This window comes from Bradyrhizobium sp. 137 (assembly GCF_023074095.1).
Classification (GTDB): domain Bacteria; phylum Pseudomonadota; class Alphaproteobacteria; order Rhizobiales; family Xanthobacteraceae; genus Bradyrhizobium.
The window spans coordinates 167,724-222,717 of record NZ_JADPKU010000044.1 but is presented as its reverse complement, the minus strand read 5'-3'; the positions used below and the strand labels follow the sequence as shown (position 1 = coordinate 222,717).

57 protein-coding genes (2 of these 57 only partly in view) are annotated in these 54,994 nt (G+C 65.3%); 33 read left to right on the top strand and 24 right to left on the bottom strand.

What is annotated here, in order from left to right:
* Nucleotides 1–629 carry the 3' portion of a response regulator transcription factor gene (locus IVA78_RS10260; protein ID WP_247277553.1) on the top strand. Its footprint begins 103 nt before the window's first position, so the window shows 629 of its 732 coding nt (coding positions 104–732); its start codon lies off the left edge, out of view; its stop codon occupies nt 627–629.
* 27 nt (nt 630–656) lie between these two features.
* Nucleotides 657–2,045: an ATP-binding protein gene (locus tag IVA78_RS10255; RefSeq protein ID WP_128946364.1), complete on the top strand. Its 1,389-nt coding sequence runs from the start codon at nt 657–659 to the stop codon at nt 2,043–2,045.
* A gap of 65 nt (nt 2,046–2,110) precedes the next feature.
* Here IVA78_RS10255 and IVA78_RS10250 read toward each other — a convergent pair whose 3' ends face one another.
* Nucleotides 2,111–2,641, bottom strand: coding sequence for a DUF3617 family protein (locus IVA78_RS10250; protein WP_247277554.1), 531 nt, complete (start codon nt 2,639–2,641; stop codon nt 2,111–2,113).
* Between the two features lie 44 nt (nt 2,642–2,685).
* A complete protein-coding gene (locus IVA78_RS10245; RefSeq protein ID WP_247277555.1) occupies nt 2,686–2,991 on the bottom strand; it encodes a hypothetical protein in 306 nt (101 codons plus the stop codon).
* A 183-nt stretch (nt 2,992–3,174) separates the two neighbouring features.
* Here IVA78_RS10245 and IVA78_RS10240 point away from each other — a divergent pair, with 183 nt between their 5' ends.
* From IVA78_RS10240 to IVA78_RS10225, 4 genes are all read left to right on the top strand, one after another.
* Nucleotides 3,175–3,636 (top strand): hypothetical protein, encoded by a 462-nt coding sequence (locus IVA78_RS10240; protein WP_247277556.1) that lies wholly within the window; start codon nt 3,175–3,177, stop codon nt 3,634–3,636.
* A gap of 119 nt (nt 3,637–3,755) precedes the next feature.
* The gene (locus tag IVA78_RS10235) at nt 3,756–4,460 is read left to right on the top strand and encodes a ribonuclease T2 (RefSeq protein WP_247277557.1); all 705 of its coding nucleotides are present in this window, start codon (nt 3,756–3,758) and stop codon (nt 4,458–4,460) included.
* 189 nt (nt 4,461–4,649) lie between these two features.
* Nucleotides 4,650–5,510 (top strand): 23S rRNA (adenine(2030)-N(6))-methyltransferase RlmJ, encoded by an 861-nt coding sequence (rlmJ, locus tag IVA78_RS10230; RefSeq protein WP_247277558.1) that lies wholly within the window; start codon nt 4,650–4,652, stop codon nt 5,508–5,510.
* A 251-nt stretch (nt 5,511–5,761) separates the two neighbouring features.
* Nucleotides 5,762–5,977: a cold-shock protein gene (locus IVA78_RS10225; protein ID WP_008544396.1), complete on the top strand. Its 216-nt coding sequence runs from the start codon at nt 5,762–5,764 to the stop codon at nt 5,975–5,977.
* A 69-nt stretch (nt 5,978–6,046) separates the two neighbouring features.
* On the opposite strand, the gene IVA78_RS10220 is transcribed toward IVA78_RS10225, so the two are convergent.
* Entirely contained in the window at nt 6,047–6,670 is a 624-nt protein-coding gene (locus IVA78_RS10220; RefSeq protein WP_247277559.1) for an outer membrane protein, read from the bottom strand.
* 249 nt (nt 6,671–6,919) lie between these two features.
* On the opposite strand from IVA78_RS10220, the gene uvrC reads away from it, so the two are divergent.
* The 9 genes from uvrC (at nt 6,920) to IVA78_RS10175 (ending at nt 15,844) form a co-directional block, all read left to right on the top strand.
* Complete coding sequence (gene uvrC / locus IVA78_RS10215) at nt 6,920–8,989, top strand: excinuclease ABC subunit UvrC (RefSeq protein WP_247277560.1); 2,070 nt, start codon at nt 6,920–6,922, stop codon at nt 8,987–8,989.
* Nucleotides 8,990–9,086: 97 nt separating this feature from the next.
* Entirely contained in the window at nt 9,087–9,704 is a 618-nt protein-coding gene (gene pgsA / locus IVA78_RS10210; RefSeq protein ID WP_247277561.1) for a CDP-diacylglycerol--glycerol-3-phosphate 3-phosphatidyltransferase, read from the top strand.
* Nucleotides 9,701–9,952, top strand: a complete 252-nt coding sequence (gene moaD, locus IVA78_RS10205; RefSeq protein ID WP_247277562.1) for a molybdopterin converting factor subunit 1 — start codon at nt 9,701–9,703, stop codon at nt 9,950–9,952. The genes pgsA and moaD overlap by 4 nt, the downstream gene beginning before the upstream one ends.
* Nucleotides 9,953–10,039: 87 nt before the next feature.
* Nucleotides 10,040–10,507: a molybdenum cofactor biosynthesis protein MoaE gene (locus IVA78_RS10200; RefSeq protein ID WP_247277563.1), complete on the top strand. Its 468-nt coding sequence runs from the start codon at nt 10,040–10,042 to the stop codon at nt 10,505–10,507.
* Complete coding sequence (gene prmB / locus IVA78_RS10195; RefSeq protein ID WP_247277564.1) at nt 10,507–11,496, top strand: 50S ribosomal protein L3 N(5)-glutamine methyltransferase; 990 nt, start codon at nt 10,507–10,509, stop codon at nt 11,494–11,496. Before IVA78_RS10200 ends, prmB begins: the two co-directional genes overlap by 1 nt.
* Before the next feature lie 89 nt (nt 11,497–11,585).
* The gene (locus IVA78_RS10190; RefSeq protein ID WP_247277565.1) at nt 11,586–12,173 is read left to right on the top strand and encodes a phage holin family protein; all 588 of its coding nucleotides are present in this window, start codon (nt 11,586–11,588) and stop codon (nt 12,171–12,173) included.
* Nucleotides 12,174–13,304 carry a YihY/virulence factor BrkB family protein gene (locus IVA78_RS10185; protein WP_247415061.1) on the top strand — a complete coding sequence of 377 codons (1,131 nt, stop codon included), beginning with the start codon at nt 12,174–12,176 and terminating at the stop codon, nt 13,302–13,304.
* A gap of 206 nt (nt 13,305–13,510) precedes the next feature.
* Entirely contained in the window at nt 13,511–14,974 is a 1,464-nt protein-coding gene (locus tag IVA78_RS10180; RefSeq protein WP_247277567.1) for an EAL domain-containing protein, read from the top strand.
* A 15-nt stretch (nt 14,975–14,989) separates the two neighbouring features.
* Nucleotides 14,990–15,844, top strand: coding sequence for a TIGR01459 family HAD-type hydrolase (locus tag IVA78_RS10175; RefSeq protein WP_247277568.1), 855 nt, complete (start codon nt 14,990–14,992; stop codon nt 15,842–15,844).
* A 172-nt stretch (nt 15,845–16,016) separates the two neighbouring features.
* Here the strand turns inward: IVA78_RS10175 and IVA78_RS10170 are convergent, their stop codons facing one another.
* Nucleotides 16,017–16,412, bottom strand: coding sequence for a response regulator (locus IVA78_RS10170; protein WP_008567674.1), 396 nt, complete (start codon nt 16,410–16,412; stop codon nt 16,017–16,019).
* A gap of 228 nt (nt 16,413–16,640) precedes the next feature.
* Here IVA78_RS10170 and IVA78_RS10165 point away from each other — a divergent pair, with 228 nt between their 5' ends.
* The 7 genes from IVA78_RS10165 to arfB all read left to right on the top strand — a co-directional run bounded on the left by IVA78_RS10165 (nt 16,641) and on the right by arfB (nt 25,665).
* A complete protein-coding gene (locus IVA78_RS10165; RefSeq protein ID WP_247277569.1) occupies nt 16,641–17,612 on the top strand; it encodes a bifunctional riboflavin kinase/FAD synthetase in 972 nt (323 codons plus the stop codon).
* Nucleotides 17,613–17,814: 202 nt separating this feature from the next.
* Entirely contained in the window at nt 17,815–20,823 is a 3,009-nt protein-coding gene (gene ileS, locus IVA78_RS10160) for an isoleucine--tRNA ligase (RefSeq protein ID WP_247277570.1), read from the top strand.
* Between the two features lie 10 nt (nt 20,824–20,833).
* On the top strand, nt 20,834–21,328 hold the full coding sequence (gene lspA, locus IVA78_RS10155) for a signal peptidase II (protein ID WP_247277571.1): 495 nt from the start codon (nt 20,834–20,836) through the stop codon (nt 21,326–21,328).
* A 94-nt stretch (nt 21,329–21,422) separates the two neighbouring features.
* The gene (locus tag IVA78_RS10150; RefSeq protein WP_247277753.1) at nt 21,423–22,145 is read left to right on the top strand and encodes a hypothetical protein; all 723 of its coding nucleotides are present in this window, start codon (nt 21,423–21,425) and stop codon (nt 22,143–22,145) included.
* A gap of 205 nt (nt 22,146–22,350) precedes the next feature.
* Nucleotides 22,351–23,742 carry a pitrilysin family protein gene (locus IVA78_RS10145; protein ID WP_247277754.1) on the top strand — a complete coding sequence of 464 codons (1,392 nt, stop codon included), beginning with the start codon at nt 22,351–22,353 and terminating at the stop codon, nt 23,740–23,742.
* Complete coding sequence (locus IVA78_RS10140) at nt 23,661–25,130, top strand: pitrilysin family protein (protein ID WP_247465161.1); 1,470 nt, start codon at nt 23,661–23,663, stop codon at nt 25,128–25,130. The genes IVA78_RS10145 and IVA78_RS10140 overlap by 82 nt, the downstream gene beginning before the upstream one ends.
* Before the next feature lie 118 nt (nt 25,131–25,248).
* Nucleotides 25,249–25,665, top strand: a complete 417-nt coding sequence (gene arfB / locus IVA78_RS10135) for an alternative ribosome rescue aminoacyl-tRNA hydrolase ArfB (RefSeq protein WP_247277573.1) — start codon at nt 25,249–25,251, stop codon at nt 25,663–25,665.
* Nucleotides 25,666–25,828: 163 nt separating this feature from the next.
* Here arfB and IVA78_RS10130 read toward each other — a convergent pair whose 3' ends face one another.
* Complete coding sequence (locus IVA78_RS10130; protein ID WP_247277574.1) at nt 25,829–26,137, bottom strand: hypothetical protein; 309 nt, start codon at nt 26,135–26,137, stop codon at nt 25,829–25,831.
* Nucleotides 26,138–26,453: 316 nt separating this feature from the next.
* Between IVA78_RS10130 and mutL the strand changes: the two genes are divergently transcribed.
* Nucleotides 26,454–28,265 carry a DNA mismatch repair endonuclease MutL gene (gene mutL / locus IVA78_RS10125; RefSeq protein WP_247277575.1) on the top strand — a complete coding sequence of 604 codons (1,812 nt, stop codon included), beginning with the start codon at nt 26,454–26,456 and terminating at the stop codon, nt 28,263–28,265.
* A gap of 112 nt (nt 28,266–28,377) precedes the next feature.
* Here mutL and rsmD read toward each other — a convergent pair whose 3' ends face one another.
* Together rsmD and IVA78_RS10115 are read right to left on the bottom strand one after the other, a co-directional pair.
* Nucleotides 28,378–28,932 carry a 16S rRNA (guanine(966)-N(2))-methyltransferase RsmD gene (rsmD, locus tag IVA78_RS10120; RefSeq protein WP_247277576.1) on the bottom strand — a complete coding sequence of 185 codons (555 nt, stop codon included), beginning with the start codon at nt 28,930–28,932 and terminating at the stop codon, nt 28,378–28,380.
* Nucleotides 28,933–30,978: a pseudouridine synthase gene (locus IVA78_RS10115; RefSeq protein WP_247277577.1), complete on the bottom strand. Its 2,046-nt coding sequence runs from the start codon at nt 30,976–30,978 to the stop codon at nt 28,933–28,935.
* Between the two features lie 118 nt (nt 30,979–31,096).
* Between IVA78_RS10115 and IVA78_RS10110 the strand changes: the two genes are divergently transcribed.
* Complete coding sequence (locus IVA78_RS10110) at nt 31,097–31,555, top strand: nucleoside deaminase (RefSeq protein ID WP_247277578.1); 459 nt, start codon at nt 31,097–31,099, stop codon at nt 31,553–31,555.
* Here the strand turns inward: IVA78_RS10110 and IVA78_RS10105 are convergent.
* From IVA78_RS10105 to IVA78_RS10085, 5 genes are all read right to left on the bottom strand, one after another.
* Nucleotides 31,552–32,457, bottom strand: coding sequence for an alpha/beta hydrolase (locus IVA78_RS10105; protein WP_247277579.1), 906 nt, complete (start codon nt 32,455–32,457; stop codon nt 31,552–31,554). The genes IVA78_RS10110 and IVA78_RS10105 overlap by 4 nt on opposite strands.
* A 186-nt stretch (nt 32,458–32,643) precedes the next feature.
* Nucleotides 32,644–33,936, bottom strand: a complete 1,293-nt coding sequence (purD, locus tag IVA78_RS10100; RefSeq protein ID WP_247277580.1) for a phosphoribosylamine--glycine ligase — start codon at nt 33,934–33,936, stop codon at nt 32,644–32,646.
* Between the two features lie 175 nt (nt 33,937–34,111).
* Complete coding sequence (locus IVA78_RS10095; protein WP_247277581.1) at nt 34,112–34,411, bottom strand: transcriptional regulator; 300 nt, start codon at nt 34,409–34,411, stop codon at nt 34,112–34,114.
* A gap of 2 nt (nt 34,412–34,413) precedes the next feature.
* Nucleotides 34,414–34,968, bottom strand: a complete 555-nt coding sequence (locus IVA78_RS10090) for a hypothetical protein (protein WP_247277582.1) — start codon at nt 34,966–34,968, stop codon at nt 34,414–34,416.
* Nucleotides 34,965–35,975: an alpha/beta hydrolase gene (locus IVA78_RS10085; protein WP_247277583.1), complete on the bottom strand. Its 1,011-nt coding sequence runs from the start codon at nt 35,973–35,975 to the stop codon at nt 34,965–34,967. Before IVA78_RS10085 ends, IVA78_RS10090 begins: the two co-directional genes overlap by 4 nt.
* A gap of 138 nt (nt 35,976–36,113) precedes the next feature.
* Here IVA78_RS10085 and xseA point away from each other — a divergent pair, with 138 nt between their 5' ends.
* Nucleotides 36,114–37,736, top strand: coding sequence for an exodeoxyribonuclease VII large subunit (gene xseA / locus IVA78_RS10080; protein WP_247277584.1), 1,623 nt, complete (start codon nt 36,114–36,116; stop codon nt 37,734–37,736).
* A 253-nt stretch (nt 37,737–37,989) separates the two neighbouring features.
* On the opposite strand, the gene IVA78_RS10075 is transcribed toward xseA, so the two are convergent.
* Both IVA78_RS10075 and IVA78_RS10070 read right to left on the bottom strand, forming a co-directional pair.
* Nucleotides 37,990–38,139, bottom strand: a complete 150-nt coding sequence (locus tag IVA78_RS10075; RefSeq protein ID WP_247277585.1) for a hypothetical protein — start codon at nt 38,137–38,139, stop codon at nt 37,990–37,992.
* Nucleotides 38,140–38,391: 252 nt separating this feature from the next.
* A complete protein-coding gene (locus tag IVA78_RS10070) occupies nt 38,392–39,216 on the bottom strand; it encodes a dienelactone hydrolase family protein (RefSeq protein WP_247277586.1) in 825 nt (274 codons plus the stop codon).
* A gap of 176 nt (nt 39,217–39,392) precedes the next feature.
* On the opposite strand from IVA78_RS10070, the gene IVA78_RS10065 reads away from it, so the two are divergent.
* Nucleotides 39,393–39,620, top strand: coding sequence for a DUF2093 domain-containing protein (locus IVA78_RS10065; protein WP_247277587.1), 228 nt, complete (start codon nt 39,393–39,395; stop codon nt 39,618–39,620).
* 16 nt (nt 39,621–39,636) lie between these two features.
* Here the strand turns inward: IVA78_RS10065 and IVA78_RS10060 are convergent, their stop codons facing one another.
* Entirely contained in the window at nt 39,637–39,960 is a 324-nt protein-coding gene (locus tag IVA78_RS10060) for a hypothetical protein (RefSeq protein ID WP_247277755.1), read from the bottom strand.
* A gap of 156 nt (nt 39,961–40,116) precedes the next feature.
* Between IVA78_RS10060 and IVA78_RS10055 the strand changes: the two genes are divergently transcribed.
* The 3 genes from IVA78_RS10055 to IVA78_RS10045 are packed head-to-tail and all read left to right on the top strand — an operon-like array spanning nt 40,117 to nt 42,328.
* On the top strand, nt 40,117–41,439 hold the full coding sequence (locus IVA78_RS10055) for a pilus assembly protein TadG-related protein (protein WP_256464546.1): 1,323 nt from the start codon (nt 40,117–40,119) through the stop codon (nt 41,437–41,439).
* A gap of 11 nt (nt 41,440–41,450) precedes the next feature.
* Entirely contained in the window at nt 41,451–41,954 is a 504-nt protein-coding gene (locus IVA78_RS10050) for a TadE/TadG family type IV pilus assembly protein (RefSeq protein ID WP_247277589.1), read from the top strand.
* Nucleotides 41,951–42,328, top strand: a complete 378-nt coding sequence (locus tag IVA78_RS10045) for a TadE/TadG family type IV pilus assembly protein (RefSeq protein WP_247277590.1) — start codon at nt 41,951–41,953, stop codon at nt 42,326–42,328. The genes IVA78_RS10050 and IVA78_RS10045 overlap by 4 nt, the downstream gene beginning before the upstream one ends.
* Before the next feature lie 968 nt (nt 42,329–43,296).
* Here IVA78_RS10045 and IVA78_RS10040 read toward each other — a convergent pair.
* From IVA78_RS10040 to IVA78_RS10010, 7 genes are all read right to left on the bottom strand, one after another.
* On the bottom strand, nt 43,297–43,632 hold the full coding sequence (locus IVA78_RS10040; protein WP_247465157.1) for a GYD domain-containing protein: 336 nt from the start codon (nt 43,630–43,632) through the stop codon (nt 43,297–43,299).
* Between the two features lie 277 nt (nt 43,633–43,909).
* The gene (lpxK, locus tag IVA78_RS10035) at nt 43,910–44,926 is read right to left on the bottom strand and encodes a tetraacyldisaccharide 4'-kinase (protein WP_247277592.1); all 1,017 of its coding nucleotides are present in this window, start codon (nt 44,924–44,926) and stop codon (nt 43,910–43,912) included.
* Nucleotides 44,919–46,223 carry a 3-deoxy-D-manno-octulosonic acid transferase gene (locus IVA78_RS10030; RefSeq protein WP_247277593.1) on the bottom strand — a complete coding sequence of 435 codons (1,305 nt, stop codon included), beginning with the start codon at nt 46,221–46,223 and terminating at the stop codon, nt 44,919–44,921. The genes lpxK and IVA78_RS10030 overlap by 8 nt, the downstream gene beginning before the upstream one ends.
* Nucleotides 46,216–46,929, bottom strand: coding sequence for a lysophospholipid acyltransferase family protein (locus IVA78_RS10025; RefSeq protein WP_247277594.1), 714 nt, complete (start codon nt 46,927–46,929; stop codon nt 46,216–46,218). Before IVA78_RS10025 ends, IVA78_RS10030 begins: the two co-directional genes overlap by 8 nt.
* Nucleotides 46,926–47,168: a DUF4170 domain-containing protein gene (locus IVA78_RS10020; RefSeq protein WP_027575891.1), complete on the bottom strand. Its 243-nt coding sequence runs from the start codon at nt 47,166–47,168 to the stop codon at nt 46,926–46,928. Before IVA78_RS10020 ends, IVA78_RS10025 begins: the two co-directional genes overlap by 4 nt.
* Nucleotides 47,169–47,227: 59 nt before the next feature.
* Nucleotides 47,228–48,046, bottom strand: coding sequence for a 3'(2'),5'-bisphosphate nucleotidase CysQ (locus tag IVA78_RS10015; protein ID WP_247277595.1), 819 nt, complete (start codon nt 48,044–48,046; stop codon nt 47,228–47,230).
* A complete protein-coding gene (locus tag IVA78_RS10010; RefSeq protein ID WP_247277756.1) occupies nt 48,033–49,400 on the bottom strand; it encodes a TldD/PmbA family protein in 1,368 nt (455 codons plus the stop codon). Before IVA78_RS10010 ends, IVA78_RS10015 begins: the two co-directional genes overlap by 14 nt.
* Nucleotides 49,401–49,705: 305 nt before the next feature.
* On the opposite strand from IVA78_RS10010, the gene IVA78_RS10005 reads away from it, so the two are divergent.
* Nucleotides 49,706–50,224, top strand: coding sequence for a DUF6101 family protein (locus IVA78_RS10005; protein WP_247277596.1), 519 nt, complete (start codon nt 49,706–49,708; stop codon nt 50,222–50,224).
* Between the two features lie 7 nt (nt 50,225–50,231).
* Here the strand turns inward: IVA78_RS10005 and ubiA are convergent, their stop codons facing one another.
* Nucleotides 50,232–51,164 (bottom strand): 4-hydroxybenzoate octaprenyltransferase, encoded by a 933-nt coding sequence (gene ubiA / locus IVA78_RS10000; RefSeq protein ID WP_247465154.1) that lies wholly within the window; start codon nt 51,162–51,164, stop codon nt 50,232–50,234.
* Nucleotides 51,161–51,826 carry a hypothetical protein gene (locus IVA78_RS09995; protein WP_247277598.1) on the bottom strand — a complete coding sequence of 222 codons (666 nt, stop codon included), beginning with the start codon at nt 51,824–51,826 and terminating at the stop codon, nt 51,161–51,163. The genes ubiA and IVA78_RS09995 overlap by 4 nt, the downstream gene beginning before the upstream one ends.
* A gap of 209 nt (nt 51,827–52,035) precedes the next feature.
* Between IVA78_RS09995 and IVA78_RS09990 the strand changes: the two genes are divergently transcribed.
* From IVA78_RS09990 to hisG, 3 genes are all read left to right on the top strand, one after another.
* Nucleotides 52,036–52,788 (top strand): 16S rRNA (uracil(1498)-N(3))-methyltransferase, encoded by a 753-nt coding sequence (locus IVA78_RS09990; protein ID WP_247277599.1) that lies wholly within the window; start codon nt 52,036–52,038, stop codon nt 52,786–52,788.
* 134 nt (nt 52,789–52,922) lie between these two features.
* Nucleotides 52,923–54,074: an ATP phosphoribosyltransferase regulatory subunit gene (locus tag IVA78_RS09985; RefSeq protein WP_247277600.1), complete on the top strand. Its 1,152-nt coding sequence runs from the start codon at nt 52,923–52,925 to the stop codon at nt 54,072–54,074.
* Nucleotides 54,075–54,077: 3 nt separating this feature from the next.
* A protein-coding gene (hisG, locus tag IVA78_RS09980; RefSeq protein WP_247277601.1) for an ATP phosphoribosyltransferase crosses the window boundary here: on the top strand, nt 54,078–54,994 show its 5' portion. It continues 61 nt past the right edge of the window; only the first 917 of its 978 coding nucleotides appear in the window; the start codon lies at nt 54,078–54,080; its stop codon lies beyond the right edge, outside the window.

Here is a 54,994-nt window from a genome sequence, read left to right as displayed (position 1 = left end):
TGCTGTCGCGCTTCCTCGCCAGCGAAGGCTATCGGGTCTCGACCGCCGCCAGTGCCAGCGATGCGCGCGCCAAGCTCATGGGCTTGCATTTCGATCTCTTGATCCTCGACGTCATGATGCCCGGCGAGACCGGCTTCGACCTCGCCCGTTTCATCCGCACCTCGTCCTCGGTGCCGATCGTGATGCTGACGGCGCGGCACGAGGCAGAAGCGCGCATCGAGGGCCTGCAGATCGGCGCCGACGACTATGTCGCAAAACCGTTCGAGCCGCGCGAGCTCGCGCTGCGCATCAACAACATCCTCAAGCGCGCCGCGCCGCCGCCGCAGGCGGCGACCGTGGAGAAGATCGCTTTCGGACCCTACGTCTACCATCTCGAACGCGGCGAGCTGCGCCAGGGCGATGAGGTCATTCACCTCACTGACCGTGAGCGCGAGATGCTGCGCATCCTCTCGGAGACGCCGGGCGAAACCGTGCCGCGCAGCGCGCTGACCGGCAACGGCAGCGTCAACGAGCGCGCCGTGGACGTTCAGATCAACCGCCTCAGGCGCAAGATCGAGACCGATCCCGCCAATCCGCTATTCCTCCAGGCGGTGCGCGGCATCGGCTACCGGCTGGTGGCCTTGCCTTAAAGCCCATAGAGCAGTGAAGCGCCACCGATGAGCACGATCGATACGGGCCTGACGCTTCTGAAGAGCGCCGCTGGCCGCGTCTCCGCCGCCAATGGCTGGATGGGCAACGCATTCAAGGGCTGGATGCCGACCGGCCTCTATGCGCGCGCGCTGCTGATCATGATCGTGCCGATGGTGATCCTGCAATCGGTCGTCGCCTTCGTGTTCATGGAAAGGCACTGGAACACGGTGACTCGGCGCCTGTCCGCCGCGGTGGTGCAGGACATCGCCGCGCTGATCGACGTCTACAAGGGCTATCCGCAGGACAAGGATCGCGACCAGATCCGCCGCATCGCCCAGCAGCGGCTCGGCCTCGTCGTCGATTTCCTGCCTGCCGGTGACATGCCGCCACCGGGACCAAAGCCGTTCTTCTCGCTGCTCGACCAGACCCTGTCGGTGCAGCTCGGCCGCCAGATCGGGCGTTCGTTCTGGATCGACACGGTCGGCCGCTCCAACCTCGTCGAGATCCGCATCCAGCTCGACGATGCCGTGATGCGCGTGTTCGCCCAGCGCAGCGCCGCCTACGCCTCCAACTCGGAAATCTTCCTTTTCTGGATGGTCGGCACGTCCTCGATCCTGCTGATCGTCGCGGTGCTGTTCCTGCGCAACCAGATCAAGCCGATCCTGCGGCTCGCCGATGCCGCCGAGAGCTTCGGCAAAGGCCGCGAGGCGCCGAATTTCCGCCCCAGAGGCGCGCGCGAGGTGCGGCGCGCCTCCGTCGCCTTCCTCGAGATGAAATCGCGCATCGAGCGCACGATGGAGCAGCGCACCGCAATGCTGGCCGGCGTCAGCCATGACCTGCGCACCATCCTGACCCGCTTCAAGCTCGAGCTGGCGCTGATCGGCGATAGTCCCGAGCTCGAGGGCATGCGCAAGGACGTCGACGAGATGTCGATGATGCTGGAGGATTACCTCGCCTTTGCCCGCGGCGATTCCGGCGAGCAATCGCAGCCGACCGATATGGCCCAGGCCCTGGAAGAGCTGCGCAGCGATGCCGAACGGCACGGCCACACCGCGACCGTGGCGTTCCACGGCCTGCCAGTGGTGACGGTGAAGCCGGCCTCGTTCAAGCGCTGCCTTGCCAACCTCGTCACCAACGCCGCACGCTACGGCAAGGCCATCGCCATCACCGGCCAGCGCGATCACCGCTATCTCACGGTCACGATCGACGACGACGGGCCGGGCATTCCCGCGCATTTGCGCGAAGAGGTGTTCAAGCCGTTCCTGCGGCTGGACAACGCCCGCAACCAGGACGAAGGCGGCACGGGCCTTGGCCTCGCGATCGCCCGCGACATCGCCCGCTCCCACGGCGGCGACATCACGCTCGGCGACAGCCCGATGGGAGGATTGAGGGCGAGCGTGAGGATACCCGTGTAACTGCTCTTGCCTCTCCCCGTTAGAACGGGGCGAGGGAGCCCACCGATTTTCCGGCTACGATCTCGCTACTTCGGCAGCAGTCCCTTCAGCTTATCCACGTCGCGCACGTTCATCTTGAAGCCGCCTGGCATCACGATGTCGCCGGGCTTCTGGTCCGGCTTGCAGGCCCCGAGCCATTTCGCTTCAAGCGTCATGGTGCTATCGCGCCCGGCCGTGCCGGCGACGCCGCCTTGCGCATGCGAGGAGGTCCTCACCGTGTAGGCCGAGTTGAAATCGCCTGATATCTCGGCATGCGAGGTCGTGCTGACGCCAGCGACGTTGCACTCGGAATCGCTGACATAGCCGGTCGCGGTCTTCTTGATCTCCTGCTTGGCGCAGATCTGCCTGGCCATCGGGGAGACGTTGTTGCTCATCTCCTTGTCGACGGTCTCGTCAGTGCAGTGCTGCATGGTCATCTCGGGCACGGGCGAGCCGGTCGTGACCAGCTTCATTTCCCAAAGGCCGGCCTTGCGCAGCGGCAGATCGTCGGCGCTGGCGCTGCCTGCGAACAACACGAGACAGGCGGCCGAGCCGAGCAAAGCGAGTTTGCGCGTCATCGGGGGGGCTCCCGGCTGAGAGATTGCGGCGTTACGACCGCGGTTCAGTACAGCGTGCGGATCGGCTGCTCGGCGGCGCCGTAGGGCACCCAGCGGCAGGAGAACGAGATGTAGCCGCCCTCGTAGGCCTGCACCGCGAGAAATTTGGCGACTTTGCCGTAGCGCGCGCAGTGATCGACCGCGACCTGCCGCGCATCGACCTGGGTCGCCATCGAATAGGCGATGATGCCGCCGGTGTCGTTGCCCTTGAACGGCGGCACTGGAAGAATATCGGCCCGCACCGACTGGCTCGCCATCATACCCGAGACAACCAGGCTGGCGAGAAGACCCGCGGCCGCAATGATTCGCATTCCCGTCACTCCAATTGGTTGGCGCCAGTTTACGGTGCCGGGATGGAAGTGGAAAGAACGGAAGCCATGCCGAGCGCGACGTTGTGGTCAACTCCTGGCGAAGTGTTGCCGCGCTGCACTTGACCCCGCCCAGCCTTCGCGGCACGGTCCCACCTTCGCAAGACCCAGCAGTCCGGATTGCCCATGCGCGCCCCCTCCCTGAAATCGCTCCGCTTTGCCGCCGTGCTCGGCCTCATGTTCGGGGCGCTATCGCTCGGTGAGGCCAGGGCCGCCAATCCGCTCGAGACGAATTTCTGGCTGAGCGGGCCGCGCTACGATGGCGCCGTCGCCGATTGCGACAAGGCGCTGCCGACGATCGCCACCCAGTTCTGGGAGAAGGAAAGCTCGTTCTGGAATTCCTCGTTGAAGATCACCGGCTTCTCCGCCGTTCGCGAGACCGCTTTCCGGCCCTGGCAGTCCGACAACATTCCGCGCCGGTATTGCACCGGCGACGCCATGCTCAATGACGGCAAGGTGCGCAAGGTGCATTTCTCGATTATCGAGGATGGCGGCTTCGCCGGCTACGGCAATGGCGTCGAATGGTGCGTCGTCGGAGTCGACCGCAACTGGGCCTACAATCCAGCCTGCCGCGCCGCCAAGCCCTGATTTGAAGAGTCCCGAGTCGGGCCGATCTGGCGACTGAGCGGCGGTGGCTGCATTTTGTTCTTGAAATGTTCTTATCGCCTGCTAGGCTTCATTGCACAGTCTAGTTGAGGGGCATCGCCATGTTTCATTCCAGATTGCATTCATTTTCCCGCCTGGTGATCTCGCTGACCCTTCCCCTGATCCTTGCCGCAGGCCTGGCCTCGTTCGCCGGCGGCGCAAAGGCCCAGGACAAGCGGCAAAACGCGCCGGGCGAGTTCGATTTCTATGTGCTGTCGCTGTCATGGTCGCCCTCCTTCTGCGAGGAAGCGGCCGAGCGCAACGGCCGCTCACACATGCAGTGCAGCGGACGGCCCTACGCCTTCGTGGTGCACGGGCTGTGGCCGCAATATGAAAACGGCTTCCCCGAATATTGCCAGCGGCCGGCACCGCGGCTGAACCGCGGCATCGTCTCCTCGATGCTGGATTTGATGCCGGCGCCGGGCCTGATCTTCAACGAATGGGACAAGCACGGCACCTGCTCCGGGCTCGAGAGCCGCAGCTATTTCGAAACGATCCGCAAAGCGCGCGCCGCGATCAAGATCCCGGCCGAATATCTCGATCTGTCGCAGGCCAAGACCGTGGCGCCGGCGGAGGTCGAGGACGCCTTTATCAAGGCCAATCCCGGCCTCAGCAATGCCGCCATCTCGGTCACCTGTAACCGGACACGGCTGTCTGAGGTCCGCATCTGCCTCAGCAAGGATCTGCAATTCCGCGCCTGCGACGAGCTCGAGCGCCGCACCTGCCGCCGCGAGCAGGTGACGATGCCGCCGATCAGGGGTGGGTAGAGGGAGCCCTCGGATCGCCATTCCGGAGCGCGCGGCTTGTCCGCCGCAGCCCGAAGAGCGAAGGCGGAAGCGCGGGGCTGGAATCCATCTGTCCGCATTCTCAAAGAAATGGATTTCGGGTTCGGTGCTGGCGCACCGTCCCGAAATGACGGCCGTTACTTTCGCCTCGCGATGTCGTAACTCTCCGCCATGAACTACCGTCACGCCTTCCATGCCGGCAGCTTCGCCGACGTCATCAAGCACATCGTACTGGCGCGCATCCTCACTTATTTGCAGGACAAGCCGGCGGCGTTCCGCGTCATCGACACCCATGCCGGCGCCGGCCTCTACGACCTCGACAGCAACGAGGCGCGCCGTGGCGGCGAGTGGCTGACCGGCATTGCGCGGCTGATGCAGGCGCGGCTGTCGAACGAGACCGCGGCGCTGACCAAGCCGTATCTCGACATCGTCCGCGCCTTCAATCCGAAGGGCGAGCTCAAGGCCTATCCGGGCTCGCCACTGATCGCGCGCGGCCTGCTCAGGCCGCAGGACCGCCTCATCGCCTGCGAGCTCGAGCCGAAGGCGCGGAAAGCGCTGATCGACGTGCTGCGCCGCGACGAGCAGGCTCGCGTGGTCGATCTCGACGGCTGGATGGCACTGCCCGCCTTCGTGCCGCCGAAGGAGCGGCGCGGCCTCGTGCTGATCGACCCGCCGTTCGAGGCCAAGGATGAGTTCGAGCGGCTTGGCGAGGCCTTCTCGGCGGCGTTCGCGAAATGGCCGACCGGTATCTACGTCGTCTGGTATCCGGCTAAGAACCGGCGCGCCACCGACACGCTGGCGCAAACGGTGGCGCGGCTCGCAGCCGCAGCAAAGCCATCAGGAAAATGCCTGCGCCTCGAATTCAGTGTGGCGCCGCAGCTCGATGGCGCGGCCCTCACCTCCACGGGTCTTCTGATCGTCAACCCGCCCTACACGCTGCACGGCGAGCTCAAGACCATCCTGCCCGAGCTCGAAATGCCGCTCGGCCAGGGCGGCGCTGCCAGATTCCGATTGGAGGTGCCGAGGCCGTAACACTCCGGCATTCTTGGGAAAAATATGCAGGAACGGTAGTCAATCTGCGACGAACCGTATTATGCTGTTTCCGTGACTGGCTTTACGTTCCGCTTCCGCGAATGGTTGCGGCGGAGTGAAGGCCCAAGAAAGATCCGGCCGGACCTATGAGGTCCGCCCAAGGATGGCCAGCTCCCGGGCTTCGTAAGGTCCGGTCATGTCGTGACGCGAGTCTGCGTCGCGGCGGAGGAGCAATGAGGGGGAGTTTCCCGATGGCCATGACGGGAACGGTCAAGTTCTTCAACGGCGAGCGCGGCTACGGCTTCATCAAGCCGGACGACGGCGGCCGCGATGTCTTCGTTCACATCACCGCCGTAGAGCGGGCGGGACTGAAGGACCTTGCCGAAGGACAGCGTATTACTTTCGAAGTCGAACCGGACAAGAAGGGGAAGGGACCGAAGGCGGTCAATTTGGTCATCCTCTCCTAGCGAGCCTGGCTTAAAAAATCCCGGCCGCGAGCGGCCGGGAGGTTGGTCCGGTATTTTCTTCTTCAGCTATCAGAAGTGATAGTTCACGCCTGCGCGGACAACGCTGGCGCTATAGCCGTTTGACACGCCCGTAATTGCGAACTGACTCGTCGACAGATCGATGTAGAGATATTCGAGCTTGGCACTCCAGTTCGGCGCAAGGCCGACTTCCGCGCCGGCACCGATGGTCCAGCCGGCCGTGGTGTGCGATTCCGTCCAGCCGAAGGTCTGCGCGCGCAGTTCGCCGAAAGCGAGGCCAGCGGTGCCGTAGAACAGCACATTGCTGAAGGCATAGCCGGCGCGGCCGCGCAGGGTGCCAAACCACGGATTGGAGAACTTCCACGGCGCGAAGGTATCGTCGGCACCGGCGGCCTGAATGTCGCCCTCGACGCCAAACACCCAAGGGCCATTCTGGAAATTATAGCCGGCCTGCACGCCGCCGACGAAGCCGGAAGGCTTTGAGGGATTGTTGTCGACCGAACCCCATTCATAGCCGACGTTGCCGCCTAGATAAGGACCGGCCCAGCTGTACGCATTGAGCGGCTGATTGACGGTATAGGGGGCACGCTGCCCGTAACTGAGATCGGCGGCCCCTGCCGAAGCTGTCCAGCCGGCAGCAACCAACGCGGCTGCGCCCACAACGAGCCCCTTCATCACACACTCCAACGCAACTGCCGCCCCCCGCGATGCCTGCGCCGCCGCGCGAAGCCAGACCGCATGGTTACGGAACCACCACTTTTTCGCGTAAGATTTATCGAGAGCTTTAAGTTAAAGGGCTGTTAAGCCGGGTTACCGCGCTATTGACAGGCTTAACCAAGCGTTACCGGGAACTGCGCCCGCCATCCTGTGCGTGCGCCACGGCCGGAACTTCAAATCGGCACCCCCAGCGCCTAAATTCGCACCATGGTTCACGATTCCCCCGACAATCCGGACGATGCACGTACGCGCAAACCCGTGCGCGTCACCGCACCGGACGCCCCGCCTCCGGAAACGGACATGGCGCCGCCGGACCTCGATCCCGCAACAGCGAGCGGCGACGACGAGGACGATGCGCGGCTGCCGGATATCCTGGAAGAGAGCGGCGCGGTCGGCGAGGGCCCGCTGGCGACCGGTCATGAGGCGATCGAGCGCGCGGTCCGGCTCGCCCCCACCTCGCCCGGGGTCTATCGCATGCTCAATGCGAACGCGGACGTGCTCTATGTCGGCAAGGCCAAGAACGTCAAAAAGCGCCTGTCCAACTACGCGCGCCAGAGTGCGCCGCAGCCGGCGCGCATCCTGCGCATGATCGCGGCCACGGTGACCGTGGAGATCGTCTCAACCACCACCGAGACGGAAGCACTGCTGCTGGAAGCCAACCTCATCAAGCAGCTGCGGCCGCGCTTCAACGTGCAGCTGCGCGACGACAAGTCGTTTCCCTACATCCTGATCACCGGCGACCATTGGGCGCCGCAGATCCTGAAGCACCGCGGCGCGCAGACCCGGCCGGGGCGCTATTTCGGCCCGTTCGCCTCGGCGGGCGCCGTGAACCGGACCATCACGGCCCTTCAGCGCGCATTCCTGATTCGCTCCTGCACCGATTCCTTCTTCGAGAGCCGCACCCGGCCCTGCCTGCTCTACCAGATCCGCCGCTGTGCCGGGCCCTGCACCCGCGAGATCGACTTCCCCGGCTATACGACCCTGGTGCGCGAAGCGACCGACTTCCTCTCCGGCAAGAGCCATGCGGTGAAGCAGGAACTCGCCGGCGAGATGGAGAAGGCCTCCGGCGAGCTCGAATTCGAGCGCGCTGCGCTCTATCGCGATCGCCTCGCCGCGCTGTCGGCGATCCAGTCGCAACAGGGCATCAATCCGCGCACGGTCGAGGAAGCCGACGTGTTCGCCATCCACCAGGAGGGCGGCTTCTCCTGCGTCGAGGTGTTCTTCTTCCGCACCGGACAGAACTGGGGCAACCGCGCCTATTTCCCGCGCGCGGAAAAGACATTTACCCCCGAGGAGGTGCTCGGCTCCTTCCTCGCCCAGTTCTACGACGACAAGCCGCCGCCGAAGAACATCCTGCTCTCGCACGAGATCGAGGAGAGCGAGCTGCTCGCCAATGCGCTGTCGACCAAAGCCGGCCACAAGGTCGAGGTCACCGCGCCCAAGCGCGGTGAGAAGAAGGAGCTCGTCACTCATGCGCTGACCAATGCGCGCGAGGCGCTCGGCCGCAAGCTCGCGGACACCGCGACGCAGAGCCGCCTGCTCGAGGCCATGGCCGCGACGCTGAGCCTGCCGCACGTGCCCAAGCGCATCGAGGTCTACGACAACAGCCACATCCAGGGCACCAATGCGGTCGGCGCCATGATCGTTGCCGGCCCGGACGGCTTCGTGAAGAACCAGTACCGCAAGTTCAACATCAAGTCGGAAGGACTGACGCCTGGCGACGACTACGCCATGATGCGCGAGGTGCTGGAGCGACGCTTCAAGCGACTGATCAATCCGCCCGAGGAAGGCGTGGCCAAGGCGAAGGAGGACGATTTCCCGCAATGGCCCGACCTCGTCATCATCGACGGCGGCCGCGGCCAGCTCAACGCCGTCCGCGAGATCTTTGCAGGTCTCGGCCTGACCCAGGTGTCGCTGATGTCGGTCGCCAAGGGGCCGGACCGGGATGCCGGTCGCGAGACCCTGTTCATGCCGGAGCGCGAGGCGATCAAGCTGGAGCCGCGCGATCCCGTGCTCTATTTCATCCAGCGCCTGCGCGACGAGGCTCACCGCTTCGTCATCGGCTCGCACCGCAAGCTGCGCAAGAAGGACATCCGCGAGGCCGGTTTGCAGGAGATTCCGGGCATCGGTCCGTCACGTAAACGTGCCTTGCTGCACCATTTCGGAACCCTGAAGGAGATCGAGCGGGCCTCGATCGCCGATCTCGGCAAGGTTCCGGGGGTGAGCGCCGAAAGCGCCCGCAGGATTTTCGAGTATTTCCATCCCCAGCCGGGATGAACTAAAGGGGGACCGCGGTCATATGATCGTTGCGTCCGCGCCTCATTTGGAGAGCGGGACGGTTGACGTTCAGGCACCAGCGGTATTGGTAGGACGGATGAACATCGCGACGACACGAGGGGCAACCAGGCGCTCGATGTCCCTTCCCAACATCCTGACCTACGGCCGGATCGCCGCGATCCCGGTCGTGGTCGGATGCATTTACGCGCAGTCGATCATGGACGGGCCGCTATGGCTGCGCTGGGTGGCGGTGGCCATCTTCATCGGCGCCGGGGTGACCGATTACCTTGACGGCTATTATGCGCGAATCTGGAATCAGCAATCAGCGTTCGGCCGGATGCTCGACCCGATCGCCGACAAGCTGCTGGTTGCCTCGTGCCTGCTGATGCTGGCCGCCGATGGCATCATCCATGGCTGGTCGCTGTGGGCCGCCATCGTAATCCTGTGCCGCGAGATCCTGGTCTCGGGCCTGCGCGAATATCTCGCCGCGCTGCGCGTCAGCGTGCCCGTAACGAAGCTCGCCAAATGGAAGACCACGGTCCAGCTCGTCGCCATCGGCTTCCTGCTCGCGGGCCCGGCCGGTGATGAGGTGGTGCCGGTGGTCTCGATGATCGGGCTGGCGCTGCTGTGGGCTTCGGCGATCCTCACCATCTACACCGGCTACGACTATTTCCGCGCTGGCATCCATCACCTCATCAAGGAGGACGAGGGATGAAGGTGAAATATTTCGCCTGGGTGCGCGAGCGCGTCGGCAAGGCCGAGGAGACCATCGAACCGCCCGCAACGGTGCGCACCGTCGAGGAGCTGATCGCCTGGCTGTCCGCCCAGAGCGAGGCCTATGCCTACGCCTTCGAGAAGCCGAAGGTGATCCGCGCCGCGATCGATCACGCCCACGCCAAGCCGGACACCGCGATCGCGGGCGCCCGCGAGATCGCGTTCTTCCCGCCGATGACCGGCGGCTAGGCCAATGTTCTCGAACACACCAGCATACGGTGCCACCACGCCTCTCCCTATCGGGGAGAGGTGTGGCACCGTCGGAGCGGGGCGAGCATGAGCTGCCCCGTCACCATCCGCATCCAGGAGGACGATTTCGACCTCGCGCGCGAGATCGAAATCCTGACCAAGAGCCGCACCGACATCGGCGCGGTCGTGAGCTTCTCGGGCATCTGCCGCGCCGACGAGGATAGTGCGAAGGTCGCTGCGCTTACGCTCGAACATTATCCGGGCATGGCCGAAGAAGAGATCAAGCGTCACGTCGACGAGGCGACCTCGCGCTGGCCGCTGAACGGCGTCACGGTGATTCACCGCGTCGGCCGCTTCATGCCCGGCCAGAACATCGTGCTGGTGCTGACCGCTTCGCAGCACCGCCAGGCCGCGTTCCAGGCGGCCGAGTTCCTGATGGACTATCTCAAGACCAGCGCGCCGTTCTGGAAGAAGGAAGAGAGCGAAGCCGGCACCGGCTGGGTCGAGGCCGAGGCCCGCGACGACGAAGCCGCCGCACGCTGGACCCGGTCCTGATGGCAAGAGCATCCAAAAAGACCGCGCGTGGCCGCGGCGCGCCAAGACTTGCTAAGGTCGGTCTTGCTACGGTCGGTCTTGCTAAGGTCGCTCCTGGTGAGCTTGTCACGCTGCTCGATTTGGTCCGCTATGCGGTGAGCCGCTTTGTCGAAGCCGAGCTCGCCTTTGCCCACGGCACCACCGATCCGGTTGCCGAGGCGGCCTTCCTGGTCAGCGAGGCGCTGCATCTCAATCCCGAACAGTTCGAGCTTTTCGCCAACGCGCGTGTCACCCTCGCCGAGGGCAAGACCGTTCTCGATCTCATCCATCAGCGCGTCACCACGCGCAAACCGGCCGCCTATCTCGTCAACAAGATCTACATGCGCGGGCTACCCTTCTATGTCGACGAGCGCGTCATCGTTCCACGCTCCTTCATCGGCGAACTGCTGGACTCGCATTTTGGCGGCCACGGCACTGCCGGATCCCTGATTGACGATCCCACGGCGGTCGAGCGCGTGCTCGATCTCTGCACCGGATCGGGCTGCCTCGCCATCCTCGCCGCGCATCATTTTCCGAACGCCACCGTCGACGCCGTTGACATCTCCAAGGGCGCGATCGAGGTCGCTGCGCGAAATGTGGGCGAATACGGGCTCGAGAACCGGATCAGCCTGTATCGCGGCGACCTGTTCGCCCCGCTCGGCGATGCACGCTACGACCTGATCATCACCAATCCGCCCTACGTCGATGCGGAAGGCATGGCCGCGCTGCCGCCGGAGTGCCGGGCCGAGCCGAAGCTCGCCTTCGACGGCGGCGCCGACGGTCTCGACGTGGTGCGCCGTATCCTGCGCGAGGCGCCCGATCACCTGATGCCGGATGGCGGGCTGGTCTGCGAGATCGGCCGCGGCCGCGGACTAGTCGACGAGGCCTTTCCGGAACTGCCGCTGCTCTGGCTGGACACCGAAGACTCCGAGGGCGAGGTGTTCTGGATCGCAGCCGCCGATCTCGGCTGATCCGCTACGACGGGCACGCTCCCTCGGAACAAGTCAAATTCCGCCACGTTCACCCCCGACGAATTGTCTTGCTCTCGGAGGATGTCCGCATGCTCGCGCCATCGGGTGAATTGCTGCGCGCCGGCATGGCGCTCAAGCTCAACCACCTCAAACGCGCCGCACAATCGTATTTGCGCGACCGCACCAACCAAGCCACCGGACGGGCGACGTCCTATGCGGTCGCAGCCGGCCTGTTCGCGGTGGCCGGGCTATTCGTCATTGCGGCCTTCTTTGTCGGTCTGGTCGCGCTGTACCGTTGGGTTGCGATCACCTACGGGCAATTCTGGGGCTTTGGCGCCGTCGGAGCCTTGCTGCTGGTGCTCGCCGCAACCTGCGCCGGGGTGGCTCTGGCTCAAGTGAAGCGTCGGGACAAGCCGATCGTGCCGCTCGCCAGCCGGATGCGGGTTGCGATCGCCACCCCGCGGATTCCTCGCGGAACGGTCAAGCAGGCAGTGAAGGAGGTCGCAACGACGATCCCCCTCGTGCCGCTTGCGCCCGGTGAACGCGGTCGCGACAGCAAAGCCTGGCCGAACCGCGCCAACCGTCCCGTGCAACTTGGCCTGATGCTCGCGGCCGTCGGCCTGGTCGGGTTGACGGCTGCACGCCGGCGGCGTCACAGGCACGGATTGGAAGCGTGAATGCTGATGCGGCGCTCCGAGCAAATGGACAGTTGGCTGCTGGTGGCGGCTACGGCAGTGTTCGTGCTCACCGCGGAGCGCTACTTCCAGGACTCCGGCCTGGCCAAGTCGGGGCCTCCGCAAGACCATCGCAAGGCCGAGGCGAATTCACCGGAAACGCATCCGGCGAGCGCGGCCGTGGAGCCCCGCCGCGGCCGTCATGCCAAGAGCCCGTTCACGATCCCCTGGGCGGGCTGGAAGGACATCTTCTGGCGGACCTATCAGCGCATCGATGAGGATCGCCTGCTGGCGACCGCAGGCGGCGTCGTCTTTTTCGGCCTGCTCGCGATCTTTCCCGCTGTCACGGCACTTGTCTCCTCTTATGGCCTGTTCGCCGATCCCTCGACCATCAGCGCCAATCTCCAGACGCTTGCCACCATGCTGCCCGAGGGCTCGTTCCAGATCGTCGAGGACCAGGTCGCGCGCGTGGTGTCGCATGGCAACACGACGCTCGGGGCCACCTTCCTGCTCGGGCTTCTGCTTGCGATCTGGAGCGCCAATGCCGGCGTCAAGGCGATCTTCGACGCTCTCAACGTCGCCTATGAGGAGCGCGAGAAGCGTACTTTCATCAAGCTCAATATGGTGTCGCTGGCCTTCACTGTCGGCGGCATCGTAGCGCTGCTGCTGATGGTGGGCGCCGTCGTCGCCTTCCCGCTCGCGCTCAATCATCTCGGCATGGCGCCCGGAAGCAAGCTGATCGTGGCGCTGGCACGATGGCCGCTCCTGTTCCTCATCCTGCTCGTGGCGCTCGCCATCCTCTATCGCTTCGCGCCCAGCCGCGATGCGCCGCGCTGGCAATGGCTGAGCCTCGGCGCTGTGACGGCCTCCATCCTCTGGATCGCCGGCTCGGCGCTGCTGTCCTGGTATCTGTCAGAATTCGCCAATTACAACGCGACCTACGGCTCGCTCGGGGCAGCGATCGGCCTCATGATGTGGATGTGGATGTCGGCGATCGTCATCATGTTCGGAGCCGAGCTGAACTCGGAGATCGAACGGCAGACCCTGCGCGATACGACCACCGGGCGGCCGAAGCCGCTCGGCAGCCGCGAAGCCGTCTCGGCCGACACGGTCGGCGCGGCCGCGCCGTCCTGACGCTGCAATTCGGTCCGCCCCTGATCGTGAGCGCCGGTTGCAAAGCTTGCGCGCCAACCTCGGCCCGCGCGCCGGACGCCGCTATCCCCTCGAATCAACAATGATGTTAAGCTCACATGGCTCGGGGGAGCATGAGACGTGACGCGTCGGACGGCGGCCCGTGTTTTCCCGGTGAGACAGTCAGCTCTAGAGGCGTAACGCGCGGCATGATTCGCATTTCGACGATCTTCATCGCCATCTGCATGGTTCTGGTCGCGGCCTCGCTCGGGCTTGTGCTCTATTCGGTCGCCGGCATCAGCGGAACCGAATCCGCGATCGTGGCGCTGACCTTCCTGATCCTCTACAACGCGGTATCGATGCGGCTGCGCGACCGCAGCGACGTCGGCGGCCAGATCGCCGACCTTTCGCGCGGCACCGCCGACCTCGCGCGCCAGGTGGCCGAGTTCGGCCGCCGGTTAGCTGCAATCGAGGGACGCATCGCCTCGTCCAATTCGACCAACGCCGAGCGCATCCAGTCGGTGGTCGGCGAGATCAACGAACTCGGCGGACTGGTCAGGCAGCTCGCCACCACCGTCTCGGCCCATGAAGACCTGCTGGCTGGCGGCGCTCCGGTATCAGCCGCAAGCCCGGTCGAGAAACAGGAGCCCGCGCCGCTCGACCTGAGCGCGACGATCGAAGAGCGGCCGGCTGACCCGTCACCGCTGGCCGTTGCGCCTCCACCCCCGGCAGCGCAGCCGCGGCCTGCACAGACGGTCCCGGCCCAGCTCGCCAACGGCCGCAACCAGACCCAATTGTTGGCGACGCTGCGCAACGCGATCGAGGAAAACCGCATCGATATCTTCCTCCAGCCGATGGTGACGCTGCCGCAGCGCAAGGTGCGGTTCTACGAGGCCGTGACGCGCCTGCGCGATGAGCGCGATCAGCTGATCGCCGCTGAGGAGTTCATCAGCATCGCCGAGGCCTCCGGGCTGATCGGGCGCATCGACAACATGGTGATGCTGCGCTGTGTGCAGGTGCTGCGGCGCCTGATGGTGCGCAACAAGGATGTCGGCGTGTTCTGCAACGTCGCGGCCTCCACGCTCGGCAATTCCACCACCTTCGCGCAATGTCTCGACTTCCTTGAAGCCAACCGGGCGCTTGCGCCCTCGCTGGTGCTGGAGTTCAAGCAGTCGACCTTCCGTAACCTCGGTCCGGCCGAGACCGAGAATCTCGCCGCGCTCGCCCAGCGCGGCTTCCGCTTCTCGATCGACCATGTCACGGATTTGCGCATCGAGCCGCGCGAGCTCGCCGACCGCGGCGTGCGCTTCATCAAGGTGCCGGCCACGCTGCTGCTCGATCCGAAGCAGGCCTCGGCCTCGGACATCCACCCGTCCGACCTCTCCGACCTGCTCGGCCGCTTCGGCATCGACCTGATCGCCGAACGGATCGAGGGCGAGCGCGCGGTGGTCGACCTGCTCGATTATGACGTGCGGTTCGGCCAGGGCTTTTTGTTCGCACCGCCCCGGCCATTGCGGCCGGAAGGGTCATCTGCTACCGGCGGGGCCTCGCCGACCCCGGCGCAGGACATCCAGGGATCCAATGGCTCCGGTACACCCAGCTCAGGCGGGACATCTTCCGCGCCTCCGCCACAGCGTATCATCGGCAACGCGGCGCTCGCGCGCCGCATCTGATCGGCCGCACGCATCATGACGACGCTGCATTTTGTCGAAAGCCTGCGCGAGCTCGTGGGTGGCGTCGACGTCGTACTCAGCGACATCTGGGGCGTGGTCCATAACGGTCTCGAATCCTTCCCCGAAGCCTGCGAGGCGCTGCATACCTATCGCAGCCGCGGCGGTACGGTGATCCTGATTACCAACGCACCGCGCCCGGCCGACTCCGTGCAACGGCAATTGCGCAAGCTCGGCGTCGCGGACGAGACCTATGACGCGATCGTCTCGTCAGGCGACCTGACGCGGCTCTATGTCGCCGAGCATCCCGGCCGCAAGATGTTCTGGCTCGGCCCCGAGCGCGACAACTCGATTTATCGGGGCCTCGATGCGACGACCGCGCCGCTGGAGCAAGCCGATTACATCGTCTGCACCGGTCTCTATGACGACGAGACCGAGACGGCGGAAGACTATCGCGCAATGATGCTGAAGGCGCGCGAGCGCAAGCTGACGCTGGTGTGTGCCAACCCTGACATCGTGGTCGAACGCGGCGACCGGCTGATCTACTGCGCCGGCGCCATCGCCGAGCTCTATCGTGAGCTCGGAGGCGAGGTGATCTTCTACGGCAAGCCGCACCGGCCGATCTATGAGCGCGCGATGGCGCTCGCCTGTGAACGCCAGGGCCACCCGATCGACCGGCGGAAGGTGCTGGCGATCGGTGATTCCGTCCGCACCGATCTCACCGGCGCGCGCGAGTTCGGCATCGACTGCCTGTTCGTCACCCGCGGCATTCATGCCGAAGAGTTCGAGGGCCTCGACCAGCTCGACCCGGCGTCCGTGATGGAATTGTTCGGCCATCCGCCGAAGGCGCTGATGCGCGAATTGAAGTGGTAGAAATATCGTGCCCGGGACGCCATAAGCGCGTTTACGCGCGTGTTCGACGCGCTATGGCGAAGCGCGCAGAGCGACGGCCCAGACGCCGCAAGTGAAGTCGTGGATAGACTGGGTCCCGGCTCAGCGTCGCGTCACTGATGTGCCGCGCCTTGTCCGGGGACGCCAAAGTGCCTTACGCGCTTGCCATGTCCGGGAAGACCGCCTCGATCTTGGTCTTCAGCGTCGCCGCGTTGAACGGCTTGACGATGTAGTTGTTCACGCCGGCCTTCTTGGCTGCGATCACGTTCTCGGTCTTGGACTCGGCCGTGATCATGATGAAGGGCGTGGTGGCAAGGTTCGGATCCGCGCGCACTTCGCGCAGGAGGTCGTAACCCGTCATCGGCTCCATGTTCCAGTCGGAGATCACGAGCCCGTACTTCTTACCGCGCATCTTGTTCAGCGCTGCCGAACCGTCGCTGGCATCATCGATATTCTCGAAGCCAAGCTGCTTCAGCAGATTCCTGATGATACGGATCATGGTGCTGTAGTCATCCACCACCAGAACCGGCATCGACAAATCAACCGCCATCTCGACTCCCCCAACGCAAACGCAGGAATATTACGACCGGACCTGCCAAGCGAAGCCCGGCAGTTCCACGCCTCAAGGAGTAGCATCAAGGCGTTAAACAGCCCGTTAACTGCGGACGCCGCCAACGGACTGAAATCGTGTTCGATGTCCGGCTCCGCCCGCTTGACTTGGTCAGGTCGGTCGAGCCACGGTCCGGCCCGGTCCTGCCCCGGTTCGAGAATTCCCCTGATGGCCTCGCCTTTTACCGTCATCCGCGACACAACGCCGGATTCCGCGATTCCGCGGGGTGCAGTGGTCGCCATGGGCAATTTCGACGGCGTTCATCTCGGCCATCGAGCCGTGATCACGGCCGCCCTGGAAATGGGCCGGGCGCATGGCCGCCCTGCGCTGGCATTGACCTTCGAGCCGCATCCGCGGCGGTTTTTCAGCCCCAACACCCCACAATTCCGCCTGACGGACGAGCGGGCCAAGCTGCGGCTTTTGGCCGGCACCGGCCTTGCCGGTGCCGTGGTCATGACCTTCGACAAGGCGCGCGCCGGAACCAGCGCGCAAGATTTCATACACCATGACCTGATCGGCCGGCTCGGCGTCAGCGGAATTGCCGTCGGCTACGACTTCCATTTCGGCAAGGGTCGCGTCGGCTCGCCGAGCCTGCTGGTCAACGAGGCGCCCCGGCTCGGCATCGAGGTCGACGTGCAACCCCATATCGATATCGACGAGCGGCCGGTCTCCTCCAGCGCGATCCGGATCGCGCTCGCCGAGGGGCAACTCGATGAAGCCACCACCATGCTGGGTGCTCCCTGGTTCATCACCGGCGAGGTGATCCACGGCGAGAAGCGCGGCCGCGACCTTGGCTATCCCACCGCCAACATCCGCCTGGACGCCAATTGCGGACTCAAGCACGGCATCTATGCCGTGCGGGTCGGCCGCGGCGCCGAGCGCCTCGACGGCGTGGCGAGTTTCGGCTGCCGCCCGACCTTCGACAATGGCGCGCCGCTGCTCGAAATCTTCCTGTTCGACTTCAAGGGCGATCTTTACGGGCAGGTGCTCGACTGCGCTTTCGTCGGCTTCATCCGCGAAGAGCTGAAATTCGACAGCCTGGAGGCCCTGATCCGCCAGATGGACGACGATTCCGCCCGCGCCCGCGCCATGTTGGCCGCCGCCCCGGATGCGTTTCCGAAGCTTGGCGTGATCGATTGAGCCTGAAACCGGGCCACCCCAACCTTTGCGCTTCCCCCGTCCGGCTGCTATGGAGAGCCCATGTTTGCGCGGCGCATCATAGGGATTAGCGGCCCGGCTTCCGCCTGAGCCTTCGGCTCGGCGCAAGACCGGGATGTGTCGTCTCACCCCGCGATTCCCTATCGCCATCCGTTTCCCGCGCCCTTCCGAGCCAGTCAGCCTCATGTCCGAAAAGCCGCAAAAGTCGCAAAAGTCTGAAATCAAAGACTATTCGAAAACCCTGTTCCTGCCGCAGACCGAATTCCCGATGCGCGCCGGCCTGCCGCAGCGGGAGCCGGAGATCCTCAAGCGCTGGTATGAGATCGGCCTCTACGAGAAGCTGCGCGAGAGTGCGAAGGGCCGCGCAAAATTCGTGCTGCATGACGGCCCGCCCTACGCCAACGGCAACATCCATATCGGCACGGCGCTGAACAAGATCCTGAAGGATCTCGTCACCAAGAGCCAGCAGATGCTCGGCTTCGATTCCAACTACGTGCCGGGCTGGGACTGCCACGGCCTGCCGATCGAGTGGAAGGTCGAGGAAGAGCACTATCGCAAGAAGGGCAAGCAGAAGCCCGACTTCCGCGATAGTGCCGCAATGATCGACTTCCGCAAGGAATGTCGCGCCTATGCCACGCATTGGCTCGGCGTGCAGCGCGAGGAATTCAAGCGCTTGGGGGTGATCGGCGACTGGGACCATCCCTACGCCACGATGAGCTATCCCGCCGAAGCCCAGATCGCGCGCGAGCTGATGAAGTTTGCCGCCAACGGCACGCTCTATCGCGGCTCCAAGCCGGTGATGTGGAGCGTGGTCGAGAAGACCGCGCTGGCCGAAGCCGAAGTGGAGTACGAGGACTACACATCGGACACGGTGTGGGTGAAGTTTCCGGTGACCTCGCCCGCGCACGGTGCGCTCGCCTCCGCAAGCATCGTGATCTGGACCACGACGCCATGGACGCTGCCGGGTAACCGCGCCATCTCGTTCTCGCCGAAGATCGGCTATGGCCTCTACAAGGTGACGGACGCGCCCGCCGACAATTGGGCCAAGCCCGGCGATCTCCTCATCCTCGCCGATGCGCTCGCTGCAGAAGTCTTTAAGCAGGCGCGCGTGACGGCCTATGAGAAGGTCCGCGACGTCCCCGGCGACACCATGGATGCGATCGAGTGTACCCATCCGCTGAAGGGCCTCGCCGGCGGCTACGACTTCATCGTGCCGCTCTTGCCCGGCGACCACGTCACGGATGACACCGGCACCGGGTTCGTGCACACGGCACCCGGCCATGGCCGCGAGGACTTCGACGCATGGACGGCGCAGGCGCGCGATCTCGATGCGCGCGGCATCAACACCGCGATCCCCTATACCGTCGATGAGAACGGCGCCTACACCGATCATGCGCCGGGCTTTGCCGGCAAGCGCGTCATCAACGACAAGGGCGAGAAGGGCGACGCCAACGAGGCCGTGATCAAGGCGCTCGTCGAAAGAGGCATGCTGCTCGCGCGCGGTCGGCTGAAGCATCAATACCCGCACTCCTGGCGCTCCAAGAAGCCGGTGATCTTCCGCAACACGCCGCAATGGTTCATCGCGATGGACAAGGATGTTGCCGCTGACGGCAACACCAAGTCCGGCGACACGCTGCGCGCCCGCGCGCTGCACGCGATCTCGGTGACGCAATGGGTGCCGCCGTCCGGCGAGAATCGCATCAACGGCATGATCGAGGCCCGCCCGGATTGGGTGATCTCGCGCCAACGCGCCTGGGGCGTGCCGATCGCCGTGTTCGTGCGCGAGAAGGGCGACGGCTCGGCCGAGATCCTCCAGGACGAGGCCGTCAATGCGCGCATTGGGCAAGCATTCGAGAACGAAGGCGCGGACGCCTGGTATGCGAAGGGAGCGCGCGAGCGCTTCCTCGGGCCCCGCGCCAACGAAGACTGGCAGAAGGTCGACGACATTCTCGACGTCTGGTTCGATTCAGGCTCGACGCACGCCTTTGTGCTCGAAGACCCCGTACATTTCCCTGGCCTTGCCGGCATCAGGCGCAAGGTCGACGGCGGCACCGACACGGTGATGTATCTCGAAGGCTCGGACCAGCATCGTGGCTGGTTCCACTCATCGCTGCTGGAGAGCTGCGGCACGCGCGGTCGCGCGCCCTATGACATCGTGCTGACCCACGGCTTCACCCAGGCCGAGGACGGCCGCAAGATGTCGAAGTCGCTCGGCAACACCATTGAGCCGCAGGCCGTCATCAAGGAATCCGGCGCCGACATCCTGAGACTCTGGGTTGCGTCCTGCGACTACACCGACGACCAGCGCATCGGCCCCGAGATCCTGAAGAACACCGTCGAGACCTATCGCAAGCTCCGTAACACCGTGCGCTGGATGCTGGGTACGCTGCATCACTACAAGCCGGCCGACGCAATCGAGCCCGCCGAGATGCCGGAACTGGAGCGCTTGATGCTGCACGAGCTCGCGGTGCGCGCCGCCGCGATCGGCAAGGCCTATCGGGAGTTCGACTACAAGACGGTGGTCGCTATCCTGTCCGCCTTCCTCAACAGCGAGCTGTCAGCGTTCTATTTCGACATCCGCAAGGACACGCTCTATTGCGACCCGCCGTCCTCGCTGACGCGCAAAGCGGCGCTGACGACCATCGACCTGTTGTGCGCCTCGATCCTGAAATGGCTGGCGCCGATCCTGAGCTTCACCGCGGAGGAAGCCTGGCGCATGTACCGGCCGAACGCTGAGCCCTCGGTGCATCTGACGCTGTTTCCTGATGGCCTCGAGAATCTCCGCGACGACAAGCTCGCCGCCAACTGGGAGACGATCCGCAACGTGCGCCGCGTCGTCACCGGCGCACTCGAGCTCGAACGCGCCGCCAAGAACATCGGCTCCTCGCTCGAGGCCTCGCCGGTGATCTATGTCGCCGACCGGGCCATGCTGGCGACGTTGTTCGACGTCGATCTCGCCGAAGTCTGCATCACCTCGAACTACGAGGTGCGCGAGGGCGAGGCGCCGGCTTCCGCGTTCCGTCTCGATGCCGTGCCGGGCGTCGCAGTCGTCGTCGAGAAGGCGGTCGGCACCAAGTGCGCCCGCTCCTGGAAGATCTCAACGGCAGTGGGCGAAGACGCTGAATACCCCGACGTCACCCCGCGCGACGCCAAGGCGCTGCGCGAATGGAAGGCGCTGGGGGTGGCGGTCTGACCGGCCAGCCATGACCCCGCTGCGCGCCGGCATCCTCACGGCCATGGTCACGCTGGTGGCCGACCAGGCCTCTAAACTTTGGCTGTTGAACGTGTTCGATCTCGCCCATCGCGGCGCGGTCCGGGTAACGCCGTTCTTCGATTTGGTGCTGGCCTGGAACATCGGCATCAGCTTCGGCTGGCTCCAGAACGACAGCCAGGCGGCGCAGCTCGCGCTGATGGCCGTGAAAGGTATCGCGGTGGTCGCGCTGGCGATCTGGATGGCCCGCTCCCACACCCTCCTTGCCACGATCGCGCTCGGCCTGATCATCGGCGGCGCCATCGGCAATGGCATTGACCGCCTGGCCTATGGCGCGGTGGTGGATTTCGCCCTGTTTCACATCGAGATTGGCGGAAATATCTATGATTGGTACGTGTTTAACCTCGCCGACGTGGCCATCGTTGCTGGGGTGGCGGCGCTATTGTATGATTCCTTCTTGGGGGTACCCGCCGCAAAAGCGCCCTGATCCCGGCCGATACGACCGGCGGGTGGAACCCGCTTTTGCGAGGGTCAAGCCGCGTGCGAGCGGCAATCTGCCACAATATGGAACAGGTATGGTGATGCGCAGCTCGAAGACCAGCGGTTCGATGGTTCGAGACCCCCAACGAGGGTTCTGGCGGGCATTGAAATTGTCCGCAGTCGCGCTCGGCATCGGTCTCGTCATGTCGTCCGGCGCCGCCCGCGCCGGTGACGACGACGAGGACGACGACATGACTTTCGAAGAGAAGCTCATCGACAATCTGATGTCCGGCATCGGCGCCAAGAGCATGGAGAAGCCCGGCATCGAGTACCGCGAGCGTTCGCCGCTGGTCGTGCCGCCCAAGCTCGACCTGCCGCCGCCCGCCGCAACCCAGGCCAAGAATGCGCCGAACTGGCCGAAGGACCCTGACGAGAAACGCCGCAAGGAAGCCATTGCCGCGCGGAAGAAGGCCAACAAGGCGCAGGAGAGCTGGCAAGCCGCTCAGCCGCTGTCGCCCGCCGAGATGAAGGCCGGCCAGGTCGCCGCGGCCCCCCGCACCAGCAACGATCCGATTCAGCCGGGCACGAACGGCAACCCGTCGCTGATGCCGGCCGAGCTCGGCTATTCCGGCGGTCTCTGGGGCATGTTCAAGGGCAACAGCTCGGAAGAGAAGGCATTCACCAGCGAGCCGCCGCGCCAATCGCTCGTCGAGCCTCCGCCGGGTTATCAGACGCCGTCGCCGAACTACGCCTATGGCTCCGGACCGGACAAGTCGCGGCGGACCTATTTCGACATCATGTCGGGCAAGGACAAGGAACAATAGCGTTCCCGTCGCGCCGCGACGTCCTGCCAGAACCGAACCCTGCGCCGGCGACTCGTGCACGCCGGACGCGGTTCCCGAATTGCCGATCAGTAGCTTGCCTACGCGTTGAGTTCTCTGCTTCGTGACGCGAAGCCTCAGCCGCACGGTGTACCATGCCGTGCCTCCGAGCCGGAGATCCGGACCTCGGCCTGTCATAAGGATCATGATGTCCTCTTACCGATCGGCTGCCTGCCTCCTTGCCGCGCTGCTTTCGACGAGTGTCCTGACGGCCGGCGCTTCCCTCGCCCAGACCACGGTAACATCGGCCCCGCCTGCCAGCTTCACGCTCAGCAACGGCATGCAGGTCGTGGTGATCCCGGATCACCGCACGCCTGTGGTCACGGAGATGATCTGGTACAAGGTCGGCTCGGCCGACGAGACGCCGGGCAAATCCGGCCTCGCACACTTCCTCGAGCACCTGATGTTCAAGGGTACCTCGAAGCATCCCGTCGGCGAATTCTCCCAGACCGTGCTCCGCGTCGGCGGCAACGAGAACGCCTCGACCTCGGTCGACTACACCAACTACTACCAGCGCGTTCCGCGCGAGCAGCTGCCGACCATGATGGAGTTCGAGGCCGACCGCATGACCGGCCTCATCCTCAAGGACGAGAACGTGCTGCCCGAGCGCGACGTCGTGCTCGAAGAGTACAACATGCGCGTCGCCAACAATCCGGACGCGCGGCTGAACGAGCAGATCATGGCCGCGCTCTATCTCAATCATCCCTACGGCCGGCCGGTGATCGGCTGGCATCAGGAGATCGAGAAGCTCGATCGCGAGGATGCGCTCGCCTTCTACCGCCGCTTCTACGCGCCGAACAACGCCATCCTGGTGATCGCCGGCGACGTCGACGCCGCCGATGTCCGCCCGCTGGTCGAGCGCAATTTCGGCTCCATCCCGGCCCAGCCCGCCATCCCGGCGCGGCGCGTTCGTCCGCAGGAGCCGGAGCCGGCCGCCCCGCGCACCGTCACGCTGGCCGACCCGCGCGTCGAGCAGCCGAACATGCGGCGCTATTACCTGGTGCCCTCGGCGACGACCGCTGCGGCCGGCGAGAGCGCGGCCCTCGACGTGCTCGCGCAGCTGATGGGCAGCGGCAGCAATTCCTATCTCTACCGCGCCCTCGTCGTCGACAAGCCGCTCGCGGTCTCCGCCAACGCCAGCTATTCGAGCATCTCGCTCGACCCGACCCAGTTCGCGATCTCGGCCGCGCCGAAGCCCGGTGTCAGCTTCGCCGAGGTCGAGCAGGCGGTCGATGGCGTCATCGCCAATGTCGCGCAGAACCCGATCCGCGCCGAGGACCTGGAGCGGGTCAAGACCCAGCTTATCGCGGAAGCGATCTACGCCCAGGACAACCAGGCGGTGCTGGCGCGCTGGTATGGCGGCGCGCTGACCACGGGTCTGTCGATCGAGGATATCAGGAGCTGGCCCGACCGCATCCGCGCGGTCACGGCCGAGCAGGTTCGCGCCGTTGCGCAGAAATGGCTCGAGAAGAAGCGCTCGGTGACGGGCTATCTGATCAAGGACACCGCCACCGCCAAGCGCGAGGAGAAGCGTTCGTGACCTATTCCCTCCTTCGCGCAAGGCGCTTCCTGCGAACAAGACATTTCGCGCTGTCCTTCGTTACCGGCGCGGCCCTCGCACTGGCTGCGGTGTCGCCGTCGTATGCAGCCGCAAAGATCCAGCACCTGATCTCTCCGGGCGGCATCGAAGCCTGGTTCGTGCAGGACGCAACCGTGCCGCTGATCGCCATGGAATATTCCTTCGCCGGCGGCTCGGCCCAGGACCCCCCAGACAAGTCGGGCGTCGCCAACATGGTTGGCGACCTCCTGGACGAAGGCTCCGGCGATCTCGACTCCAAGACGTTCCATGAACGGCTCGACCGCCGCGCCATCGAGCTCTCGTTCAACGCCACCCGCGATACCCTCCGTGGCAGCCTGCGCATGCTGCGCGACAACAAGGATGAGGCTTTCGACCTGCTCAGGATGGCACTGACCTCGCCGCATTTCGATGCGGCCGACGTCGAGCGCATCCGCTCGCAGGTCGTCTCGGGGCTGCGCCGCGAGACCACCAATCCGACGTCGCTGGCGAGCCGCAAGTTCCTGGAGGTCGCCTTCGGCGGCCATCCCTACGGCCGGCAGAGCAACGGCAACCTCGACAGCGTGCCGACCATCACGGTCGCCGACATGAAGGATTATGTCGGCCGCGTGCTCGCCAAGGATGGGTTGAAGATCGCGGTCGTCGGCGACATCGATCCGGCCACGCTCGGCAAGCTGCTCGACCACACCTTTGGCGCCCTCCCCGCCAAGGCCAACCTCACGCCGGTCGCGGACGTCGAGGCCGCAAAGCCGCCGCAGCGCGCCTTCGTGACCCTCGACGTGCCGCAGACCGTGATCACCTTCGGCGGCCCCGGGCTGAAGCGCAGCGATCCCAACTTCATGGCAGCCTATGTCGTCAACCACATCCTCGGCGGTGGTGGATTGTCCTCCCGGCTCTATCGCGAGGTCCGCGAGAAGCGCGGGCTGGCCTATTCCGTGTACGAATCGCTGCTCTGGATGGAGCATTCGGCGCTCTTCATCGGTAATACCGGCACGCGCGCCGACCGCGCCGGCGACACCATCGACGCCCTCGAGAAGGAAGTCCGGCGCATCGCCGAGGAGGGCCCGACACAGAAGGAGCTCGACGAAGCCAAGTCCTACCTCAAGGGCTCGCAGATGCTGGCACTCGACACGTCCTCCAAGCTGGCGCAGGCGCTGTTGCAGTATCAGCAGGACAAGTTGCCGATCGACTATATCGAGAAGCGCAACGCCATCGTCGATGCCGTGACGCTGGACGACGCCAAGGCGGCCGCCAAGCGCTTGTGGGGCCAGGGCCTTCTGACCGTCGTCGTCGGCCGCGTGCCGCAGGCCGCCGCACAACCGGCGGCCGTACCTGCGACGAAGTCAAACTGACGGTCCGGTAAAAAGTCTCCTGAAATGGCCGGGCTCGTCCCGGCCATTTGCGTTCCAGATGCACCATTGCCGAACCTGGACGTCCGCGATATGTCCGGACATCACGAATGGTGCCATCATGCTGCGGATATCCCGCGATCTCGTCATCGACGAGGACGACATCGAGATCGGCTTTGTCCGCGCCTCCGGGCCCGGCGGGCAGAACGTCAACAAGGTCGCGACCTCGGCGCAACTGCGCTTCGACACGCGCAAACTGACCCTGCCGGAGGATGCCGCCATCCGGCTTGCCCGCATCGCCGGACAGCGCATGACCAAGGACGGCGTGATCGTGATCCACGCCCAGCGCTTCCGCACCCAAGAGCGCAACCGGCAGGATGCCATCGACCGGCTCACCGAGATGCTGCGCGAGGCGATGGTCCGCCCGATCCCGCGGCGGGCGACACGGCCGACCTTCGCGTCCAAGCAGCGCCGGCTCGAGGGCAAGAAGCGCCGCAGCGACGTTAAGGCGAAGCGCGGGCGCGGATTCGACGATTGACTGATTGTCGAAAAACCTCCGGCCGCCAAGCGACCGGAGGTTTGCCGTTTCGCAGACCAAATCGCGATGAGATCAGGATGAATCGTCATCGCGCTTTAGGTCATTGTTTGAGCATGATCTTTGCGGAAACCCGCTGCACACTTTTGCTGATCATGCGCTAGCGTCAGTAGCGCTTGCCGGTCGCGGCACCGCCCGAAACGGAATCGTCGGCCGTGCCCTTGTGCGTCGCGCTGCCCGTGGTTCCGGCGGCGCCCTTGGTGCCTTTGGTCGACTTCATGCCGACCTTCTCGCCCGCGGCTCCCTGCTGTGCGCCGAGGTCCTCATCCTCGTTTCCTGACGCGCCGCCCTGCATGGGTTTGCTTTGCACGGTGCCGCCCGGCCTGGCGCCAGATGACGTACCTTGCGCAAGAACGGGCGTCGCAATCAGGGCCGAGAGAGCGCATGCGATCACAGAGGTCTTCACCAATTTCATCCATTTCTCCTGGATTTTTCGCGACGACGGTTCGGCTGCTTCCTGCGCCGCTCGCCTGCACCGAACCGGTTCATCGCGAAGAGAGTTCGAACGGCGCGGTCGTGATGCAAGCCGCGTGGTGTGTTGATCGTTTAGGGATTTCGCGGCGGTTTCGCGGAATTGTGCTCCTCATATACGGCGGCTCGTGCACGCACGCCGCATTCATCGGGCCTGCCAGAAGCGCTGGATTTCCCACATCTGGTATGTGGGAAGCGCGACCTTCCCCATGCATTTGTTGCGAGGCGGCGCTAGACTGGGACATTCGCCGAGTGAACCCATGCCCGTCCGCCAACTTCCCGAACAGATCGTTAACCGCATCGCCGCCGGCGAGGTGGTCGAGCGCCCGGCGAGCGTGGTCAAGGAGCTCGTCGAGAACGCGATCGATGCCGGCGCCAGCCGCATCGACGTTTTCACTGACGGCGGTGGGCGGCGGCGGATCGGCATCACCGATGACGGCGGCGGCATGACCGCAAAGGATCTCGCACTCGCAGTCGAGCGCCACGCCACCTCCAAGCTCGACGACGAAGATCTGCTGCAGATCCGCACGCTGGGGTTCCGCGGCGAGGCGCTGCCCTCGATCGGGTCCGTCGCGCGTCTTTCCATCACCACCCGGCACGCCAGCGAGCCGCACGCCTGGGCGCTCACGGTCGAGGGCGGCGAGAAGTCCGAGATCATGCCGGCGGCGCTCGCGCATGGCACGCGGGTCGAGGTCGACGATCTCTTTTATGCGACGCCGGCACGGCTGAAATTCCTGAAGACCGACCGCACCGAGGGCGAGGCGATTCGCGAGGTGGTGCGGCGGCTGGCGATGGCCCGGCCCGATATCGCCTTCACGCTCGCGGGCGAGGAGCGCGCGCCGGTGACCTGGGCAGCGGCGCTGCCCGGCGCGGCGGGACGATTGACGCGGCTCGGCGATATTCTGGGCGCGGAGTTTCGCAGCCACGCCATCGAGGTTCATGCCGAGCGCGAGGACGTTGTCGTTGCCGGCTATGCCGCGGCGCCCGCACTGACGAAAGCCAACGCGCTCGGGCAATATCTCTTCGTCAACGGCCGTCCGGTTCGCGACAAGCTGATCCTCGGCGCGGTGCGCGCGGCCTATTCCGACTACCTGCCCCGCGACCGCCATCCCGTGGTGGCGCTGTTCGTCACGCTCGATCCGCGAGAGGTCGACGCCAACGTGCATCCGGCCAAGACCGAGGTGCGCTTCCGTAACGCCGGGCTGGTGCGCGCACTGATCGTGCATGGGTTGAAGGAAGGGCTTGCGCGGGAGGGCCGGCGCACCGCCGCCAATGGCGGCGAGAGCGCGCTCTCTTCGTTCCGGCTCGCTTTCACGCCGCGCCCGGCAAGCTGGGATTGGCGAGCCTCGCCATCCGCTCCAGCCGCGCCGATCGCGTCCTTCGAAGGTTCAGCGGCTCCGGCCTTCGCCGAGCGCGCGCAAGCCGCATTCGATGTCGGTGCACCCAGTGCGGACGTGCGGATCGAGACGCAGCCCGTCAGCGACTTCGTCGACCGCCCGCTTGGCGCCGCGCGCACCCAGATCCACGAGACCTACATCGTCTCGCAAACCCGCGATGGCCTCATCATCGTCGACCAGCATGCCGCGCACGAGCGCATCGTCTATGAGCGGCTGAAGGCTTCGCTTTCGGCGAATGGCGTGCAGCGGCAGATCCTGTTGATCCCCGAGATCGTCGAAATGGATGAGGCCACGGTGGAGCGCCTGCTCGATCGGAACGAGGAGCTGGCGTCGTTCGGTCTCGCCATCGAATCTTTCGGCCCCGGCGCGGTCGCGGTGCGCGAGACGCCGTCGCTGCTGGGCAAGACCGATGCAGGCGGGCTGCTCCGCGATCTCGCCGAGCACATGGCCGAATGGGACGAAGCATTGCCGCTGGAGCGTCGCCTGATGCATGTCGCCGCCACCATGGCCTGCCACGGCTCGGTCCGCGCCGGCCGCCGGCTGCGGCCGGAGGAGATGAACGCCCTGCTCCGCGAGATGGAGGACACCCCGAACTCCGGTCAGTGCAATCACGGCCGTCCGACTTACGTCGAGCTGAAGCTGAGCGATGTGGAGAAGCTGTTCGGCCGGCGGTGATCCGAGCTCTCGTAGGGTGGGCAAAGACGCAAAGCGCCGTGCCCATCCTCTTTTCTTGATCGCGCTAGAAGCCGTGGGCACGCTTCGCTTTGCCCACCCTACGGCAGCGGGACTACGGCCTCTTCAGAAACACGAACTCCGTGTCGTCATAAACCCGCCGCTCCAATTCTTCGTAACCCTCAGGCGTCACGAAATGCGCGGCCTTCGCCTCCTCCACCACGAGCAGCGCGCCCGGCGTGAGCCAGCCGCCATCGCGCAAGCTCGCCAGCGCCTTCTCGGCAAAACCCTTGCCATAGGGTGGATCGAGGAACACCAGCGAGAAGGGCTCGACGGGATGCGCGGGACCTAGATCGGTCGCATCGCGGCGATAGACTTTTGTGACGCCACCTAGGCCAAGCGCTTCGACGTTATTGCGGAGCACCGCGCGGGCCTCGGCGCCAGTATCGACGAACAGCGTGAACTTCGCGCCGCGCGACGACGCCTCGATGCCGAGCGCGCCGGTGCCGGCGAAGAGATCGAGCACGCGCGCGTCCTCAATCGGATCGTCATAGGCGTGCACGAGGATGTTGAACACGGACTCGCGCAGGCGGTCCGCCGTGGGGCGGATGTCACGCGAGGACGGTGAGGCGAGATTGCGCCCCTTCAAACGACCGCCGACGACGCGCAACTAGTCCTCCTGCGGCTTCAAATCGCGCTTGCCGTGATAGCCGCGCTTGGGGCGGCGCGGCGGGCCATAGCCGCTTGCTTCCAACTCGTTGCGCTCGCGCGCCTCCTCGCTGCCAGTACGCTGCACCAGCACGCGGCGGCCCTTGCGGTCGTTGATCACGGCGCGCTTCATCGGCTTCTTCGGTGCGTCGTCGTCGCGCGTAGCGGATTTTGCGGGCACGTCGAACTCGGCGCCCGACTTCTCGATCACGTTGTCGCCGAGCTGGTCGCGCAGCACGCGCGACTTGATCTCCTCGACTTGGCCCTCGGGAATCTCGCCGAGCTGGAATGGGCCGTAGGAGACGCGAATCAGCCGGTTCACCTCGAGCCCGAGATGGGCGCAGACGTTGCGCACCTCGCGGTTCTTGCCCTCGCGGATCGCGAACACCAGCCAGACATTGGCGCCTTGGTCCCGCTCCAACGTCGCTTCGATCGGACCGTATTTGACGCCCTCGATTTCGATACCGTGCTTGAGCTCGTCGAGCTGGGCCTGGGTGACGTCGCCATGGGCGCGGACACGGTAGCGGCGCAGCCAGCCGGTGTCGGGCAGCTCAAGCGTACGCGCGAGGCCACCGTCATTGGTCAGCAGCAACAGGCCCTCGGTATTGAAGTCGAGCCGGCCGACGCTGATCAGGCGCGGCAGACCTTCGGGCAAATTGTCGAACACGGTCGGACGCCCCTCGGGGTCGTCATGCGTCGTCATCAATCCGCGCGGCTTGTGATAGAGGAACAGCCGCGTCCGCTCGCGCGGCGGCAACGGCTTGCCGTCGACCGCGACCACGTCGTTCTGCGTCACGTCGAGCGCGGGCGAGTTGATCACCCGGCCGTTGACGGTGACGCGGCCCTGCGTGACCATCTCCTCGGCGTCGCGGCGCGAAGCGAGGCCCGCGCGCGCCAGCACTTTTGCGATGCGCTCGCCGGCCTTCTTCGGCTTCGGCGCGTCTTCACGGCGCGGCCGCCCCTCGAAGTCGCGATCGCGCTCGCGATAGGCACCGCGGCCGCCAAAGGCGGGGCGCTTCTCGAAGATCCTGCTGTCGTCCTCGTTCGCGCGGCGCGGACGATCACGAGAATGACCTTCACTGCGCGGGTGCTCGTGCCAGTCGGAGCGGCCCTCGGAGCGCTCGCGTGGACGAGCGAATTTCGGGCGGTCACCACCGCGCCCGCCACGTTCGCCATCGCTGTCACGGCGGGGCCGGTCGAACTTTGCGCGATCCTCGCGTGGCCGGTCGAATTTGGGCCGCTCACGAAATGGACGATCGCCGCCCGATGCACGATCGTCACGCGATCGCGAGAACCGCGGGCGATCATCCCCGCGGCCGCCTTCGCGGCGGTCGTCACGCTTCTGCCAGGGCTTCTCTTCGCCGCGATCACGGCCGCTGAAGTTTTTGCCAAAATCCTTGCGCGGGCGATCGCCGCGCGGACGATCGTCGCGCTTCTGCCACGGCTTTGAATCGGCGCGATCTCCGCGGTCGCGCTCGGGTCCGCCTCGCGAAAACTTCCGCTCGCCCTCGAACTTGCGTTCCGGACGGTCGCCGCGCGGAGCGTAAGGACGCTTGTCGCCAAATTTCTTCTCGCCGGTGCGGCCGGCCGGGCGGGAATCGTCGCGATCACGGCCGCGCGGCGGACGGTCGTCACGCCCATAGGACGGGCGATCACCGCGCGGCCCAGACGACCGCTTCTCGCCATCGCGCGAAGGGCGATCGGAAAACGGACGGTCGCCACGCGGCTTGAAGCTGCGCTCGCCGCGGCCCTCTCCGCCGCGGTCGTCGCGCTTGAAGCGCGGACGGTCGCTGAAATCGCGGCGCGGCGCATCGCCCTCCTCGCGGCGGCGAAGCGGGCGGCCCTCACGCCCCTCGCGAGGCGGACGGCTGTCGCGGTCGCCCTTGCTCTCGAAGCTGCGCTTGGCGAATTTCTTGTCCGGTCCCCGGGGCTTGCCGGTACGGCCCGTGGACGGGCCACGATCACGCCGGCCGCGGGAATCATTGTCTTTGTCGCTGTCGCGAGGCATGAATAATCTCACTCAGAGGTAGCCAGAAAGCATTGTGCGCGCTCGTTCCGAGCCGCATGCTCAGGCAAAATCGGTATCCACTCTTGCTGAAGGCGGAGCTAGTAGCAGGTTTCTGGCGATGATACGAGGCATGAAAGCCCCTTCTTTCATGGATTTGGCGCTCAAGACGGCCGAAAATGCCGGAAAATCGGGCGAAGTTCCGATCGGATGCGTCGTGGTCCGCAATTACGAGGTCATCGCCACCGCCGCCAATCGGACGCTGACCGATTATGACCCGACGGCTCATGCCGAGATCATTGCGCTGCGCGAGGCGGCGAAGAAGATCGGCAGCGAGCGCCTCGTCGACTGCGACCTTTACGTGACGCTGGAGCCCTGCACCATGTGTGCGGGCGCGATCTCCTTTGCAAGAGTGAGACGGCTCTATTACGGCGCCACCGACCCGAAGGGCGGCGCGGTCGAGTCCGGCGTGCGGTTCTTTGCTTCCCCGACCTGCCATCATGCGCCGGACGTCTATTCCGGCGTCGGCGAGAGCGAGGCGGCGCGGCTGCTGCGGGAGTTCTTTCGCGAGCGGCGCTAATCCGCGAGGAAGAACTTGCGCAACGCCCTCGCGGTGGCGTCCGGGTTCTCCTCGGTGAGGAAGTGGCCGGAATCCACCGGCATGCCCGCGACATTCGTGGCCCATTGCGTCCAGGTGTCGAGCGGGGTGGCGGCGGCCTGGGCGATGCCGGCATTGCCCCACAGCGCCAGCATGGGAATGGTGATCTTCTTGCCGGCCTCGAAATCAGCCTTGTCGAGGTCGTAGTCGAAATAGGCGCCGGCGCGATAGTCTTCGCACATCGCATGCACCCGGGCGGGATCGCGGAACGGGGCGAGGTAGTGCTCGAGCGCGCGCTCGTCGATCGCCTCCAACGTCTTCGACTTGGTCTGGCTCGCCATCTTGAAGCGCAGGAAGAACTCGCCATTGCTCGCGATCAGGGTCTCGGGCAGCGGATAGGGCTGCGCCAGGAAGGTCCAGTGGTAGATCTTCAGCGCGTAGGCGCGGTTCATTCGCTCCCAGTAATTGTAGGTCGGCAGAATATCGAGCACGGCCAGGCGCGACAGCCGGCCGGGATGGTCGAGCGCGAGGCGGTAGGCGACGCGGCCGCCGCGGTCGTGGCCGGCGAGCGCGAAATGGACATGGCCGAGGCGCTCCATCACCTCGACCATAGCTTTAGCCATGGCGCGCTTGCTGTAGGGGATATGCAGCGCATCGCTGGCGGGCATGTCGGACCAGCCATAGCCCGGCAGGTCGGCAATGATCAGCGTGAACCTGTCGGCCAACTGCGGCGCGACGCGGTGCCACATCACATGGGTCTCGGAGAAGCCATGGAGGAGCAGAAGCGGCGGCCCGCTGCCGCCGACGCGGGCGAAGATGCGGCCGAAGGAGGTATCGATCCATTCGGCAGCAAAGCCCGGATAGAGATCGGCGAGGTCGGACATCTTCTTGCATCCTTATTGGTCAGTCCCGGGGGGCGGCCGACAACGTAAATTGTCGAAAACAACCCCATGCACAGTAGCGGTATTATCGGCGGGGCAGCTAACCCCAACCGCTGATTACACATATCTGGATTGTCGATGTGGCGGCGCGGTGGCACCAAAGCTTCGAGCTGCCGTCCGGAAGACGAGCTATGTCTTGCTATTCTTGGCCTTCTCCGCTTCCACCGCCTGCCAGCCGATGTCGCGGCGGCAGAAGCCTTCCGGCCAGTCGATACGGTCGACGGCCTGATAGGCACGGCCTTGCGCCTCGGTCACGGTCTTGCCGAGCGCGCAGACATTGAGCACGCGGCCGCCATTGGCGAGGATCGCGTCATCTTTCGCCACGGTGCCGGCGTGGAAGATCTCGACGGTGTCGACCTTGGCGGCGTCATCGAGCCCCCGGATGCGCGTGCCCTTCTGGTAGTCGCCCGGATAGCCCTTCGCCGCTATCACAACGGTGATCGCGGATTCCGGATGCCAGCGCAGATCGAAATTCTTCAGCTGCCCGTCACAGGCTGCCAGGAAGGCGGGCACGATGTCGCTCATCATGCGCAGCATCAGCACCTGGCACTCGGGATCGCCGAAGCGGACATTGAACTCGAACAGTTTGGGACCCTGCGTCGTCAGCATGATCCCGGCATAGAGCACGCCGCGAAACGGCGTGCCGCGCTGCTTCATGCCTGATACCGTCGGCAGGATGATCTTTGCCATGATCGCGTCGTGAATCGCAGGCGTGACCAGCGGCGTCGGCGAATAGGCGCCCATGCCGCCGGTGTTGGGGCCGACATCATGGTCGAACACGCGCTTGTGGTCCTGGGCGGAAGCCAGCGGGATCGCGGTCTCGCCGTCGCACAGCGCGAAGAAGCTGATCTCGCGGCCGGCCAGAAATTCCTCGATCACGACTTCAGCGCCGGCCTCGCCGAACGCCCCCTCGAACATCATGGCGATAGCGTCCTCGGCTTCGCGCACGGTCTTGGCGACCACGACGCCCTTGCCGGCGGCCAGCCCATCGGCCTTGACCACGATTGGCGCGCCCTGGCTCTGCACGTAAGCGCGCGCGTCCTCGGCATTGGTGAATCGCTCATAGGCACCGGTCGGGATGCCGAATTCGGTGCAGAGCGCCTTGGTGAACCCCTTGGAGCTCTCGAGCTGGGCGGCCGCCTTGCTAGGCCCGAACGCCTTGATGCCGGCGGCGGTGAGGTCGTCGACGATGCCGGCCGCCAGCGGCGTCTCCGGGCCGACCACCACGAGCTCGACCGCGTTCTTTTTGCAGAACTCGATCACCGCGGCGTGGTCGGCGACATCGAGCGCCACGCACTCCGCCTCCCGCGCAATGCCGGCATTGCCGGGCGCGCACCAGAATTTGGTCACCAGAGGGGAGGCTGCGATCTTCCATGCCAGGGCATGTTCGCGGCCGCCGGAACCGAGCAGGAGAATGTGCATCGATGGCTCAGAAAATGGGGTGGGCTTGCGGCGTCGGTCGCACGAATCGCGGTCGGTCTCAAGGGGGCTGGCCCCCGTACTCCCGCCATTCCAGGCCGCCGCGTAGAGCCGCTCTTACCCTCCCCTGGAGGGCCCCCTCCAGGGGAGGGTAAGAGTTCGCGCCAGCTTCGGACGATCAGACCTGCTTCCCCGCGATGATCTCCTGCAACGTCGCGACATGCCGCGCGAAGGCGCCGCGGCCGACGGCGGTTGCGGTGACCGTGGTCTGCGGCTTCTTGCCGACGAAGGCCTTGTCGACGGAAACGTACCCCGCCTTGGCCAAGGTCTCGATATGTGCGCCGAGATTGCCGTCGGTGGCGCCGGTGAGCTTCTTCAGCCGCGCGAATTCCAGGCCGGTCGACTGCGGCAGCGCGTTCAGCGCCGCCATGATCTTCAGCCGCAGCGGCTGGTGGATGATGTCGTCGAGCTCGGCCAATTCTAGCTCCGCCGCATCCAGAGGCCGCCGATGATTAGACCGCCGCCATTGACGAACGCCATCCAGAGCGGAAACGCCTCACCGATGTAGAAGAAGCCGATCAACGTCAGCGCCGAAATGCCGAGACCAATCGCAACGAAGGCGTAACCGAACCAGAGACCCGCCAGCGCGTAGAACAGCATGAAGTAGAGCGGCCAGAACGCACCCAACTGGCGTGGCCCGAAATGGCCGATCACATTGGTACAGAGATAACCGAAGGCGAAGAACAACACGAACACCAGGAGCAGCCTGATGCCGAAGGCCGCACCATGCGGGTGATGTGGTGGATTGAACAAGCGAAGCGCAACCAGACCGCCGACGCCCATGACGTCTACGGCAACCCAGGCATAGACTGCGTAGACCGGCCAGAGCCAGGTCACGACATTCCCTGCAAAGACCAACACGCCCCACCACACGGCAGCGATGCTCGCCAGGTCATAGAGCTGCGATTGCTTCACGCGCCGGACGATGTCGTCGATATCGGCCAGCGCCGCGGACGCCTCCTTGCTGTCGATCATGACTGCCCTGCCCCGCGCGTCGCCACATCTTCGGCGATCGCGGAGACGGCCTTTGGATTGGTGACGATGCCCATGTGGTTGATGCCGTCGATGATCTTGACGTCAACCGATGGCTTCACCGCCTGCACGGCTTCCGCATATTTGTCCGAGATCATCATTTCGTCCTCGGCGCCGCCGAAGATCGTGATCGGGCGTGTCGTTGCCGGTAGATCGATGCGGTAGCCGCGCGTCGCGAAATTGCGCATCAGGCGGTCGGAATAGGTCGAGGTGAGGTATTTCGCCGAACTCGCCGGCACGGCCAAGGCCAGCACCGGAAGCTGCGAACAGCAGTCGATCCCGAGCCTGCGCAGCGCGGTCAGGCCGAGGAAGCGTGGGAGGTCCATGTTGGCCCAGCCGCCGGCCTTCGGCCTGTTGGTCGGCGCGTCATAGCCGAGATAGGGCGCGAGCAGCACGGTGCGGACGAACATGTCCTGCATGATCGGTGTCGCGGCAACGCGCAGCGAGAAGCCGGCGCCGGCGGAATGGCCGATCAGGATCAGCGGCAGATCAGGTGCGTTCCTGCGGACATGAGCGACGAAGTCGACGAGGTCGTCTTCGAGCTGGCCGACATAGCCGATGTCGCCGCGCGTGCCGGAGCCGCCATGGCCGCGGATGTCCAGCGCCCAGGTCTCCACCCCGCGCGCGGCGATCGCATGGGTCAGCGCGTGATTGACGGTGCCGCTGGAGCCGGAGGAGCCATGGATGAAAATCGCGCCGCGGCCCGTCTCCGGGCCTTTCGGCGCATAGTGGCGATAACCGATCCAGGTGCCATCGCGGGCCTGAAAGCGTTCGAGCGGTGGCAACGTGGACCAGTCGATGCCTTTGGCTGAATCCGAGACCGATCGCATCTCGGGCGGCCGCTCCAGCGGCGTTGCGATCATGGCGCCCAGGATCAGCGCCACGCCGCCGACGGCACACAAGGCCCATTTCAGGCCGGTCAAAACGCCGCGCAGCAGCCGGATCGCCATGGCTCATCTCCCGAAACTCATCAAACAATAGATAACTCTATATCACAGAGTACTCTCCCGATCAATATCCGGATTGGCGCCGGGGCGCGAAAATCCTTAACGTCGGGTCTGACCCCAAAATGCCGAATCGTTTGCTAGATGCCGCCTGCGGAACAACTGCTCAACGCGCCCGAATTCACCGTCTCCGAGCTCTCGCTGTCCCTGAAGCGGACGGTCGAGGACGCCTTTGGCCATGTCCGGGTCCGCGGCGAGATCTCCGGCTTTCGCGGGGCGCACTCCTCCGGCCATTGCTATTTCGCGCTCAAGGACGAGAGCGCCAAGATCGAGGCGGTGATCTGGAAGGGCGTGCACAGCCGCATGCGGTTCAAGCCCCAGGAGGGGCTCGAGGTCATCGCCACCGGCAAGCTCACCACCTATCCGGGCTCTTCCAAATACCAGATCGTCATCGAGGCGCTGGAGCCGGCCGGCATCGGCGCGCTGATGGCGCTGATGGAGGAGCGCAAGAAGAAGCTCGCCGCCGAAGGCTTGTTCGACGAGGCCCGCAAGCAGCTGCTGCCCTGGCTGCCGGAGGTGATCGGCGTCGTGACGTCGCCGACCGGCGCGGTCATCCGCGACATCCTGCATCGGCTGGAGGATCGCTTTCCGCGCCGCGTGCTGGTGTGGCCGGTCAAGGTGCAGGGCGAAGGCTCGGCCGAGCAGGTCGCGGCCGCGATCCGCGGCTTCAACGCGCTGCCCGAAGGCGGCAGGATTCCGCGACCCGATGTCCTGATCGTCGCGCGCGGCGGCGGCTCGCTGGAGGATCTCTGGTCGTTCAACGAGGAGATCGTGGTGCGCGCGGCGGCCGACAGCATGATCCCGCTGATCTCGGCGGTCGGGCACGAGACCGACATCACGCTGATCGATTTCGTCGCCGACAAGCGCGCGCCGACGCCGACGGCGGCGGCCGAGATGGCGGTGCCGGTGCGCAGCGACTTGTTCGTCGAGGTCGCCGATCTCGCCCGCCGCACCCGCGCCTGCTGGCAGCGCGGCCATGAAAACCGCCGCAACGAGCTGCGCGCGGCCGCGCGCGCGCTGCCGGCGGCCGGCGACCTGCTCGCGATCCCGCGGCAGCGGCTGGACTCGGCGGGCGCGTCCCTGCCCCGTGGCCTCAAGGCCAACACGCACGCGCATTTCCGCAGGTTTACGGCCGCCAGCGCCAAGCTGACGCTGCGGGTGCTGCACGGCCAGATCGCGCAGGCCGATCACCGCCTCACTGTTTGCGGCGAGCGGCTCGGCCTCTCCGCGCGCTCGCTGCTGCGGCGGCGGCGCGACCACTTTGCCGGGCTCGAGCTTCGCCTGCGCGCCTCAAAGCTCTCCAACGCGCAGGCCCAGCGCAACGCGATTCTCCGCCAGCGCGAGCGCACGCATCGGCTGTCCGAGCGCGCGCAACGCGCGCTCGTCACCCTGCTGCAACGGCTCGATGCGCGTGTCGCGAACAGCGGCAAGCTGCTCTCCGCGCTATCCTACCGCAGCGTGCTCGCGCGCGGCTTTGCATTGGTGCGCGATGAAACCGGCCACCCCCTGCATGCGGCCGACAGCGTCGGACCGAATGCGCGGCTCGAGATCGAATTTGCCGATGGCCGCGTGGCCGCGACTGCGGATGCGGACCGCCCGGCGCCTGCGGCGAAGCGCGCCCCGGCGCAACAGAAGCCGGCCGCACAGGAGACAAAGCCCGCGCCGAAGCGCGTGGCCAAACCGGTGGATCAGGGTAGCCTATTTTAGGCGCGGGTCTCGGTGTCATTCCCCGCGGATGCGGGGAAGCCAGTACGCCGCGGCTTGTCGGTGAATCACAGACGTCTCGGCGTACTGGGGCGCCCAAGCCGGGCGATGACAGAGAGTGTGTAGGAACCAGCGTAGCCACAAGCTCGTCATTGCGAGGAGCGAAGCGACGAAGCAATCCAGAATCCCTCCGTGGAGAGACTCTGGATTGCTTCGCTGCGCTCGCAATGACGGAGCATGTGGAGGTATTACGGCTCTACCTACACGACAACCCCGCGTCGATCGTGGTCCAGAAGCCGCAATGTTCCGGCACGAGCTGTGGCGCGCCGGCGTGGGCTTCAAACAGGAAGATCGCGACGGTGAAGACGATCAGGGCGGAGGCGAACAGGACGATACGGCTACGCATATGACACGCGTTTAGTCGACATCGTGGTCGAATGATGGCATGGCCATGTGCTGAAAAACGGCGCCGCGCGCGATCCGTAGATGCCGGTCGGCCATCATGGTCCGTACAGGGCGGTGGTCGATGCGACGCTGTCCGCCTGATGTTGTTCCTCGGGCGGCCCCGCTTCCAGATTTGTGGTCCGCATGAGCGCCGCGATCTGCGGGACCGACCTCCCCGAATGTCGCTTCGCTCGTTCGGGCTACGGCGCCGCGATCACCGCGCCAGCCATTCCGCGACGTCCTTCTGCGATTCCGCGCGGGCCTGCATATCGGTGCCGAGATGACCATGCTCGGGCGCGGCTACGTCGGTGCCGCCGGCGGCTGCGTGCAGTGGCGTGTTGGCGCGGTCGAAATCGTGATAAGCGCCGGGATAGACCACGATGCGCGCAAGCGCGCTGCGGCCGCGCGCGCCATCCACCATCTGGCGGCAGGCCGGCGGCGACGAGACGTCGTCATTGGCGCCGATCAGCACCAGGGTCGGCACCCGCGTGCTCCAGCCGAGGCCGGCGGAGATCCGGCAATCGGGATAGAAGGCGACCGCGGCACGGAAATCCGGGTCCAGATCGCGGGCGGCACTCTGCGGCCGCACCGCCCAGAGCAGCGCGCTGGCGCCGTTGGCCCAGCCGATCAGGCTGACGCGGTCGCGCGCCACCCAGTTCTGCTTCATCAGCCAGGCGCGTGACGCCGCGATGTCGGTGACGCGTTCACGGCGCGCCTTAACGTGCATCTCCTTGACGCGACATTGCGGCCCGAGCTCGCGCGAGCCGTAGCTGTCAGGCAGCAGCACCGCATTGCCGGCCCTCAGCAGCCGCTCCGCCCAGTCGCGATAGCGCGGCAGGACGGAATCGGAATGGCCACTGAGCCCGCCGCAGCCGTGCAGCGCGATCACGGCCGGAAAAGGCCCCTCGCCCTCGGGCTTGTAGAGCTGCGCATGCAGGACGCCCGACGACAGCGGGATGTCGACCTGCTGCGGCACCGGCGCGGCGTGCGCGGCCGACGTCAGGAGCGTCAGGAACAGGGCGGTCAGTCGAAGGCGCATCGGACCCTGCGTCAAGATCCTTCGTCCAAGCACTATCACGCGGAAACGGCGCCAAAACATCACAAACCGGTGGGTTTACCGGGCGGACAAGCCACCCTATCTATGCTACATCCAGCCCGACACATTATGCCCTCCAAGGTTTTCCACGGAGAGGCCTTCCACGGAGACTTTCGACCGTGCTGAACAAGTTCGGCCCCTCGGGCCATGGCGAAGCGCAGGTGCAATATCTTGACGGCGATTTCCGCGTGATCTCGCCGGGCACCTATGTGCGTTGTGCCATCACCGACGCGCGCATCCCGCTCGACGAACTGAAGTACTGGAGTGTGGATCTGCAAGAAGCCTACGCCACGCCTGCCGCCGTGCTCCAGCGGCATTTCCCCGGCGTGCCGAAGCCGCAGGCCTAAGGCCCCGCCCGCGCGTCTATTGCTGCTCCCGGCCATCCGCGCCCACACACGTCTTGATGAAAGTCTTGCGGGCCTCGCCGACGATCTTCTGATCAACCGCCTGCTTGAGGCAGTCGACCCGCGCCTGCGCCATGCAGAGCTGCATCTGGTCGCGTTTGTCCTGTCCCTTCAGATTTTGCGCCGTGGCGAGGCACGTGACGCGCTTGGTCGCGGGAACCGGCACCGCACTTGTCGGATTCGCCGGAGCGGCGGCAGGCGGCGGCGAGGAGGTCTGAGCAAGCGCGGGCAAAACCGGCAGACATGCGAGGCTGGCGACAAAGATCGCGGATCGCAATTTCATCGAATTCTCCTGATCGGAGCTATATCGATAGCGCACGGCCATGAATGTCGGCTGAATGTCAGCTGATGTCTAAAATTGTCTCGCTCCCGTTGGGCCTCATTTAAGTCGGTCTGCACCACATTGTGGCGGGAAAAAGTGGCAGGCGGGCAGAAGCGCATGGACCCTCGGAGACTTTGCAGCCGTTCGTTCGATGCATCATCGTGCCCAGCGGATCATGCTCGTCGGCGCGGACGCACGATTAGCCTGCTTCAACGATTCGCCCGAGATCAGTCGGGCAGCTATGTGCTCATTTCGGCGCTGCTGATGCCGGTCCTGGTCGGCACCGCGGGCCTCGGCACGGAAGTCGGCTGGTGGTACTACAAACACAAGAATATGCAGAGCGCGGCTGACTCGGGCGCGGTCAGCGCTGCGACAGCGGCGAGTGCGGGCACCGACCCCTTGTCCGAAGCCAAGGCGGTGACGGCAAACTACGGTTACGCGAACGGGTCGAACAACGTCACGGTCACGGTGAACCAGCCACCGAAGACAGGCAATCATGCTTCGAATTCGCAGGCCATCGAAGTCATCGTGAGTCAGCCGCAGCAGCGGCTGCTATCAGCCTTGTTCGGCTCGGATCCTGTGCTCATAACCGCACGCTCTGTCGCCCTGCCAAATTCCGGGACAGGCTGCGTACTTGCGCTCAACTCGAGCGCAAGTCCCGCCGTCAACGTCAGCGGCGGCAACCAGCTCAACCTGATCAAGTGCAACCTTTACAGCAACTCGAGTGCAAGTCCCTCGCTCAACGTTGCCGGCAGCGCCTCCGTCGCTGCAAATCAGGTCGGAGTGGTTGGCGACGTCTCCGGCGCGAGCAGCATCACGGCGAGCAACGGTATCAAGACGCACATATCGCCCGTCGCCGACCCCTACGCCAACGTTTCTCCCCCCGCGAGGCCGAGTTGCACCAACGCCAAGATTACGGTCAACGCCAACGGAAAAACGAACTCGCTCGACCCCGGCTGCTACATGGGCAGCATTACGGTCAATGCCGGCGCAGTCCTGAATCTGAGTCCAGGCATCTATTATCTGGACGGGGCCAACTTGAGCGTCGCTGGAAACGCCACAATCGCGGGCAGCGGCGTGACCCTGGTGTTTACAGGCTCGGGAAGCGACTGGGGCACCGCTTCGATCGGCAGCAACGCGACCATCAACCTGACGGCACCAACCAGCGGCCCCACGAAAGGCATCGTCATGTACGGCGACCGCAATATGCCGGCCGGGACTGCTTTCAATCTCACCGGTGGCAGCACACAGAATTTCGGCGGCGCCATCTATCTGCCAAAGGCCAATCTCAGCTTCAGCGGCGGCAACGGCACGAGCACATCCTGCACCAAGATCATCGCGGACACGCTGACGTTCAGCGGCACGTCGAACCTCCAGGTCAATTGCACCGCGCTCGGCACCGCGACCATAGGTTCGCAAACCGCACAGCTCATCGAATGAGGTTTGGGTCAATGCAAATTCAGAGCGTCTCATCCAGGCGCCGTCGTCGGTTGCTTGATTCTCTAACAGGGCACGTGCGCGCTGCTGTCAGCGACAAACGCGGCGTTGCGGCCGCCGAATTCGGCATCTTGATCCCGGTGCTGTCCCTGATGGTCGTTTCCGTAACGGACATCGGGCTTGCACTGTATCGCAAGATGCAGGTCGAAAATGCCGCACAAGCGGGAGCGCAATACGCAATTGCGCGCGGCTTTAACGCGAGCGGCATTTCGAACGCCGTAAGAAGTGCCACCAGCGCCACGGACATCACCGCCTCACCTCCGCCGGTCCAATTTTGCGGATGCCCAACGAGTGCAGGTGTCAGCACTGTCACCTGCGGGACGGTTTGCACCGGCGGCGCGCAGGCTGGAACGTATACGACGGTCTCGGCGCGGGCGACGTACTATACCATCATCGATTACCAGATTGTGGCGGCCACATACACTTACAGCGCGCAATCCACTGCGAGGCTGCAGTGAAACTCGCGGCACTATGGCAAGACAATCGAGGCGCATCCGCGCTGGAATTTGCGCTGACCGCTCCGGCGTTCTTCCTGTTCATATTTGGGATCATCGAATGCGGGCTGCTGTTCTGGACTCAGCTGGGAATCCAGCATGGGAGCGAAATGGCAGCGCGTTGCGCAACCGTCAACAGCACGCTCTGCCCAAGCAGCAGTGCCATCACCAGTTACGCTGCGCAGCAGGCGTTCGGCCTCACGCTCCCTGCGGAGACATTCACCTTTTCTGCGTCAGCATGCGGCAACGAGGTCAGCGCGAGTTATGCATTCACGTTCCCGCAGATTCTCAACCTCTCTCCGGTGACGCTGACCGCCCGGGCATGCTTTCCGAGTTGAGGTCGTGGGAGACAAGAGCGCAGCCACCTGCAACAGGGGCGCAGCTTCTCGCGCGACTTGGGATGGAGACGATGTGCGCGCGCACCTGAACCGCGATTCCCGCAGCCGAAATGATTTTCGCCGTACGATCCGCGTTGCATCAAAGATTACTTGCACTCCGTGGCTCGTCATTTCACGCTGTAGTTGGATTCTTTGTCGCAAATCGGCGCTCTTAAGTTGTTTGACGAAGTCTTGGTGAAACAATGGGCTGCTATATTGCGTGTTAGGTAATTAGCCCTGCTCCTTTTATCGCGCAGACAATCAAGTCAGCCAAACGGCGATCGAGCTTTGGAACTGGCGCAGTCTGTGAACGGGCTCATATCGAAGAGTCATCCGGCGGGCTACGATCACCTCGAAAAATGCGCGGTGGAATATCTGTAAATCAAATTCAAACGATGGGGGTGAATCATGCCCACCATATTGGACCTGCTCTATCGTGAATATTGCCGCGCCCGCCTCGCTGAAATGCGGAAGCAGCTTCTGATCTCAGCCGAACGCTCTGAAGCTCTCGAAGCGCACAATCATCCTGCAGCTCAGGGTGAGGATGAGAGGACGGACGCGCAGCGCAAAATCGGTTGCGGCGTGCCGAATTGAAGCGGCCGAGGACCGGCGATCTCTCCCGCGTGCAGTGACCAAGCACTTGGCAACAGATTGGGAGGAAGCAATGAATACACCCGAATGCTATACTGTCATGGTAGCCTGTGCCTCATGCCTGACCATTGTCGGGTTAATGGCCGTCGGGGTGTGGTGAGCATGACTGAATGCTGAACGGCGGTCGCAGGCCGTTACCAAGGCCGCTGGCAAGCAGGTTCGGTCGGCGTATGGCGCCGAACCCAGCACGATGCCCTCGGCTTGCAAACTTGATTGTTGCTGTGACGTGAACGTTGCCGCCGCTTGGTGCCGCGGCGGCTTCGCTTCAGATCCGGATGTCAGCTTCCAGGCGGGGCATACGAAGAACGCAGCCTTGCCGCGTTCTGGCGGACCTGCTTGATCTCGTCCTGCGTGAACAGCCGAGTCAGTTTCACGTTCTGCAGGGTGCCCGCCGCGACGGTCAGGCCGGAAGTGGCCGGAGCGGCACTCGGGTCAGGCACGTCGAAAATCACCAAAACGCCGGGGCCGTCGGCCGCAACGCTGTACATCGAGATCAGCCTTCCGCCGGCCGCTTCGATGAGTTTTCGAGCCGCCTCCTGGCGATCGGTCGTGGGATTTTCCAGAATGGCCTCGAGGGAGCGTGATGTGTATTGTCCGGTGAGGCAAAAATGCATGGCATGTTCTCCTCTGTGCTCTTGGAATCTGCTCTCTGTGCTCTTGGCAATAACTTGCCTTGCCGCGAACTGGTCGTTGCGGCCGTCGTATCTGAAATGATGAAGGTAGGGCCCGCCGTGGGCATAAACGCCGCCGATGATTGCCGGGAGTTCGGCACGTCCCGGTGACGGCTCTCATGAAAGGCTATATCAGGTCCCAAACGTGCGGAAGAGAATTCGTCAGCCGCGACACTTCGCTTTTGGCGCTACGGCAGAGACGCTGGCCTAACGTGTGAGATCAACGTGTGCTGAACCGCCGCTCGCGCGCCCTGTACAGGTGGTCGCTGATCACTTCCTGCAGCTTTGCCGGATCGTCGAACTCAAGTTGCACGGCGAACGCCACGATGCCCTCGGGCACGCCCTCACGGCCGCGCAGACGCGCGAGATCCTTTTCCGTGGTCACCAGCGTGAGCTGCTCGCGCCGGGCCTGCACCGCGAGTGCGGCGAGCTCGTCATCCGAGAACATGTGGTGATCGGCAAACCGGCGCGTGCGTGCGACGTCGATGCCGCTGGCGCGCAAGCCGCGGAAGAAGCGCTCGGGATCGCCGATGCCGGCGAAGGCGAAAACCCGCTTGCCAAGGAGCTGCGCGAGCGAGGCCGCATTCGGCTTCAGCCGTGCGCGCAGCTCCGGCTTGTCGCGCTTGGCAAGCTCGGCCGCGACATCGTTCGCGGCACGCCCGTCGCCGATCAGGACCAGCGCATCGGTGCGCGCGAGCTGCGCCTGCAGTGGCGCGCGCAGGGGACCGGCGGGAAACACCTTGCCGTTGCCGAGGCCGCGCTCGCTGTCGATCACGATCAGCGAGGCGTCCTTGTGCAGACGCGGGTTCTGGAAGCCGTCGTCCATCAGGATCACGGTGGCGCCTTGCGACTTCGCCAGCGCGACGCCCTCGAGGCGATCACGCGCGACCGCGACGGGGACCTCGCGCGCCAGCATCAGCGGCTCGTCGCCGACGTCGGAAGCGGTGTGACGCGCCCGGTCGACCATAATCGGACCTTTCAGGCGTCCGCCATAGCCGCGGCTGAGCACCACCGGGATCTCACTGAGCTCGCGCAGTAGCTTGGTCAACGCCAGCACGGTCGGCGTCTTGCCGGCACCGCCGACATGGTAGTTGCCGACGCAGATCACGGGAATGCCGGCGTCAAAGCCCTGGCGCGCCATGCGACGCGCAGTGATCGCGCCGTAGAGCGCACCCAGAGGACTGAGGACATGCGACTGCGGGGAGCGTGGCCGGTACCAGAAGGCCGGCTCACGCATTGGCGGCTCCCATCTCGATCCGCAGTTGCAACAGGTAGGGCTCGAGTGCCGCCATGGTGCGATCGAGCGCGCCGCCGAGCTGCTCGACCACGCCCGCGCCGGCGCGCTGCATCTTGTCGCGCGCGGTGGGATCGGCCAGCAATTGGCCGAGCTGCTTGACCAGCGCTTCCTGCGTGTCGACCTGGCGCGCCCCGCCGCGCCCGTCGAGCGTCTCGTAGACATCGGCGAAATTGAAGACGTGCGGACCATGGATGATGGCGGCACCGAGCTTGATCGCCTCGATCGGGTTCTGGCCGCCATGATGGATCAGCGATCCGCCCATGAAGACGATCGGCGAAAGGCGATAGAACAGGCCGAGCTCGCCCATGGTGTCGGCGACATAGAGGTCGGTCGTCGCCGCCGGCAGCTCCTCGCGCGAGCGCAATGCCGGCTTGAGGCCCGAGGCGGTGATCAGACCCGCGATCGAGGAGCCGCGGTCCGGATGGCGCGGCACGATCACGGTCAGAAGCTGCGGGAAGAAGCCGGCGAGGCTTCGATGCGCCGCGATCAGCATCTCGTCTTCGCCCGGATGGGTCGAGGCCGCGACGATGATCGGCCGCCCGCGCGTCATCGCCATCAGCCGCTCAAGCCTGGCGGGATCGGCCGGCGGCGCCGGGACGTCGAGCTTGAGATTGCCGGTGGTGAGGACGTCGCGGCCGCCGAGCGCGGCAAAGCGCTCGGCATCCGTCTTCGATTGTGCCAGACAAATGTCGAACCGGGAAAGCAGCGCCGAGATGGTGCCGTGCATGCGCCGCCAGCGCGGGAACGAGCGCGGCGACATCCGCCCGTTGATCAGCACCATCGGCACGCGGCGCGCCGCGCCGGCGAGGATCAGGTTGGGCCACAGGTCGGATTCGATGAACAGCGCCAGCGACGGCTTCCAATGATCGAGGAAGCGCGCGACGTAGCGCGGGGAATCATACGGCACGTATTGATGGATGACGTCGGGCGGGAAGCGCTTCGCCACCACGGCCGCCGAGGTGACGGTGCCGGAGGTGAGCAGGATGCGCAGATTGAGATCGCGCAGCCGCTCGATCAGCGCTGCCGCAGCCAGAACCTCGCCGACGCTGGCGCCGTGGATCCACACCAGCGGGCCATGTGGCCGCACGTCCCGCGACAAGCCCCGCCGCTCGCTGACGCGCGCGGGATCCTCCTTGCCCTGTTTCAACCGCCGCTTGATCAGCGCGGGCGCGAGCGGCACCAGGCCGGAGGCCAGGCGCTGATACATTCGCAGCGTCATCGGCAGCGGGTCAGGCATCTTCCGGTCCCGGGCGCCCGAGTTGCGCATAGGCGCGGCGGGTCGCCTCGTTCAACGTCTCCTCCAGCTCCAGCCGAAGCGCTTCCATGGTTGCGGCGTCGGCATCCGGTGGAACGTGGATTTCCTTGATGCCGACCAATGCGCCTCGCCCGAATGGCAAATTGATGGTGGTGCGGTCCCAGTTCTTGAGCCGGATGAAGCGGCTGGTCGCCATTGCGAAAGGCATGATCGGCCGCCCCGATTCCCGTGCCAGCATGATGATGCCGAGCCCGGCCACGCGCGAGCGTTTGGGGACATCGGCGGTCAGCGCGACATTACAACCGTCCTGGAGCGTCCGCACCATTTCCTTGAAGGCGCCGACCCCGCCCTTGCGGTGGAAGGCGCCGCCGTGATCGCCGGAACCACGGATGGTGCCGATCCCGAGCCGCTCGGCGGCGATCGCATTGAACTCGCCGTCGCGATGACGGGAGATCAGCACCTTGGCGCGGTACCAATCCTTGTTCTTGATGAAGGGGGTGAGGAAATGCTGGCCGTGCCAGAAGGCGAAGATCGCCGGGATCTGCGGCTCGACGCGGTCATAGACGTCAGGCGGATCGAACCTGAACTTGTTGGTCCGCCAGACCAGACGCAGATATTCAGCCGCCAGGACCCCGACGGCACGCTGAATAAAGCTGCTTCGCAGCGTATTGCGAAGCAGTTTTTTCAACGCGCCGGTTCTTGATTGGGGTCGAGCAGGCGGTGGAGATGGACGATGAAATAGCGCATCTGCGCGTTGTCGACCGTGCTCTGCGCCTTGGCTCGCCAGGCCGCGTGCGCGGTGGCGTAGTTCGGATAGAGGCCGACGATGTCGACGTCGTCGAGGTTCTTGAAGGTGTTGTGCTCGAGATCGACGAGCTCGCCACCGATGACGAGATGAAGCAGTTGTTGCGGGGCACTATCTGGCATGGGTTCTCTTCCTAACGGGCTGCCCGGCAAAGCAGTGTTCGACAAGCACGACGAAGCGCTTAGGGCAAGGGGCGGTTTCGAAAATGCGCGACAATGCCCGCATGACGATCGCGTCCCGCTGCCACCAGCACCCCGTGCGCCACTTCCCGGCGGTTATAGAGGATGGGTTCTCCGGAGAGGTCACTCATCTTACCACCCGCTTCCTGCACGATCAAATCGGCCGCCGCAAGGTCCCAATCATGGCTGTTGCCGCCCGCAAAGGCCGCATCCAGCGCGCCATCGGCGACCCGGCACAGACGCAGCGCGAGCGAGCCGATTCGCGGATGCAGCTTGATCTCACCGCCCGTGGCATTGAGCCGCTCGACCAGCGGCTTCGGGCCGGCGACGCGCGCGAAGTCGAACTCGGACCCGGACGTCGCCCGCACCGGCGCCCCGTTCAGCGTCGTGCCCTGGCCGCGGACCGCGAAGAAGAATTCATCGCGCGCCGGTGCGAACACCGCGGCAAGCACCGGTGAGGTATCCTCGACCAGCGCGACGCTCACGCACCAATCGTCATGACCGCCCAGATAATTGCGCGTGCCGTCGATGGGATCGACGATCCAGGTCAGTCGCCGCGACAGCCGTGCCGCATCGTCGGCACTTTCCTCGGACAGCCAGCCATAGTCAGGCGTCGCAGCGCGCAAGCGCGTTTCGAGCAGATTGTTGACCGCGATGTCGGCTTCCGACACCGGCGAGGATGCCCCCTTGATCCACTTCTTCAGCTCGGTGCGGAACATCGACTGCGCCAGCGCGCCCGCGTCCCGCACCGCGTCCTTCAGCAGCGCCGCATCGCGTGTCAGGATGGTCGCGTCTGGGGATTGCGCGTCAGCGTCCGCCAAGCGTCAAACCCTCGATGCGCACCGTCGGCGCATTGATGCCGTAGCGGAATTCGAGATTGTTCGCCGGCTGCATTGACTTGAAGATCTCGAATAGATGTCCGGCGATCGTCACCTCGCTGACGGGATAGGTGATCTCGCCGTTCTCGATCCAGAAGCCGGAGGCGCCGCGGCTGTAATCGCCGGTGACGCCGTTGACGCCGGAGCCGATCAGGTCGGTGACGTAGAAGCCCTGCTTGATGTCCGCGATCAGCTCGGCCGGCGTCGGCGTGCCGGCCTCGAGATGCAGGTTGTACGGCCCGGGCGACGGCGAGGAGGAGACGCCGCGATGGGCGTGGCCGGTGGTGGTGAGGCCGAGCTCGCGCGCGGTGGCGCAGTCGAGCAGCCAGGTCGTCAGCACGCCCTCGTCGACCAGCGCGATCTTCCTCACCGCGACGCCTTCGGCGTCAAACGTCTGCGAGCGCAGGCCGCGCTTGCGCAAGGGATCGTCGACGATGCGAATGTTCTTCGCGAACAGCTGCTGGCCGAGCTTGTCCTTCAAGAAACTGGTCTTGCGCGCGATCGAGGCGCCGTTGATGGCGCCGACGAGATGGCCGACCAGGGAGCCCGCAACGCGCGGATCGAACACGACGGGCACCTTGCAGGTCTCGACCTTGCGCGGATTGTAGCGCGCCACCGTGCGCTCGCCGGCGGACCGGCCGACGGTTTCCGGCGACAACAAATCGGCGCCGTGTGGCGCCGAGGTGAAGTCGTAGTCGCGCTCCATGCTGGTGCCTTCGCCCGATATGGCGGTGGCGGAAATGCCCTGGCTGGAGCGTAGGTAAGAGCCGTGGAAGCCGGTAGAGGTGACGAGCACCATGCCGCCGATGCCGGCGGAAGCCGAGGCGCCGCCGGATTTGGTCACCCCCTTCACGCCGAGCGCCGCAGCTTCGGCCGCAAGCGCGCGGCGCTCGAGCTCTGAGGTCGTAGGCAGGTCGGGATCGAGCAGGTCGAGATCGGGGAAGTCGCGCGCGAGCAGCGCGGGATCGGCTAGGCCGACATATTTGTCGTCGGGCGCAACACGCGCCATCGCCACCGCGCGTTCGGCGAGCTTGGTCACGGCATCGCCGCTGACGTCGTTGGTCGAGACCACCGCCTGGCGCTGGCCGACCAGCACGCGCAGGCCGACATCGTCGCCCTCGGACCGCTCGGATTCCTCGACGCGGCCGTCGCGCACCTCGACGCCCTGCGAGACGCCGCGTACTGCGACGGCATCGGCTGCATCAGCGCCGGCGCGCTTGGCGGCCTCGACCAGCCGCTGCGCGAGATCGGAGAGCGCGGACTGATCGAACAGGTCGCGATGGGCCTGCGACGACATTTGGGTCGAAAGCGTCGAGCTTGCGGATGGTGAAGAGTTCACGAACGAAATCCTGTTGGGGCGGGTTCGGGACCGGAACCCACAGATGTGCCCTGATAGCGCGGACTTCAAGCATTTTCAGCCCGCCAAAAGCTCAGATTCGCAGCTCTCGCGCAACGTCTCGTCAATCATGCGCGCCAAGGTCTTGTCAATCATGAGCAGCAGTGACGGTGGGTTAACCAGCCTTTTTAAGCGGTTTCGGAAAGGCGCGCGCTAAGGTCCTCGCATCGACCGGGAACATAATCCCGGCGGGGAGAACTAAAGCCGTGAGGCGTCAAACAGCAACATGCGGGGTCGCTCCCGCCGGGTCGAGCCGCTCCTTGCGGCTCGACCCTCTTTCCCTTCCGGTCCGCTTCGATGCGCACGATCCGCGCGCCGACGGACATGTCAGGCAGATCGAGCTTCATCGCGAGCGTGTCGTGCTGCGCCGTGCCGTTCGCGGCATGCAGATGGCCATCAACGTCCGTGTCAGCGACTTCACCGGCGTCGCGCTGCGCGGCAATGACGAGGTGCAGACCCTCGTCCTCGTGCATCGCGATCCCTCGCTCTCCATTCCGCTGCTGGTCGGCGCCGAGGCCGACGAGATCGCGCAAGCCTGGGCGATCTGGAGCGAGATCTTCGCGCTTCCGCAGCTCGACGAAGGCGCACGCAAACCCGCGCCGCGCCGCCGTCGCGCCAACGCGATCCGCGCCCGCCGCCCGAAATTCTTGATGCGCCGGCGCACCGGCATCGCGCGCGAACTCACCGTGCATCAGGGCGAACGCGAGATCATTGCAAGGGATTGAGTGGCAACTACGCCGCCCGCATTGCCGCGTCGGCGAGTAATCCTGCAAATAGCAACAGCCCCGCATCGCGGTTCGACTTGAACAGGCGCAGGCACAGTTCGGGATCATCGATCCTCAGCCGCACGATCTGCCACGCCAGATGCACGGCGAAGGCCGCAAGGCCGAGCCAGGCCAGCCAGCCCGCATCGCCTGAAGCCAGCGCGACGCCGATCAGCATCACCGCAAAGCCATAGAACAGGATCAGCGCCTGGTGCGTATGCGCGCCGAACAGGCGCGCGGTGGATTTGATGCCGATCAGCGCGTCGTCCTCGGCGTCCTGATGCGCGTAGATCGTGTCATAGCCGATCACCCATGAAATCGCGCCGGCATAGAGCACGAGCGCGGTGACGTCGATGCGTCCGAAGGTGACGGCAAATCCCATCAGGGCGCCCCAGGAGAAGGCCAGCCCGAGCACGATCTGCGGCCACCAGGTGATGCGCTTCATGAAGGGGTAGATCGCGACGATCAAGAGCGAGGCGATGCCGGTCAGCACCGCGAAGCGGTTGAACTGCAACAGCACCACGAGACCGATCAGCGCCTGTGCGACCATGAAGAGCAGCGCCTGCTTCGTGGTCACCTGCCCTGACGGCAGCGGCCGCGAGCGGGTGCGCTCGACCTTGTCATCGAGGTCGCGGTCGGTGATGTCGTTCCAGGTGCAGCCGGCTCCGCGCATCACGAAGGCGCCGATGAAGAACAGCACGATGGTGAGCGGCAGGCCGCGGATCTCGTGCGCCATGCCGGCGGCGAACGCCGCCGACCACCAGCACGGCATCAACAGCAGCCAGGAGCCGATCGGACGGTCGAAGCGGGACAAGCGCAAATAAGGCCGCGCCCATTGCGGCGCGAGCGTATCGACCCAGTTGCCTGTAGAGTCGGCAACGCGGGCGGATGTATCGCTCATCGGGTCAGGACGTTGCCGTTGAGCGTATCGAAGGTGCTGCCGCCCTTCTTGCCGGCATTGGCTTCCGGCGCCGAGCCCGAACCCAGCACCTCGCTCAGCGACGGGCCGGCCGGGCGCGCCTGCTGCTGCTGCATCTGCTGCGCGACCATGCAGACCTTCTTCTGCATGGCCTCGGTGTTCTTGTGGCCGGTCTTCATCTGCTCGCCGATCTGCGGCGGGATTCCGCATTTGGCGGCGTGGGACTCGATGTACTTGATCATTTTCAGCTCAGCCTGGCTGAAGTTGCCGATCAGCTTGCACGCCTCGTCCGGCGGCGCATGACGGTCGCTCGCGGCCTTGATCAGCTTGCCGCGCTTCTCGGCTTCCTCGCGGAGCGGAATGAAGGCCTTCATGCAGTCCTCGCCGGGACCGCCTTGCGTCGGCGGAGCTGCGCTGAAAGCGCCGGCACCGCCGATCGGCGCGGCGCCGTTGACGGGAAAGGATGATTGCGGCGCCGTGCCGACGGAGGCAACGGGTGCCGAGCCGTTCACGGGCGGAAAGGCGGAGCTGGTGGCGGCCTGGTTTGGCAGCGGTGCCGGGAACGCGCTTTGCGCATTAGCGCCCGCAGCACCCATGGCGACCATGGCGGCGGCAGTGATCGGGACCATCAGGCGACGGATCATGAAGGCAGTCTCTCCGGCAGGAGCTTACGGGTTCGGCGTCTTCCAATCGAAGCGCAACCAGCGTGTTCGCGTTTTTACGATTCCCGCCGGGGCTTAACAACCCGTTGAATAGGGCAAGAGCGCGGCGCGGAGACGCACCAATTCGTCGATATTTACCCCCAAAAATACTGGTTTCGGTTAAGAACGGCGGCAAATTGGACCTTTGAACCATGCCTTCCCACGATTTTCGCGCCCCTCGCCTGTTCGTCGACGCCCCCCTCGCCCAAGACGCCAGGGTGCAGCTCGACCGCGACCAGAGCAATTATCTGGGCAACGTGCTCCGGCTGCCCGCCGGGGCCGAGGTTTTGGCGTTCAACGGCCGGGACGGCGAGTGGCAGGCTGCCATCGAAGGCCGCAAACGGCCGGATGGCCTTGTGATCCTTCAGCAGACCCGGCTTCAGGACGGGCTGCCTGACGTGGCCTACGTGTTCGCCCCGCTCAAGCATGCCCGGCTGGATTACATGGTCCAGAAGGCCATCGAGATGGGCGCCGCCAGGCTCCAGCCGGTCCTAACCCGGTTCACCCAGGCCTCCCGGGTCAACACCGAGCGAATGCGCGCCAACGTCGTCGAGGCCGCCGAGCAATGCGGTATCCTCAGCATCGCCTCGGTGGCCGAGCCGGTGCCGCTGGAGCGGTACCTCAGCCAGCGCGCCGCAGACCGCCTGCTCATCTTCTGCGATGAGGCGGCCGCGGTTGCAAACCCCGTTCAGAGCCTGCAGAACGCACGCGAGGCCGGCAAAGGTATCGACGTGCTGATCGGCCCAGAAGGGGGCTTTGCCGAGGAGGAACGGGCGCTGCTGCTGCGGCAGCCGAAAATCCTGCAGCTGGCGCTCGGCCCGCGGATCATGCGGGCCGACACCGCCGCGGTGGCGGCCCTGGCGCTGGTGCAGGCGGTGCTGGGCGATTGGGGCAAGTCCACCTAATCCGGGGAATTGCCCACCCGTTAAGCGATTGATCCTTTGGAGGTCGAAACCGCATTCGGGCCATGCTAAGGGCTGCGCCAATTCCCGTCCCTTCCCTTGCCTGCCCGGTTCCACCGGGACGATGGACCTCTATTATGACCGCGACCGCCACCTCAAATGCTGCCGGCTCCGCCGCCTGGGCGGATACGCTGCTGTTGTCGTTCGCGCAGGCGGGCTATGTCAGGGCCGAGCCCGCCATCCTGCAACCGGCCGAGCCGTTCCTGGACCTCTCGGGCGAAGACATCCGCAAGAGCCTGTACCTGACCACGGACCTCTCGGGCGAGGAGCTCTGTCTGCGCCCGGACCTGACCATTCCGGTGGCGCGCGATTACCTCGCCTCTGGCCGTGCCGGCCAAGCGGCCGGGTTCAGCTATCTCGGCCCGGTGTTCCGATACCGCGGCGGCCAGGCCAGCGAGTTTCTCCAGGCCGGCATCGAGTCCTTCGGCCGCCAGGACCGCGCCGCGGCGGATGCCGAGATGCTGGCGCTGGCCCTGGAGGCAACTGCCGCCTTCGGTGTCGGCGACGTCGAGATCCGCACCGGTGACGTCGCGCTGTTCAATGCCCTGCTCGACGCGCTCGATCTCTATCCGGTCTGGCGCCGCCGCCTGGTCAAGGATTTCAACCGCAAGATCAGCCTGGAGCAGGATCTGGAGCGGCTGGCGGCCGCGGCCACCGCGACCCGCAGCGAATATGAGGGCGTGCTCGCTGCGCTGGCCGGCTCGGACCGCAAGGCGGCGCTCGCCTTCGTCACCGATTTGATGTCGATCGCCGGCACCACCAATGTCGGCGGCCGTACCACAGCCGAGATTGCCGACCGCTTCCTCGAGCAATCGACCCTCAAGGGTGGCGCGTTGCCGCGCGAGGCGATCACCGTGCTCAAACGCTTCCTGTCGATCGCAGGCAATCCCGACGATGCCGTCGCAAAGCTGCGTGCACTGACCGCCGATGCCAAGCTCGATCTCACGGCTGCGATCGACCAGTTCGAGAGCCGGGTCGGCTTCATGGCGGCGCGCGGCATCGACGTGAAGCTGACGCGTTTCTCGACCGCGTTCGGCCGCGGGCTCGACTATTACACCGGCTTCGAGTTCGAATTGCATCACAGAGGTAATGGCGCCGAGCCGCTGGTCGCCGGTGGCCGCTATGACGGGCTGATGACCCAGCTCGGCTCCGTGCAGCCAATTCCCGCGGTCGGCTTCTCGGTCTGGGTGGACGCGCTGACCAAGATCGGCCGCAAGGTGGGGGCTTAAGTCATGAGCGCGCCATTCGTTCTGGCCGTTCCTTCCAAGGGCCGCCTTCAGGAAAACACGGAAGCCTTCTTCGCCCGCGCCGGGCTCAAGCTGTCGAAGGCCGGCGGTGCCCGCGACTATCGCGGCGCCATCGCGGGTCTCGACAATGTCGAGGTCGCCTATCTCTCGGCGAGCGAGATCGCCTCGCAACTCTCCCGCGGTTTTGCGCATCTCGGCGTCACCGGGGAAGACCTGGTGCGCGAGAACATCGCGGACGCCGACAAGCGCGTGTCACTGATCGAGGGGCTCGGCTTCGGCTATGCCGACGTCGTCGTCGCGGTGCCGCAGGCCTGGATCGACGTCCGCACCATGGCCGACCTCGACGACGTGACCACCGGCTTCCGCGAGCAACATCACATGCGGATGCGGGTCGCGACCAAGTTCGTCAATCTGACCCGCGCCTTCTTCCAGAGCCACGGCATCACCGACTACCGCATCGTCGAAAGCGCCGGCGCCACCGAAGGCGCGCCCGCGGCGGGCAGCGCCGAGCTGATCGTCGACATCACTACGACCGGTGCGACGCTCGCCGCCAATGGCTTGCGGGTGCTCGACGACGGCGTGATCCTGCGCAGCCAGGCCAATCTGGTCGCCTCCAAAGAGGCCGACTGGTCGTTGCAGGCACGCGAGACTGCGCGCGTCATCCTCGATCACATTGCGGCGCGAGCCCGCGCCAACAAGTACCGCGAGGTCCGCACCCGCTTTCGGCAATGCGACGCCGCCCTGCTCGGCGAGGCCCACAGCCGGTTCGGCGTCGCGGCCCCGTTTGGCGGACCGACCTCGTCAGGCATGCTGACGCTGCACTGCCCCCCGGACCAACTCTATGCGCTGGCGAGCTTCCTGCGCGAGCATGGCGCCGAGACCGTCTCGGTGGTTTCGCTCGA

Excerpts from the sequence above, each read along its gene's own strand:
- IVA78_RS10105 (WP_247277579.1), bottom strand. The coding sequence starts at position 32,457 with ATGTCCGACCTCGCCGATCTCTATCCGGGCTTTGCTGCCGAATGGATC.
- mutL (WP_247277575.1), top strand. The coding sequence starts at position 26,454 with ATGCCCGTCCGCCAACTTCCCGAACAGATCGTTAACCGCATCGCCGCC.
- arfB (WP_247277573.1), top strand. The coding sequence starts at position 25,249 with ATGCTGCGGATATCCCGCGATCTCGTCATCGACGAGGACGACATCGAG.
- IVA78_RS10085 (WP_247277583.1), bottom strand. The coding sequence starts at position 35,975 with ATGGCGATCCGGCTGCTGCGCGGCGTTTTGACCGGCCTGAAATGGGCC.
- IVA78_RS10055 (WP_256464546.1), top strand. The coding sequence starts at position 40,117 with ATGGACCCTCGGAGACTTTGCAGCCGTTCGTTCGATGCATCATCGTGC.
- IVA78_RS10020 (WP_027575891.1), bottom strand. The coding sequence starts at position 47,168 with ATGCCAGATAGTGCCCCGCAACAACTGCTTCATCTCGTCATCGGTGGC.
- IVA78_RS10150 (WP_247277753.1), top strand. The coding sequence starts at position 21,423 with ATGCGCAGCTCGAAGACCAGCGGTTCGATGGTTCGAGACCCCCAACGA.
- IVA78_RS10115 (WP_247277577.1), bottom strand. The coding sequence starts at position 30,978 with ATGCCTCGCGACAGCGACAAAGACAATGATTCCCGCGGCCGGCGTGAT.
- IVA78_RS10200 (WP_247277563.1), top strand. The coding sequence starts at position 10,040 with ATGAGCTGCCCCGTCACCATCCGCATCCAGGAGGACGATTTCGACCTC.
- IVA78_RS10075 (WP_247277585.1), bottom strand. The coding sequence starts at position 38,139 with ATGCGTAGCCGTATCGTCCTGTTCGCCTCCGCCCTGATCGTCTTCACC.
- IVA78_RS10255 (WP_128946364.1), top strand. The coding sequence starts at position 657 with ATGAGCACGATCGATACGGGCCTGACGCTTCTGAAGAGCGCCGCTGGC.
- purD (WP_247277580.1), bottom strand. The coding sequence starts at position 33,936 with ATGCACATTCTCCTGCTCGGTTCCGGCGGCCGCGAACATGCCCTGGCA.
- IVA78_RS10190 (WP_247277565.1), top strand. The coding sequence starts at position 11,586 with ATGCTCGCGCCATCGGGTGAATTGCTGCGCGCCGGCATGGCGCTCAAG.
- IVA78_RS10240 (WP_247277556.1), top strand. The coding sequence starts at position 3,175 with ATGCGCGCCCCCTCCCTGAAATCGCTCCGCTTTGCCGCCGTGCTCGGC.
- IVA78_RS10110 (WP_247277578.1), top strand. The coding sequence starts at position 31,097 with ATGATACGAGGCATGAAAGCCCCTTCTTTCATGGATTTGGCGCTCAAG.
- IVA78_RS10010 (WP_247277756.1), bottom strand. The coding sequence starts at position 49,400 with ATGTCGTCGCAGGCCCATCGCGACCTGTTCGATCAGTCCGCGCTCTCC.
- xseA (WP_247277584.1), top strand. The coding sequence starts at position 36,114 with ATGCCGCCTGCGGAACAACTGCTCAACGCGCCCGAATTCACCGTCTCC.
- IVA78_RS10225 (WP_008544396.1), top strand. The coding sequence starts at position 5,762 with ATGGCCATGACGGGAACGGTCAAGTTCTTCAACGGCGAGCGCGGCTAC.
- IVA78_RS10060 (WP_247277755.1), bottom strand. The coding sequence starts at position 39,960 with ATGAAATTGCGATCCGCGATCTTTGTCGCCAGCCTCGCATGTCTGCCG.
- IVA78_RS09995 (WP_247277598.1), bottom strand. The coding sequence starts at position 51,826 with ATGATCCGTCGCCTGATGGTCCCGATCACTGCCGCCGCCATGGTCGCC.
- IVA78_RS09990 (WP_247277599.1), top strand. The coding sequence starts at position 52,036 with ATGCCTTCCCACGATTTTCGCGCCCCTCGCCTGTTCGTCGACGCCCCC.
- ubiA (WP_247465154.1), bottom strand. The coding sequence starts at position 51,164 with ATGAGCGATACATCCGCCCGCGTTGCCGACTCTACAGGCAACTGGGTC.
- IVA78_RS09985 (WP_247277600.1), top strand. The coding sequence starts at position 52,923 with ATGACCGCGACCGCCACCTCAAATGCTGCCGGCTCCGCCGCCTGGGCG.
- ileS (WP_247277570.1), top strand. The coding sequence starts at position 17,815 with ATGTCCGAAAAGCCGCAAAAGTCGCAAAAGTCTGAAATCAAAGACTAT.
- prmB (WP_247277564.1), top strand. The coding sequence starts at position 10,507 with ATGGCAAGAGCATCCAAAAAGACCGCGCGTGGCCGCGGCGCGCCAAGA.
- IVA78_RS10165 (WP_247277569.1), top strand. The coding sequence starts at position 16,641 with ATGGCCTCGCCTTTTACCGTCATCCGCGACACAACGCCGGATTCCGCG.
- uvrC (WP_247277560.1), top strand. The coding sequence starts at position 6,920 with ATGGTTCACGATTCCCCCGACAATCCGGACGATGCACGTACGCGCAAA.
- lspA (WP_247277571.1), top strand. The coding sequence starts at position 20,834 with ATGACCCCGCTGCGCGCCGGCATCCTCACGGCCATGGTCACGCTGGTG.
- IVA78_RS10170 (WP_008567674.1), bottom strand. The coding sequence starts at position 16,412 with ATGGCGGTTGATTTGTCGATGCCGGTTCTGGTGGTGGATGACTACAGC.
- pgsA (WP_247277561.1), top strand. The coding sequence starts at position 9,087 with ATGAACATCGCGACGACACGAGGGGCAACCAGGCGCTCGATGTCCCTT.
- IVA78_RS10245 (WP_247277555.1), bottom strand. The coding sequence starts at position 2,991 with ATGCGAATCATTGCGGCCGCGGGTCTTCTCGCCAGCCTGGTTGTCTCG.
- IVA78_RS10130 (WP_247277574.1), bottom strand. The coding sequence starts at position 26,137 with ATGAAATTGGTGAAGACCTCTGTGATCGCATGCGCTCTCTCGGCCCTG.
- IVA78_RS10030 (WP_247277593.1), bottom strand. The coding sequence starts at position 46,223 with ATGCCTGACCCGCTGCCGATGACGCTGCGAATGTATCAGCGCCTGGCC.
- IVA78_RS10140 (WP_247465161.1), top strand. The coding sequence starts at position 23,661 with ATGGCTCGAGAAGAAGCGCTCGGTGACGGGCTATCTGATCAAGGACAC.
- IVA78_RS10145 (WP_247277754.1), top strand. The coding sequence starts at position 22,351 with ATGTCCTCTTACCGATCGGCTGCCTGCCTCCTTGCCGCGCTGCTTTCG.
- IVA78_RS10090 (WP_247277582.1), bottom strand. The coding sequence starts at position 34,968 with ATGATCGACAGCAAGGAGGCGTCCGCGGCGCTGGCCGATATCGACGAC.
- moaD (WP_247277562.1), top strand. The coding sequence starts at position 9,701 with ATGAAGGTGAAATATTTCGCCTGGGTGCGCGAGCGCGTCGGCAAGGCC.
- IVA78_RS10175 (WP_247277568.1), top strand. The coding sequence starts at position 14,990 with ATGACGACGCTGCATTTTGTCGAAAGCCTGCGCGAGCTCGTGGGTGGC.
- lpxK (WP_247277592.1), bottom strand. The coding sequence starts at position 44,926 with ATGCGTGAGCCGGCCTTCTGGTACCGGCCACGCTCCCCGCAGTCGCAT.
- IVA78_RS10220 (WP_247277559.1), bottom strand. The coding sequence starts at position 6,670 with ATGAAGGGGCTCGTTGTGGGCGCAGCCGCGTTGGTTGCTGCCGGCTGG.
- IVA78_RS10070 (WP_247277586.1), bottom strand. The coding sequence starts at position 39,216 with ATGCGCCTTCGACTGACCGCCCTGTTCCTGACGCTCCTGACGTCGGCC.
- IVA78_RS10040 (WP_247465157.1), bottom strand. The coding sequence starts at position 43,632 with ATGCATTTTTGCCTCACCGGACAATACACATCACGCTCCCTCGAGGCC.
- IVA78_RS10185 (WP_247415061.1), top strand. The coding sequence starts at position 12,174 with ATGCTGATGCGGCGCTCCGAGCAAATGGACAGTTGGCTGCTGGTGGCG.
- IVA78_RS10235 (WP_247277557.1), top strand. The coding sequence starts at position 3,756 with ATGTTTCATTCCAGATTGCATTCATTTTCCCGCCTGGTGATCTCGCTG.
- IVA78_RS10180 (WP_247277567.1), top strand. The coding sequence starts at position 13,511 with ATGATTCGCATTTCGACGATCTTCATCGCCATCTGCATGGTTCTGGTC.
- rlmJ (WP_247277558.1), top strand. The coding sequence starts at position 4,650 with ATGAACTACCGTCACGCCTTCCATGCCGGCAGCTTCGCCGACGTCATC.
- IVA78_RS10050 (WP_247277589.1), top strand. The coding sequence starts at position 41,451 with ATGCAAATTCAGAGCGTCTCATCCAGGCGCCGTCGTCGGTTGCTTGAT.
- IVA78_RS10250 (WP_247277554.1), bottom strand. The coding sequence starts at position 2,641 with ATGACGCGCAAACTCGCTTTGCTCGGCTCGGCCGCCTGTCTCGTGTTG.